Annotated in this window: 44 protein-coding genes (2 of these 44 running past the window's edge); 17 read left to right on the top strand and 27 right to left on the bottom strand. The window is 43.4% G+C overall.

Annotation, left to right across the window (positions count from 1 at the left end; translation table 11 throughout):
* Window positions 1-1,165, top strand: partial view of an IS4 family transposase gene (locus MUCPA_RS01745; protein ID WP_008504096.1) — the 3' portion only. Its footprint begins 155 nt before the window's first position; 1,165 of the gene's 1,320 nt are visible here — the last part of the coding sequence; its start codon lies beyond the left edge, outside the window; its stop codon occupies window positions 1,163-1,165.
* Window positions 1,166-1,181: 16 nt separating this feature from the next.
* Here MUCPA_RS01745 and MUCPA_RS01740 read toward each other — a convergent pair whose 3' ends face one another.
* The 11 genes from MUCPA_RS01740 to ppsA form a co-directional block, all read right to left on the bottom strand.
* On the bottom strand, window positions 1,182-1,877 hold the full coding sequence (locus MUCPA_RS01740; protein WP_008504095.1) for a class I SAM-dependent methyltransferase: 696 nt from the start codon (window positions 1,875-1,877) through the stop codon (window positions 1,182-1,184).
* 70 nt (window positions 1,878-1,947) lie between these two features.
* Window positions 1,948-2,166: a CDGSH iron-sulfur domain-containing protein gene (locus MUCPA_RS01735; protein ID WP_008504094.1), complete on the bottom strand. Its 219-nt coding sequence runs from the start codon at window positions 2,164-2,166 to the stop codon at window positions 1,948-1,950.
* 87 nt (window positions 2,167-2,253) lie between these two features.
* Window positions 2,254-3,201, bottom strand: a complete 948-nt coding sequence (locus MUCPA_RS36785) for a hypothetical protein (RefSeq protein WP_083839298.1) — start codon at window positions 3,199-3,201, stop codon at window positions 2,254-2,256.
* Between the two features lie 62 nt (window positions 3,202-3,263).
* Window positions 3,264-3,464, bottom strand: a complete 201-nt coding sequence (locus MUCPA_RS01725; protein WP_040625613.1) for a hypothetical protein — start codon at window positions 3,462-3,464, stop codon at window positions 3,264-3,266.
* A 93-nt stretch (window positions 3,465-3,557) separates the two neighbouring features.
* A complete protein-coding gene (locus tag MUCPA_RS01720; RefSeq protein ID WP_008504092.1) occupies window positions 3,558-3,998 on the bottom strand; it encodes a DUF983 domain-containing protein in 441 nt (146 codons plus the stop codon).
* Entirely contained in the window at window positions 3,976-4,878 is a 903-nt protein-coding gene (locus tag MUCPA_RS01715; protein ID WP_008504091.1) for an AraC family transcriptional regulator, read from the bottom strand. The genes MUCPA_RS01720 and MUCPA_RS01715 overlap by 23 nt, the downstream gene beginning before the upstream one ends.
* Window positions 4,879-5,066: 188 nt before the next feature.
* Window positions 5,067-7,379: an FdhF/YdeP family oxidoreductase gene (locus MUCPA_RS01710; RefSeq protein ID WP_008504090.1), complete on the bottom strand. Its 2,313-nt coding sequence runs from the start codon at window positions 7,377-7,379 to the stop codon at window positions 5,067-5,069.
* On the bottom strand, window positions 7,363-8,247 hold the full coding sequence (fdhD, locus tag MUCPA_RS01705) for a formate dehydrogenase accessory sulfurtransferase FdhD (protein WP_008504089.1): 885 nt from the start codon (window positions 8,245-8,247) through the stop codon (window positions 7,363-7,365). Before fdhD ends, MUCPA_RS01710 begins: the two co-directional genes overlap by 17 nt.
* A gap of 15 nt (window positions 8,248-8,262) precedes the next feature.
* Window positions 8,263-8,652 (bottom strand): cupin domain-containing protein, encoded by a 390-nt coding sequence (locus tag MUCPA_RS01700; RefSeq protein ID WP_008504088.1) that lies wholly within the window; start codon window positions 8,650-8,652, stop codon window positions 8,263-8,265.
* Window positions 8,653-8,662: 10 nt separating this feature from the next.
* The gene (locus tag MUCPA_RS01695; protein ID WP_040626963.1) at window positions 8,663-9,010 is read right to left on the bottom strand and encodes an MmcQ/YjbR family DNA-binding protein; all 348 of its coding nucleotides are present in this window, start codon (window positions 9,008-9,010) and stop codon (window positions 8,663-8,665) included.
* A gap of 708 nt (window positions 9,011-9,718) precedes the next feature.
* Entirely contained in the window at window positions 9,719-12,178 is a 2,460-nt protein-coding gene (ppsA, locus tag MUCPA_RS01685; RefSeq protein ID WP_008504085.1) for a phosphoenolpyruvate synthase, read from the bottom strand.
* Window positions 12,179-12,321: 143 nt separating this feature from the next.
* Here ppsA and MUCPA_RS01680 point away from each other — a divergent pair, with 143 nt between their 5' ends.
* The gene (locus MUCPA_RS01680; RefSeq protein ID WP_008504084.1) at window positions 12,322-13,197 is read left to right on the top strand and encodes an AraC family transcriptional regulator; all 876 of its coding nucleotides are present in this window, start codon (window positions 12,322-12,324) and stop codon (window positions 13,195-13,197) included.
* Between the two features lie 86 nt (window positions 13,198-13,283).
* Here MUCPA_RS01680 and MUCPA_RS01675 read toward each other — a convergent pair whose 3' ends face one another.
* Both MUCPA_RS01675 and MUCPA_RS01670 read right to left on the bottom strand, forming a co-directional pair.
* Complete coding sequence (locus MUCPA_RS01675) at window positions 13,284-14,900, bottom strand: S8 family peptidase (RefSeq protein WP_008504083.1); 1,617 nt, start codon at window positions 14,898-14,900, stop codon at window positions 13,284-13,286.
* A gap of 111 nt (window positions 14,901-15,011) precedes the next feature.
* Complete coding sequence (locus MUCPA_RS01670; RefSeq protein WP_008504082.1) at window positions 15,012-15,788, bottom strand: GDSL-type esterase/lipase family protein; 777 nt, start codon at window positions 15,786-15,788, stop codon at window positions 15,012-15,014.
* 323 nt (window positions 15,789-16,111) lie between these two features.
* Here MUCPA_RS01670 and MUCPA_RS01665 point away from each other — a divergent pair, with 323 nt between their 5' ends.
* Window positions 16,112-16,849, top strand: coding sequence for a hypothetical protein (locus tag MUCPA_RS01665; protein ID WP_008504081.1), 738 nt, complete (start codon window positions 16,112-16,114; stop codon window positions 16,847-16,849).
* On the opposite strand, the gene MUCPA_RS01660 is transcribed toward MUCPA_RS01665, so the two are convergent.
* Entirely contained in the window at window positions 16,846-19,323 is a 2,478-nt protein-coding gene (locus MUCPA_RS01660) for a PAS domain-containing hybrid sensor histidine kinase/response regulator (RefSeq protein ID WP_050982003.1), read from the bottom strand. The genes MUCPA_RS01665 and MUCPA_RS01660 overlap by 4 nt on opposite strands.
* Window positions 19,316-20,131: an alpha/beta fold hydrolase gene (locus MUCPA_RS01655; RefSeq protein WP_008504079.1), complete on the bottom strand. Its 816-nt coding sequence runs from the start codon at window positions 20,129-20,131 to the stop codon at window positions 19,316-19,318. Before MUCPA_RS01655 ends, MUCPA_RS01660 begins: the two co-directional genes overlap by 8 nt.
* Window positions 20,132-20,321: 190 nt before the next feature.
* On the opposite strand from MUCPA_RS01655, the gene MUCPA_RS01650 reads away from it, so the two are divergent.
* The 7 genes from MUCPA_RS01650 to MUCPA_RS01620 all read left to right on the top strand — a co-directional run bounded on the left by MUCPA_RS01650 (window position 20,322) and on the right by MUCPA_RS01620 (window position 29,178).
* Window positions 20,322-21,950: an acyl-CoA carboxylase subunit beta gene (locus tag MUCPA_RS01650; protein ID WP_008504078.1), complete on the top strand. Its 1,629-nt coding sequence runs from the start codon at window positions 20,322-20,324 to the stop codon at window positions 21,948-21,950.
* 908 nt (window positions 21,951-22,858) lie between these two features.
* Window positions 22,859-23,269, top strand: a complete 411-nt coding sequence (locus MUCPA_RS01645; protein ID WP_008504077.1) for a DUF3592 domain-containing protein — start codon at window positions 22,859-22,861, stop codon at window positions 23,267-23,269.
* 40 nt (window positions 23,270-23,309) lie between these two features.
* Complete coding sequence (locus tag MUCPA_RS01640) at window positions 23,310-23,702, top strand: DUF3592 domain-containing protein (protein ID WP_008504076.1); 393 nt, start codon at window positions 23,310-23,312, stop codon at window positions 23,700-23,702.
* 229 nt (window positions 23,703-23,931) lie between these two features.
* Window positions 23,932-24,888: a thioredoxin-disulfide reductase gene (gene trxB, locus MUCPA_RS01635; RefSeq protein WP_008504075.1), complete on the top strand. Its 957-nt coding sequence runs from the start codon at window positions 23,932-23,934 to the stop codon at window positions 24,886-24,888.
* 222 nt (window positions 24,889-25,110) lie between these two features.
* Window positions 25,111-27,402 (top strand): family 20 glycosylhydrolase, encoded by a 2,292-nt coding sequence (locus tag MUCPA_RS01630; RefSeq protein WP_008504074.1) that lies wholly within the window; start codon window positions 25,111-25,113, stop codon window positions 27,400-27,402.
* 22 nt (window positions 27,403-27,424) lie between these two features.
* Window positions 27,425-28,210, top strand: coding sequence for a hypothetical protein (locus tag MUCPA_RS01625; protein WP_008504073.1), 786 nt, complete (start codon window positions 27,425-27,427; stop codon window positions 28,208-28,210).
* Between the two features lie 350 nt (window positions 28,211-28,560).
* Window positions 28,561-29,178, top strand: a complete 618-nt coding sequence (locus MUCPA_RS01620; protein WP_008504072.1) for a hypothetical protein — start codon at window positions 28,561-28,563, stop codon at window positions 29,176-29,178.
* Between the two features lie 111 nt (window positions 29,179-29,289).
* Here MUCPA_RS01620 and MUCPA_RS01615 read toward each other — a convergent pair whose 3' ends face one another.
* On the bottom strand, window positions 29,290-30,138 hold the full coding sequence (locus MUCPA_RS01615; RefSeq protein WP_008504071.1) for a hypothetical protein: 849 nt from the start codon (window positions 30,136-30,138) through the stop codon (window positions 29,290-29,292).
* A 232-nt stretch (window positions 30,139-30,370) separates the two neighbouring features.
* Between MUCPA_RS01615 and MUCPA_RS01610 the strand changes: the two genes are divergently transcribed.
* The gene (locus MUCPA_RS01610; protein WP_008504070.1) at window positions 30,371-31,774 is read left to right on the top strand and encodes an aminopeptidase P family protein; all 1,404 of its coding nucleotides are present in this window, start codon (window positions 30,371-30,373) and stop codon (window positions 31,772-31,774) included.
* 195 nt (window positions 31,775-31,969) lie between these two features.
* On the opposite strand, the gene MUCPA_RS01605 is transcribed toward MUCPA_RS01610, so the two are convergent.
* Window positions 31,970-32,218: a hypothetical protein gene (locus MUCPA_RS01605; RefSeq protein ID WP_008504069.1), complete on the bottom strand. Its 249-nt coding sequence runs from the start codon at window positions 32,216-32,218 to the stop codon at window positions 31,970-31,972.
* Window positions 32,219-32,741: 523 nt separating this feature from the next.
* Between MUCPA_RS01605 and MUCPA_RS01600 the strand changes: the two genes are divergently transcribed.
* A complete protein-coding gene (locus MUCPA_RS01600; protein ID WP_008504068.1) occupies window positions 32,742-33,884 on the top strand; it encodes a zinc-binding metallopeptidase family protein in 1,143 nt (380 codons plus the stop codon).
* A gap of 14 nt (window positions 33,885-33,898) precedes the next feature.
* Here the strand turns inward: MUCPA_RS01600 and MUCPA_RS01595 are convergent, their stop codons facing one another.
* The 3 genes from MUCPA_RS01595 to MUCPA_RS01585 all read right to left on the bottom strand — a co-directional run bounded on the left by MUCPA_RS01595 (window position 33,899) and on the right by MUCPA_RS01585 (window position 40,762).
* Window positions 33,899-34,774 carry a transglutaminase family protein gene (locus tag MUCPA_RS01595; RefSeq protein WP_008504067.1) on the bottom strand — a complete coding sequence of 292 codons (876 nt, stop codon included), beginning with the start codon at window positions 34,772-34,774 and terminating at the stop codon, window positions 33,899-33,901.
* A gap of 64 nt (window positions 34,775-34,838) precedes the next feature.
* Window positions 34,839-37,394, bottom strand: coding sequence for a circularly permuted type 2 ATP-grasp protein (locus tag MUCPA_RS01590; RefSeq protein ID WP_008504066.1), 2,556 nt, complete (start codon window positions 37,392-37,394; stop codon window positions 34,839-34,841).
* A gap of 23 nt (window positions 37,395-37,417) precedes the next feature.
* A complete protein-coding gene (locus tag MUCPA_RS01585; RefSeq protein ID WP_008504065.1) occupies window positions 37,418-40,762 on the bottom strand; it encodes a transglutaminase family protein in 3,345 nt (1,114 codons plus the stop codon).
* A gap of 224 nt (window positions 40,763-40,986) precedes the next feature.
* On the opposite strand from MUCPA_RS01585, the gene MUCPA_RS38745 reads away from it, so the two are divergent.
* Both MUCPA_RS38745 and MUCPA_RS01580 read left to right on the top strand, forming a co-directional pair.
* Entirely contained in the window at window positions 40,987-41,139 is a 153-nt protein-coding gene (locus tag MUCPA_RS38745; protein WP_008504064.1) for a hypothetical protein, read from the top strand.
* A gap of 15 nt (window positions 41,140-41,154) precedes the next feature.
* Complete coding sequence (locus MUCPA_RS01580) at window positions 41,155-42,078, top strand: DUF695 domain-containing protein (RefSeq protein ID WP_008504063.1); 924 nt, start codon at window positions 41,155-41,157, stop codon at window positions 42,076-42,078.
* A 54-nt stretch (window positions 42,079-42,132) separates the two neighbouring features.
* On the opposite strand, the gene MUCPA_RS35535 is transcribed toward MUCPA_RS01580, so the two are convergent.
* From MUCPA_RS35535 to MUCPA_RS01550, 6 genes are all read right to left on the bottom strand, one after another.
* Window positions 42,133-43,638, bottom strand: a complete 1,506-nt coding sequence (locus tag MUCPA_RS35535; protein ID WP_008504062.1) for a TlpA disulfide reductase family protein — start codon at window positions 43,636-43,638, stop codon at window positions 42,133-42,135.
* Window positions 43,639-43,659: 21 nt separating this feature from the next.
* Window positions 43,660-44,784 carry a TlpA disulfide reductase family protein gene (locus MUCPA_RS01570; protein WP_008504061.1) on the bottom strand — a complete coding sequence of 375 codons (1,125 nt, stop codon included), beginning with the start codon at window positions 44,782-44,784 and terminating at the stop codon, window positions 43,660-43,662.
* Window positions 44,785-44,904: 120 nt separating this feature from the next.
* Window positions 44,905-46,308: a RagB/SusD family nutrient uptake outer membrane protein gene (locus MUCPA_RS01565; RefSeq protein ID WP_008504060.1), complete on the bottom strand. Its 1,404-nt coding sequence runs from the start codon at window positions 46,306-46,308 to the stop codon at window positions 44,905-44,907.
* A 12-nt stretch (window positions 46,309-46,320) separates the two neighbouring features.
* Entirely contained in the window at window positions 46,321-49,611 is a 3,291-nt protein-coding gene (locus MUCPA_RS01560; protein WP_157543789.1) for a SusC/RagA family TonB-linked outer membrane protein, read from the bottom strand.
* 193 nt (window positions 49,612-49,804) lie between these two features.
* Window positions 49,805-50,899 (bottom strand): FecR family protein, encoded by a 1,095-nt coding sequence (locus tag MUCPA_RS01555; protein ID WP_008504058.1) that lies wholly within the window; start codon window positions 50,897-50,899, stop codon window positions 49,805-49,807.
* 111 nt (window positions 50,900-51,010) lie between these two features.
* Window positions 51,011-51,616 carry an RNA polymerase sigma factor gene (locus MUCPA_RS01550; RefSeq protein WP_050982002.1) on the bottom strand — a complete coding sequence of 202 codons (606 nt, stop codon included), beginning with the start codon at window positions 51,614-51,616 and terminating at the stop codon, window positions 51,011-51,013.
* A gap of 432 nt (window positions 51,617-52,048) precedes the next feature.
* Here MUCPA_RS01550 and MUCPA_RS01545 point away from each other — a divergent pair, with 432 nt between their 5' ends.
* The 3 genes from MUCPA_RS01545 (at window position 52,049) to MUCPA_RS01535 (ending at window position 56,843) form a co-directional block, all read left to right on the top strand.
* Window positions 52,049-53,866 (top strand): serine hydrolase domain-containing protein, encoded by a 1,818-nt coding sequence (locus MUCPA_RS01545; RefSeq protein WP_008504056.1) that lies wholly within the window; start codon window positions 52,049-52,051, stop codon window positions 53,864-53,866.
* A gap of 74 nt (window positions 53,867-53,940) precedes the next feature.
* Entirely contained in the window at window positions 53,941-55,176 is a 1,236-nt protein-coding gene (locus MUCPA_RS01540; RefSeq protein ID WP_008504055.1) for an exo-beta-N-acetylmuramidase NamZ family protein, read from the top strand.
* Between the two features lie 143 nt (window positions 55,177-55,319).
* Window positions 55,320-56,843, top strand: a complete 1,524-nt coding sequence (locus tag MUCPA_RS01535; protein ID WP_008504054.1) for a glycoside hydrolase family 10 protein — start codon at window positions 55,320-55,322, stop codon at window positions 56,841-56,843.
* Window positions 56,844-57,213: 370 nt separating this feature from the next.
* On the opposite strand, the gene MUCPA_RS01530 is transcribed toward MUCPA_RS01535, so the two are convergent.
* Window positions 57,214-57,671, bottom strand: partial view of an NRAMP family divalent metal transporter gene (locus tag MUCPA_RS01530; protein WP_008504053.1) — the 3' portion only. Its footprint extends 724 nt past the window's final position; only the last 458 of its 1,182 coding nucleotides appear in the window; its start codon lies off the right edge, out of view; it ends in the stop codon at window positions 57,214-57,216.

Genomic DNA, 57,671 nt, shown 5'->3' with positions numbered 1-57,671 from the left:
AACGGTTAGCTTTAATGATCTGGCGGCAAAAATAGATGCGGAAACTACTGTTTCTGTAAGTAGGCAGGCAATTGCAAAAAAGACAAGCAAAGAATCATGTGTGCTTTTTTTAAAAAAGATACTGGCCCTTGTTATTATCAGTAGAATCGGAAAGGAAGAAATCGATTCATTGCGCAGGGCAGGTAAATTTAAGCGTGTTTTAGTGCAGGACAGCACAATCATTAAGTTGCCCCTTAGGTTGTTTGGCTTTTTTTCGGGCGTCTCCAACGCCCAGTCCAGTGTTTGTAATGCCCGGATTCAGTGTGTTTACGATTTGATAACTGAAAGCTTTATTTATTTTACCATCGATTCTTATACTAAGAACGATCAGAAAGCCGCCCCCGAATTAACGATAGAAAAGGGCGACCTTGTTATTCGGGACAGGGGGTATCTAACCCTTAAAGAAATCGAGAGGCATTGGACAGCAGAAGCGGACTGCATATACAGGCATCAGAGTAATATAGTACTTTTAGACAGCCAAACAAAAGAAAGAATTAACCTGCTCACCGAATTACAATCAAAAAAACAGCTTGATTTTGAGGTTACTTTAAATAATGAAAAAGGTACAAAAATCAGGATAGTCGCCTTGCCTGTAAGTGACGAAATTGCAAACAGGCGCAGGATGAAGGCTAAGAAAGAGGCCAAAAAGGAACCGGGTAAAGAGTGCCTGGCCCTGATGTCATGGTCCATTTTTATGACTACCATTTCCAGACAGGACGCAGATTATAACTTTCTTTTCAAAGTATATAGCCTGAGGTGGCGGATTGAAATCATATTCAAATCCTGGAAAAGTAACATGGAGTTTTCTAAGATCCATAATGTTTCGAAAAAACAACTGTCACTTATCCTTTATGCGAGATTTATCATGATCATCATTTACATCCAGTATATCTTTTCGCCTGCCAGAATGATCATCAAAAAACATCAGAAAAGGGGCTTGAGTATGATAAAAGTAGTCCGGTATCTCATAAAAAATGCCTCTAAAATAATACAGGTCGTTAAAGCCATAGAAAGTTATAAGGGCAAGATAGGATATCATCTAATTACTTTAGCCAGGTACTGCTCCTACGATAAAAGAGTCAGACCCAATTTTGAACAGGATTTCGATATTGCCTTTTTACCTTAGGTTGACGCATATGCCTTCAGGGGGCTGGGGGGCTCAGTTTGGCCAGGTACTGGTCATATTCATCCTGGTATAAAATATCCGCTGTCCATCCCTCTTTAGAGGCTGCATCTTTTAGTGTTTGCTGGTCGATATAAAGCCAGTTGAACCATTCTGTTTTCTGCTTTTTATATTCGTACTGGTAGTAAAGCTCACCGTAGTATTTGTCCGAGTTGGGTAATTTCCCTTCGTACAGGTAAGCGATGTCCGATGAGTCGAACAGTAGTTGTCCACCTGGTTTCAACAATGTTTGGGCATGGCGTAAAAACACATCGAGATTTGGTAGGGTGCCGCTCAGCCCAATGCCATTCATGAGCAACAAAAGCGTATCGTATTTCCCCTGGTTATAAACAAAAACGTCCGCTTCCTGTGTTTTTGCAACACCGCGTGCCTGCATTACGGCTACGGCCATGCCCGAAATATCAATAGCGGTAACATCAAATCCTTTTTGTTGCAAAACAAGGGCATGGCTACCTGCGCCGGCGCCAATATCAAGTACCTTGCCGCGGCAAAGTTGCAGGGCCATAAGCTCGGCTTCGGGCATCTCATCTGGCTCTCTGAAATATATTTCTACGGGCATATCCTCCTTGGGGCCATATTGGTTATGGATCCAAAGCGTATCAGGTTTGTTTTGATAATAAAAATCGTGCAGGGCTTGCCCCAGTATATCCTTCATCTAAATTTAATTAAATAAAAAAGCCCTGGTTAAAGGGCTTTAAGTATGCTTTATTTAAGTATGGTTATATTTATACTTTACGTGGTGGCAGGTCAAATGCCTTGGCATCATGCTCAAAATGCCCCTTGTGCGATCCATCGCAAAAAGGTTTGTTGGCAGATAAGCCACAGCGGCAAATAGAAACAACGGTACGCCCCTGCAAGCCGTAGTTATTGCCCTGCATATCTACAATTTCAAAGTCGCCCTCAATTTTTACCGATCCGTTGTTGTTGATTGTAAGTTTCGTCATAAAATTTTTAATCGTTTCCGGCAAAGATAATAATCGCTTGTTAAAATAAGCAGATCACGGTTTTTAAGGGTGCAAATCAAATTGTCGTTAGGCAGCGATATTATTAAAAGCAGCTTTAGCTTGTTCTGTTTTTATGAGATCAATCACTTTATTCCATTGATTGCTCATATATACTACCCTTAAATTGAGTACGTTCTGAGCACCTTTAATTCCCCATCTTTGCCCAGATTGTTTAAGCCTCTTTTGAATTACTGTTCTATGGGCGGATTCAATGGCCCCAGAACCGATAATACCGGAACCGATTTTTGCATACCGTGCATAATCCATTCTCTCCTTATTTTGTTCATAATAGTTGATCAAGCCTTCCTTAGCCTCCTGCGCCTTTTTGTTTTCTGTACCGTGATTTTGTATCTCTTGAATGACTTGTTCAACTTTACTCTCCATTAATAGCTTTTCTATGCTTTTGCCCCATGTTCTGCCCGTTTCTATATCTTTAAAGGCCAATGTGATAAATCCATACAAGTGTTCAACAGCATGGTAATAATCTAATACATGAACCGCCTTAGGATAAATATCCTTACACCATTGGTGTATCCAGGTTGCTCCGTCATTGATCAGAACCAAGTGTTCACCCAAGGAATTGCCACCGTATGCATCCAGCAGTTCACTCATGGCACGGCAAAACGGCTTATTCCCTCCTAAATGAGCTATGTATTGAGATTGCAAGATACTGCCTTTGTCTGATCCATCCTTTATACAGTCACCTGACTTAAAGACCCGTCCTAATTTGGTTTCCTTCCATCCACCACGGGTCAGGATCATGCTGCCATCTACCATCGCATATACCCCTTCCTGCTTCACAGGTGGCCCTAAAGTACGCTTTGATTGGTCTTCCAATCCGAATTCTGCTCCATAAGCATTGGTTACCCGTAACACCTGTGAAGTAGAAACCTGCCTGTTAAGAAAAACCTCTATCAATTTATTGCAACTCCCATAGTTATCGTATTGACCTGCAAAGACCATCTTTTCCTGCATCAGGGGACTGATCTGAAAACCTTTTGCGCCCTGACTGTAAGGGTGGCTTTTGGCTATCTCTATTACTCCAGATTTGCAGAGAGTTTTTTTTTACGCCTGTCGGCGGGAACTTTTCCTATTTTAGTCTCAAGCAGGTCCCTGGTCATGGCATCCATAATCTCCGAAAGCCGTTTCTCGAAATCATAAAAACTCATCCCATCATTCAGGGCATTCACTTCTTCATAGCGCTTACGTGCTATCGCTAAAAACTCTTCTTCGCTCATAACTGATTGTTTTATAGATATTAAACATGTTTTTTCTAATACCTAAATTTAATCATTCTTTTTTATTCGCGACAATTTGATTTGCACCCGTTTTTAAATATCGGTATGCTCTTTAGCCTTGTCGGGGTTAAAATGCAGACCTGGCGTTAACCAATATAACAAGATCACCCTGGAATACCTGAAATTAAACGGCGAAAGCGCAAATGCCACACCTAACAGTATAGTAATATATAGCCAAGGGCTACTGCTGCCCGTTAAAATGTAAGTACCCACGGCCAGCGTTACCATTTGCGCCACATTCATGGCATAGCTTACAAACATAGCTACATAAAAGTAACCAGGTTCACGCTCAAACTTTAAGTGGCAGTGTGGGCAAAACTCATTCATTTTTTGGCCTTTAAAGCCGTACATGCTGTTGGCGAACATATTGCCGGTTCGGCAGCGCGGGCATTTGGCGTGTAATGCTGCCTGAAATTGCGATGGTACGTGGTACGCTGTAGCCGACTGCGGCTTATCTATAGGTAGTGCTGTCATGATGGGTATGTGTTAGTGTTTGTTTTCTGAAGTCTTCTGGTGTAAGGCCGGTATGTTTTTTAAAAAACTTGGTAAAGTACGAGTTATCAGCAAAGTTAAGGCCGTAGGCTATTGATGTAACCGATTGGTCGCGGTTAATCAGCAGGCGCTTGGCTTCCAATATCACCCGGTTACGAATCACTTCGCCCGCCGGTACGCCAAGCATATCCTTACAAATAGCATTTAAATGGTTGGGCGTAATATATAATATCTCGGCGTAATCTTTAGGCAGCTTAAGCTCTGAAAAGCTTTTTTCAACCAGTTTTTGGAAACTTTTAAGCAAGGTATAGTTATAGCTTGTTGCGTTTTGAGATTTACTGCCTGTACTTAAGCGGGATACCAGGATAAATATTTGCAGCATCAGCGCTTTAACCATATCCAGGCCTGCTTTTTCGTTGATTTCACTTTCGTGGATGATAGCTTCAAACAATTGGGTGATTTGGGATTGCAGCGGATGGGGGATATCAATCACCGAATGATCTGTTGTACCGTTAAAAAATGGAAACTCTTCCAGGTAATCTGGGCGCAGTAAAAACGATTGAAAAAAAGGAACTGAAAAATTAATAATATATCCGTCTACCTCGCCCTCAAAACTCCAGCTATGAACCTGCCCCGGTACCATAAAGTAAATTTGAAAAGGTTTTACGGCAAAAGTGGTAAAGTCGACCTCGTGGGTGCCGCCCCCTTCTGTAAATAATACCACATGATAAAAAGTGTGCTTATGTGGCAAAGCCAGATTTTTATGCGATTTAAGATAAGGCGCAAACCGGCTTATTAGGATATCATCCCGCTTAAACTCCGAAATAGCGCATATATCGTATATTGGAAATGTGTCTTTCATCACATCTCAAAGGTAAGCCAGATTAAATTGCCGCAGTGGTATTATTGATGGATATAATGGTATTTTTTATGGAATCGGTAAAAAGTACCATTTTAGTCTCGAGTCCGGAGCTGCCCGCACGCTTACGCAGAAGGGATTTCTTGAGTACTTGCTATGGTAAAATTATTAAGCGTAGTTAACACCGATTCTTATCCAGCAACCTTGCTGATCTTGATGATTACCATTTTTGAGGTAGGTGTGTTACTCTTCTCTGCTACACTGCTGATGGGGACCAGTACATTGGTTTCCGGGTAATAGGTGGCGGTGCAGCGCTCCGGTATGTTGTAGGGCACTACTACAAAAAGTCGCGCAACACGTTCTATGCCATCGGTATGGTTAAATAAGTCAACCTTGTCGCCGCTTTTCAGGCCTGCTTTCTGGATGTCCTTTTCGTTCATGAAAATCACACGGCGCTCGTTATCAACACCGCGGTAGCGGTCGTGCAGGCCATAAATGGTGGTGTTAAACTGGTCGTGACTGCGGATGCTGGTCATCATGTATTCATCATTCGCCAGGGTATGTACAGGCAATTCGGCTACGTTAAATTTAGCGAGTGTCGATCCGTCCTGCAATTCAAACTTACCTTCGCGCGGCGCGTTGGGGATATAGAAACCGCCGGGTAAACGTACGCGCTCGTTATAGCTGTTGAAGCCGGGTATCACCTTTTCAATATCGGCACGGATATTATCATAATCAGCTGCAAATTTGTCCCAGCCGATTACCGACCGGCTACCCAATGTAGCTTTCGCCATGCGGCAAACTATGGCTACTTCGCTCAGTAAATCAGGCGATATAGGTTCTAATACGCCCTTGGATTGCTGTATAACACCCATGGAATTCTCGCAGCTTACAAACTGCTCTTTGCCGTTCAATATATCCTTATCGCTACGCGCCAGGCAGGGCAGGATGATGCTCTCTTCGCCATGGACCAAATGGCCGCGGTTTAATTTGGTGGAGATATGTACCGATAGCTTCAGTTTACGCATGGCTTCGGCGGTGTAAGTGGTATCCGGCGTAGCCGAAAGAAAATTACCGCCCATGGCTACAAATACTTTCAGTTTGCCCTGGTGCATCGCTTTAATGCTGTCAACCACATCATAGCCATGCTCCCGCGGAGGTTCAAAGCCGTACACTTCCTTTATCTTATTTAATTGTTTTTCGTAAGGCTTATCATAGATCATCATGGTACGGTTACCCTGTACATTGCTGTGTCCGCGTACTGGGCATAGGCCCGCGCCGGCTTTGCCAATGCTACCTTTCATTAAAACTAAATTGCTGATCTCTTTAACCGTGGCAACACCGTTTTGATGCTGGGTAACACCCATAGCCCAGCAGATAATGATCTTACTTTTATGCTTGATCATGTTTGCCGCTTCGCGGATTTGTTCCGCCGGTACACCGGCCGCTACAGCCAGGTCATTCAAACTATACTTCAGCAAATGAGCCCTGAGTGCATCGTAGCCTGTTGTCTTTTCTTTAATAAAGGTGTGGTCAAGCACTGTTCCGGGTGCCTCTTCGTCGGCTTCCAGCAAGAGTAGTTCGAGGGCTTTAATCAGCGCCATATCACCGTTAATCTTTACCTGTAAGTAAAGGTCAGCCACTTGTTGTGTAATACCAATTACGCCTTTTACGGTTTGCGGATCTTTAAAGCCCAGTAACCCGGCTTCAAATAAAGGGTTTATCGCAATGATTTTGCTACCGTTCTCTTTGGCCTTTCGGAGCGCGGTAAGCATTCGCGGATGGTTGGTTCCGGGGTTTTGGCCTATAATGATGATCACGTCGGTATCGTAAAAATCATGCAGCGTAACTGTCCCCTTGCCAATGCCTATGGTTTCAGCCAATGCTACACTGGTTGATTCGTGACACATGTTCGAGCAATCGGGCAGGTTATTGGTGCCGTACTCTTTGGTAAACAGCTGGTAAATAAATGATGCCTCGTTGCCGGTACGCCCAGAGGTATAAAAAGCAGCCTCGTTTGGCGATGCAAGGTTATTTAAGGCTTGCCCAACTTTTTTAAAGGCCTCATCCCAACTGATGGGCTGATAATGGGTGCCGCCTTTGGGCAAATAAACCGGTTGCGCAATGCGGCCTTTTTTGCCTATTTCCATATCCGTGAGTGCGGATAGGCCGGCTACGGAGTTTTGAGCGAAAAATTCTGCGGTCAGCTTTTTAGTAGTGGCTTCTTCGGCCAGGGCCTTGGCGCCGTTCTCGCAATATTCGGCTATCGGCGAGCGGTCGTCATCCGGATCGGGCCAGGCGCAGCTTGAGCAATCAAAGCCACCTTTCTGATTCATCCGCAGCAGCGCATGCATTCCCCGTACGGTCCCGGCTTCCTTAAAAATATGATCCATTGCAGCCACGACAGCGGGTATGCCGGCTGCCCATGTTTTGGGCTTTTCCAGTTTTAAATCGCCTAAATGTTCGGGGTTTTCTGCCGACGGTTGTTTAATTTCTTCGCTCATCAGTTGTCAAAATTATTCGGGTCAATAACACGCGTTGTGGTGCCGTATAAATATTGAAACGCTCATCGCGTAAAAAGCCAATCAATGTAACGTTAAATTCTTCGGCCAGTTGCACGGCCAGGGTTGATGGAGCACCTACCGCCGCTATAATTTTAATACCCGCCATAACAGCCTTTTGCACCAGCTCGAAACTGGCGCGCCCGCTTAGCATCAGCACATGTGCCTTTAAAGGCAGCCAGTTTTGATTGATGGCGGCACCAATCAGTTTATCCAGCGCGTTATGGCGGCCCACATCCTCCCGCACCAGTAACAGTTGGCCCAGGTTGGTAAATAATGCAGCGGCGTGCAGGCCTCCGGTGTCGGCAAAGACGGCCTGGTTTAAGCGCAGGGCATCGGGTAAGCTATAAAGGGTATTCGCATCAATTGAGTTATCATCGTTATTGATATGGTTAAAGGCGCTAACCGTGCGGATGGCATTGATAGATCCCTTGCCGCAAACGCCGCAACTTGAGGTTGTATAAAAATTTCGTTCGGTATTGCGCAGGTTAGGGGTGGAGGATGCAGTTAAACATACCTGAATGATATTCTCCTTGTTCTCGGCACAAGTTATCAGGCAATGGTTGATACTTTCAACCGCTGTTAAGCTGCTAATAATCCCCTCGGTAAATAAAAAGCCGAGGGCCAGTTCGGCATCATTGCCCGGCGTGCGCATGGTAACCGAAATGTTTTGAATTTGCCGTTGATTTGCCGGGCCATGTTCCAGCCTGATCTCTAATGGTTCTTCGATAGCGAGCGCATCTGATGTGCCTACGCTTAAAGCGGCTTTAACTTTAATTATAGGTAGACGTAAGCTTGATTCAACTGTCATTATTGATATACAATGTTATACGCTAATTGTTCGTGGCGAGGGTTTTTGCTCGTCTGCCACAAAATTGAACGCCGAGTTATCCTTTAACACAACATAAGCTCTTCTCCATGGGGCATCATCAATCAGTTTCCATTGGTGGGCAGTTCCGGTGGTATCTAAGGCGATGAGTACTTCGCCTGGTTTCAGGATGAAAGATTCGCCGGTACGGGTTTCAAATTGCAGCGTGCCGGATAAGGTAATAACGTATTGCTCAACAGGGGCGTTATGCCAATCGAAAGAGGAGTGAGGGGGAGATTCTTTGAAGGTGATAGAGACTGCTTCGGTTAAAAAGTGCTCCGTGACGTAACCCTGCTGCACGTGCGAATGCCCGTCGGCACCGGTGTATAGTTGGTATGCTTTAATCATACGCCAAATATTATAAACTTAATTGATTTTTAAGCTTTAAAGGTAATTTTGCTACTACGAGGGTGTATGATTGCCGGGCATCGTGTTCCCATTCACGTTTGTTTAGCCTGCTGATATCTTCTACATGCACCCATTTGTACCTTGCCAGGTGCGGCGCAGGCTTAAAGCCATCGCGAGCGGCAAGTTCCTCGTACTCTTCGGCGGTTACCTTGAAGGAGGCATTTGGCGGAAAGGCGTCTGGCGTGGTAATTAAAAACATTTTGCCTCCCACGTTAAAACATAAATGATCTTCCCACTTGATGTCTTTGGTAACGGCGGTAAATTGGTCGCAAATGGTTTCGATATCTTCAATGGTCATGGCAGCAAATTCAATTGTCCTCCAAATAGTATAACTTGAGCTATTTGGTTGAATGTTTTTAATCAATGAATTTTGGAAAAAAATCATTGATACCTAATTGAAACGGCAAGAAAAAAAATATATTGCTTATAATGGCTTTCGTTTAAGTTACTGATTATCAATGCGGTTTTCTCTTTATTTTGTCATCCCGACGCGAGGAGGGATCTGTTAAAAGCGTTAAGTATGCATCATGTTAGGTGCACTTATTATCAATGTGCTTATTTGCTCCGACGATCAGTATTCTTAAATTATAACATCGGCCCGCTCAAACGCCGCGGGAGGAAGCCCCACCCAACCCTCCCCGGTAGGGAGGGCTTAAAAAGTCTCCCCTACCGGGGGAGATTATGCACCTTGGTTTGTTTTTTGGTGTGCATGAGCGCTACGCGGTTTAGAGGGGGCTTTGGACTGCCCGATCCTTCCGCCCGCAGGCCAAACCCGGCCCGGCGTGCAGTCGGGGCCTTTGCCCGCTTTTTCCTGTGGGTAGATAAGATCACGAAGTTCCAAACGTCACCGCTATTTTCCCGGCTGGCCGGACTCGTTACTTATAACGAAATGCTTGCTATCAATATCTTAAGTTATCCTACACGCAATACAAACCAAAGGCATAAAGTCCCCTGAAGGGAACTTTTGTTTTTAAAGTTTTCCCTTCAGGGGACGGTTGATTGGACTTTATACCGCTTCCCGCATCATCAATACTTCTTCATCTTTCAGCTTTTCTTCAATCTGATGAATCGCGTTTACGGTTTTAAAGAATGAATCCGGTGTAACCGAGATGGAATCGATCCCTTGTTCTACCAAAAACTGGGCGAAGTCCGGGAAGTCCGAAGGGCCCTGGCCGCAGATGCCTACCTTAACCCCGGCTTTTTTAGCGGAGTTGATCAGCATCGTGATCATGGTTTTCACTGCCTCGTTCCTTTCATCATAGATGTGCGCCACTAAGGCCGAATCCCTGTCAAGGCCCAGCACCAGTTGTGTGAGATCGTTGGAGCCGATAGAGAAACCGTCGATGTGTTTGGCAAATTCATCGGCCAGGATAACGTTGGATGGCAGCTCGGCCATCAGGTAAACTTCCAATCCGTCTTCACCTCTGCGCAGGCCATACTCGTTCATGGATTCATATACCTGCAACAACTCTTTTGGGGTGCGGCAAAAAGGGATCATTACCACTACATTTTTTAAGCCCATCTTTTCGCGTACCAGCTTAATAGCTTTGCATTCCAAGCCAAAGGCCTCTTTGTATTTGGCGGAATAGTACCTGGATGCACCCCTCCAGCCAATCATCGGGTTTTCTTCAGTCGGCTCGAAATATTTGCCGCCTAACAGGTTGAAGTATTCGTTACTCTTAAAGTCTGAGAAACGTACAATTACTTTGTTAGGGTGGAAAGCGGCTGCTATCCGGGCTATGCCGCAGGCCAGTTTCTGTACAAAAAAATCCTCACCGCTTTTAAAACCGCGGGTTATCTCTTCAATTTCGGCGGTTAGCTTCGCATCACCCAATTGCTGATGCTGCATCAGGGCCAGTGGGTGTACCTTAATGTAATTGTTGATGATAAACTCCTCCCTGGCTAAGCCAACTCCTTTATTGGGAAAGTGCGAAAAATTGAAAGCCATGCCCGGCGAAGCTACATTGAGCATCACGGGTGTCGCGGTTTCGGGCAGTTCGTCCAGGTTGTATAGGATCTCTTTAAAGGCTATAGTTCCATCATAGATTAATCCGGCATCGCCCTCGGCGCACGATGCGGTGATCAGTTGCCCCTGTTTTAATACCTCGGTGGCATTGCCGCAGCCAACTATAGCCGGTACGCCCAATTCGCGGGCAACAATAGCCGCGTGACAGGTTCGGCCGCCTTTGTTGGTAATAATGGCCGATGCCATTTTCATAATCGGTTCCCAATCGGGGTCGGTCATGTCGGTAACCAACACATCACCCTTTTTAAAGTCGATATGGCTTATTTCGTCCTTACCCTGGGCTACCAGGATATTAACGTTGCCGCCGGCTATTTTATCGCCTACGGCAATGCCTTTTAATATCAGTTTATCCGCCCGGGTATTATCGGTAATGGCGTATTCGGTAATGGTATTATGGCGTTTACGGGAGTGGATGGTTTCGGGGCGCGCCTGTACAATAAATAATTCGCCCGATTGGCCATCAACAGCCCACTCTATATCCATGGGGCACCAGCGATTTTTGATGCCGGAGTAATATTTTTCAATGATCACTACCCAGCGGGCCAGTTGAAGCACCTGTGTATCGGTAATGCAAAAACTATTAAACTCGCTGTTGCTGGTTTGGATGATTTTTACCCGCTCATCTGCGGTATCGCCATAAATCATCTTTTTATCCTTGCTGCCTAATTTACGCTCAATAATAGCATCATACCCTTGTTTAAGGGTAGGCTTAAAAATGATGAATTCATCCGGCGATACCGCTCCTTGAACAATCATCTCGCCCAGCCCATAAGATCCGTTTATAACTATCACATCCTTAAAACCACTTTCGGTATCCAGTGAAAATGCAACGCCAGAAGCTGCCAGGTCAGACCGTACCATCTTTTGAACGCAAACTGATAAGCCGATATCAAAATGATCGTAGTTAAAGCTTTCGCGGTAACTGATGGCCCTATCTGTAAATAGCGAGGCAAAGCAATTGCGTACCGCTATCAATAAGGCATCGGCTCCGCTCACATTCAGAAACGTTTCCTGTTGTCCCGCGAAGGAGGCATCGGGCAAATCCTCCGCCGTGGCTGATGAACGTACCGCTACATCTACGTTGGTTTGTTTGTAAAGTGCCGAAAGGGCGGCGTATGCTTCCGTAATCTGACTGGTTAATAAATCAGGAAAAGTTCCGGCGGCTATCATGCGCCTTATCTTTAAACCGCAATGGCGCAGGGCATCAATATCGTTCAGGTTGGTAGCTTTTACAATAGCTCTGATTTTTTCCTGTAAATTATTGTGTGTGATATATGCCTCGTAAGCATCTACTGTAATCACATATCCACCCGGAATGCGTACATCCAGTTGAGCCAAATTCTGGATCATCTCGCCAAGGGAGGCGTTTTTACCACCTACGCTGTCAATGTCGTTAATGCCGACTTCGCTTAAATTCAGGATAAATTCATTCTTCTTCATAAAGCTTAAATATTTATTGTTTAGTTGAACAATACAAAAGTGTAGCATAAAGCAGCGGTCGCTTATATGTTTTTTAACTGATTTTGATACTATCTTAACTTATACATTGATAAATTGCCAGTAAATAAGTTATCTTAGTATTTATGATCGCTCAATTGTATAAAGTGGCTGCCATGCCTGGCTATTCGTTCAATGCCGGGCATGATATTGTGCCGTACTTTTATAATCAATGGCATTACCATCCTGAGATTGAGCTGATCCATATTGTAAGGGGTACGGGCAGCCGCTTTATTGGTGATAGTGTGGATAGCTTTAAGGATGACGACCTGATTTTGATTGGAGCCAACCTGCCACACCTTTTTCGTAATGATGAAGTTTATTATAAAGGCGACTCTGGGTTGCTGGCGGAATCGTTTACTATCCATTTTTTACCCGATATTTTTGGGCAAACATTTTTAAGCCTGCCCGAAAATAAGCCTATCAGCGTATTGCTTGATAAAGCAGCTTATGGCATCAGTATTCACGGCGAAACTAAGGCCAGGGTAAAAACAATGATGCAGACTATCAACTTTGCGCCCAAAAGCGAGCGTATCATCTTGCTGATGCAACTGCTCAACGTGATAGCTTATGCTGATGATAATATGCCCATTGCTCACTTTAATTCCAGCCATACCGTAAACCGGTCGGATGAGAGCCGGTTGAATAAAGTGTACCAGTATACGCTCAATAATTTTGCGAGGGAAATTACACTGGCCGAAATAGCTGCCATTGTATACATGGTGCCGCACTCTTTTTGCCGCTATTTTAAATCGAGAACCAATAAAAGATATTCGCAGTTTATATTGGAGGTGCGGGTGAGCATGGCGTGTAAGTTATTATCAGAAACCGACCAAAGCATTGCCGTGGTTTGTTACGAAAGCGGGTTTAAAAACTTCTCTAATTTTAACCGGCACTTTAAGGCCATCGCAGGTAAATCGCCTTTGGAGTACCGCAAGAGCTACCGGGAGATGAACAAATAATTGGTTTAATAAAAAGGCCCAAACATTACCGGGAATGCTTGGGCCTTTGCTGTGATATCAAAAACTTTGCTTAAAGGCTACCTGGCTTATTTGGTTGCCGCAGCCAGTTTTAACGCATTATAAGCATTAACTATACCACCGGTTACGCATAAGTCGGAGAAGGGAACTTTGGTTTCGTTTTGCCCATCCCGGATCACCACATTGTGGTTTACTTTTACTACCGATTTTAAGATGATATCCTTTACCTGGGCTGCAGTTAAGCGGGGGTAATAGGAGCGGATAAGCGCTGCCAAACCTGCTACAACGGGTGATGCCATACTGGTACCATCATAAACTGAATAAGTTGAGTTTGGTGTGGTTGAATTGATCCGCACGCCGGGAGCAAAAACATCAACCCTGGTTTTTCCGTAATTGGAGAAAGATGCTTTCAAGCTTTCATCATCCTTGTAGCCGGATGCGCCAACCTCAATCCAGTTGGTTGCTGCTCCGCTTTTATCTTCGTAGGTTTTGTTAGGATAGTTGTGGTTGCTTTCCAGTTCTAAATTTTTGTTATCATTACCCGCCGCGTGGATCAGCAATACATCTTTGCTGATGGCGTATTTAACAGCATCGTCAACAACTTTCTTATCCCATGAAAATGGTTTGCCAAAACTCATGTTGATTACCTTGGCACCATTATCCGCTGCATAGCGGATAGCGTTGGCCACATCCTTATCGCGTTCATCACCGTTTGGTACGGTACGTACAGACATGATGAGTACATGGTTTGCAACACCTTTAATACCCAGGTTATTATCGCGCATGGCGCCAATGATGCCCGATACATGGCTGCCGTGGCTGGCGTCGGGACCGTCAACATCGGCGTTGCCATAATTGTGCTCGTTATCGTTGTTCTGGTCGTCGCCAACAAGGTTGGGGCGCGGGTTAAAGTCGAGGTTCAGGTGGTAGTTAATCGTTTCGGTATAATGAGAGATTCCTTTTTCCAATTCATCTTTAACAAATTTGTCATAATCAGGATTCTCCTTCAATACATTGATCATTACATTTTTAATCCGGCCCTGGCGTGCATCTGCAGGCTCATAGCTCTGGAAATAATCTAATGCAGGTTTGTCTTTAGGCATATTTTTAGTCATCTCATCCAGCACCGCCTTAAAACCGCTGATGCTTTTTAATCCGTCCTGAGCTTCTGCCAGTAGTTGGTTACGCTCGGTTACGGCGCTTTGGTATTGCTTGTAATCAGCAAGGTCGGCCGCGCTAACTGCCGATTCCGAAGTTATATTTTGAAACTTTGGCTGAAATTTGCGAATGATGCGCGTGGCTTCCATGTTTTCAAACTCGATGCTTCCCTTGTCAGATCCTAAAAAGTTCCAGCCATGGATATCATCAATGTAGCCATTTTTGTCATCGTCCACTTTATTGCCCGCTTTTTCGCGTTTATTGGTCCATATCACACCCTTTAAATCTTCGTGGTTAATATCAACACCGCCATCAATTACGGCTACCACAACGGTTTTTGCTTTTTTGCCTTTCAATAATTCGGTATAAGCTTTTTCTGTGCTGATACCGAAGGTGGTATCGGTTGTAAGGTCGAGGTTTTGCCAATTGGGTTTGGGCGTACCGTCTGTTTGGGCATACGTAAAAGCGGAGGTAATACTTAAAGCTAAGGCTATGGCGCAGCTTCTAAATAAACTGGTTTTAATCATGTTCAAAATAAATAATGGAGTATGGTTAAAAATAAAAGTTTAAATATGCTGATTTTAATATTCACCAACATAATAAATTGAAATTGTTTGTAAAATATTACATGAAGCCCGTTAATTTAAAGCTCTTGCGATAGCTTTGCCCCACATATTGCCCAGTGCTATAGCCCCTTTGGGGTTAGGGTGGAGGTAAAAAGTTCCATGAGGGCCTTTTTCATCGCCCAGGTCGGTAAGATAGTTTTTTTCGAAATATTTAAAACCGGCTTTGTCGCCCCTTAAAACATGTTTGGGATGCGTGCTTTTATATTCCCTTATCAGGGCGTCAATTTCGGCAAAGTAGCTTTGTAACCTGGCTAAGCCTTCCTGCATATAGGTTGAGTGCCCATTGGCCGTATTGGTGCTGTACCATATGGGGCGGTTAATGATGATTTTGCATTCAGGATATCGCGCCAGCAAACTATCGGCAATAGTTTTGAGGTTTGCTTTGTAATTTTGGGGCGATACCGGTGCGCCGTTTGGTCCGCTGATGGCGCTATCGTTGGTGCCCAGCATAATACTGAAAACCAGCGTGGCTTCTTTATCATTATAAAAAGCATTTGCGGCGGCAATTACCTTTGCGTAGGCTTTGTGGGTAGCGGGCAAAAAATCAACAGTGGTATATCCGCTGACACCTTGATTGCTAAACTGGATATTGCCGAAGCCGGGTTGCTTTTGTAAATAGCCGGTTGCAAAAACAGGAGGGGCTTGTATGGTGAAATCCTTTAAGCGGGCACCATGAGTAATGCTATCGCCAATAAAAACAATATTGAGGTTTTGTTTCTGCGGTACTACAAATGAGCATAGCGCAATTGTTAAAAGCAACAATGCTGTTATTGATTTTTTGTTTAACATGTTGAACGGAGTTAATAAAATTAGATCTACAATTTTAACAAAAATATGCCCATAACTACAATCGGCATTGTAGCAGGTATTCGGGTAAAAACTAAGTGAGGTTTTGTTTGGAGGTAATAAATTAGTTACAATAGGTTTTAATAGGGTTTGTTTGGTTCTGTTTATCAGTCTGTTGTGTTGCTTTTGGATGCGGTGTGGTTTGGCCGATAGGCAAGTATTAATTATCTTCGTTATCAAAGCAACAGGTAAGGGCCTGTTTATTTGATGAAATAGTATTTCGCTTCCGGGGCTGAACTTTTTATCTGTTAGAAATATAAATCTTCATGAGATTTGTTTTTGATGGTTTTGCGGAATTACTTTTCACCGGTAATTTAAAAGCGCTATTTTTCATTGAACTACAAAAATTAAACGTGCATAATGCCATTTTGGAGCATTGGCATTTAGCATATAGAATGAACGTAAAGGAATTTATTGAAAGCGGGATTTTGGAAGAATACTGCCTTGGCGGACTCAAGGCCGAGGAACAGGCCTTTGTGATCCAGATGTCTATGCTTTATCCGGAAGTGAAAGATGAGCTGACGCGCGTTGAGCTTTTTATGGAGCAAATGGCTATTCAAAACGCGGTTGAAGTTGAAAATGACGATTTGAAGGGCAGGATAATGAGTTCCCTGGAATTTAAAGAGGATAAGCAGTATGATTTGAATAACCTGCCGGAAATAAACCAGGAATCCGATCACCGTACATGGCTGAATACGGTAAGGCACCTGATACCTAATGAGCCTGCCGGTGATATGATATTTAAGTTATTGCGCCAGGACAAAAGGATTAACCAGACACTGGTTATAACAAAAATAGATGTACCGGAGGAAACGCATACCGATATATTGGAGAGCTTTTTGATATTAATAGGCAGGTGTAAATGTACAATTGGCAACGATGCTTTTGAAGCAGGGGCGGGTGTTTGGGTAGAAATACCTTTATACATAGAGCACGATGTTAAAGTGCTTACACCTTATGTGGTAGCTGTTTTACAACATAAATTAATTTATGTGCCTAACTAAGGCAAGGTCTCCAGGTAAGGAAACCACTGGTCTATTTTTTCTTTCAGGTCGTGTATTTTAAAAGGTTTACTGATGTAATCGTCCATACCTTCACTCATCGCCCTTTCTTTATCGCCTGTTAAGGCATTGGCTGTCATGGCAATAATTACCGGTCGCATACTGGCCGACTCATACTTTTTCCTTACCAGTCTTGTTGCCTCGTAGCCATCCATTTCGGGCATCTGCACATCCATCAATATTAAGTCGTAATTTTTTTGTTCAACGGCATGTAATACTTCAAGTCCGTTAAAAACTAAATCGCTTAGCAGGCCGAGTTTTTCAAGAGCGCGGCGAACTAATTTTTGGTTGATGTCGTTATCTTCGGCTATTAAAATATTAATGGCCGAAGATTTAGTATAAACTCCCGTGTTCAACTTGTTCACCAGCGGTGAAAGTTTATTGTTTTTGTCTAAAACAGATAATATTGTTTTCTTGATATGCTCATACTTTACCGGTTTGTTTAGTATAGCCGCAAATAATTGATGATCAAGAGTATTGTGCATGGTAATATAACCTGCAGAGCTAAACAAAATCAGTGGTATATTCTGACCCGGAAAGGTGCTTTTAATAAGGCGGGCAACATCGATGCCGTCTTTTTCGGGCATAAACATATCAATGATGGCCAGGTCAAAATGCTCATTACGCATGGCTTGGAATGCCTGTTCGTGGTGATTAAATATGCTGGCATCCATCTCCCAGTACTCAAATTGCTTTTTAAGTATTTTAAGATTGGTGAGGTTATCGTCAAGTATCAGTGCTTTTTTGCCTTTTAATACCGCGTCTTCTCCTGGAGCTCTTTTCTGGAACTGCTTGAGCTGTGCGCTTGCTTCAACTTTGATGGTGAAGATAAAACAAGAGCCTTCTCCGTACTTGCTTTCGGCGCGGATGCTCCCCTGCATAGCTTCTACTAAACGCTGGCTAATGGCCAGGCCCAATCCAGTTCCGCCGTGCTTACGTGTGGTTGAGGAATCCACCTGCGAAAAGCTTTGAAATAAGCGGTGGAATTTGTCTTGAGGTATGCCTATACCGCTATCCTTAACGCTGAATTGAAGTGTGTAAATACTACCAGCCTTTTCCAGCAGTTCTATGCTGATCAATATTTCCCCTTTTTCTGTAAACTTGATACCGTTTGATACCAGGTTTACCAGGATTTGCCTGAGGCGGGTTACATCGCCAATAATTTCTGATGGTACATCGGCATCTATCAGGTATAGCAGATCAAGGCCCTTCTCGTCGGCTTTAACGGTAAGCAGGTCGTAGGTTTCTTCGATAACTGATGTTAACGAGAATGGCTGTGTTTCCAATTCCATTTTACCCGATTCGATTTTCGAAAAATCCAGGATATCATTGATTAGCGATAGTAAAGTTTCGCCGCTGATACGGATCGTTTCCACATAATCCTGCTGCTCATCCGTAAGCGAGGTGCTTATCAATAAACTGGTCATCCCGATAACTCCGTTCATCGGCGTGCGGATCTCGTGGCTCATGTTAGCTAAAAAAGCCGACTTAGCCTGATTTTGCTCATCTGCTATTTTTCTTTTTTCGTCAAGCTCAATATTCAGTTCGCTTAATTGGCTGTTTGTGATATGCAAGGAAGTAATATCGGTAAAGGCCCACAATCTGCCGCGGATATTTTCAGACACTACAGGCGTGCAGGAAACGCTCAGCACCAGTGAAACCGGATCGCCAAAAATCCATCTCCAGTCGAGCAGGCTTTGGTTAGGCGAGCTGAACAGTTTCATCCCTTCGCGTTGAATTTCTTCCTGGTTAATGGCGGCGCTACGTAACCTGGTCATCGCCATAGATATAGCAAGCGGTTCGTTTTTATCGTTATTTACACCTAAAATTTGAGATGCCTGTTTATTAACCCAGGCCCCTTTACCACTATCGTCAACAAAAACAATCCCTTGCGGGGTGGTTTCCATAATGGCGTTAAAGCGGGTACTGAGTTCTTCAATATCGTACTGGGTTTGCATCAGGCATATTACATCCCTTAAAGCTACCCAGGCATGGTTTAAAAATTCGGCTATTAAATCGTCAACCTCAAAGGCTGCACTCCAATAAAGTATCAGGGCACCTTTAAAATGCGCTTCGTTTAATGGTAAAAATACATATTGGCCACTAAATTGGTTGCCAAACTCCTCAGCTTGTTTTACAGCTATCCGGTTTTCTGATACCAGCGAGCCAATTAAATAGGCATCGTAAATAGCAGGGGGCACGGCCGTAGGATACTCCGCCAATACGCGGGATGTGATATCATCTTCCAACTGGATTAAAGCCGAGGTATGTGCATGCGCATGTTTCTGGATCAGCCGGGGTGTTTGCTTAAACAACTTTACCCTGTCTTTCTCCTCCTTAACCACGTACATCGCAGTCAGCAGATCAAGGGATTCCCTTAACCAATTGATTTGATTCCCGGCCTTCAATTTATTCAATTAAAAAATGTTGGATAGCGTTGACTATTTCTTGCGAAGCGCTGATATGTGGAAAATGGCCACTGGCATTCACAATAATCAGTTTGCTGTTGCTAATATGTCGGTGCAGGTACTCGGCCACCTGCAATGGTACGGCAATGTCTTCTTTTGTTTGGATCAGGAGTGTCTCTTTATCCAGTTTTTGCAACTTTTCCCTGCAATCCGATTGGAAAATTACACGAGCCACTGCCAATGCAATATCCGGCCTGATGGCTGATAAGGTGTCGGCAAAACTTTGAGCCAGCTCCGGGCGATCGGGGTTAGCCATCGCCATGGAAGAAAAACCGCTTACCCAGGCAAAGTAATTGGTATCCATGGCCCGGTATAAATCGTCAAGGTCTTTTTGCTCAAACCCGCCGGTATAACCGGGATCATTACGATAGCAGGGAGAGGCGCCGATTAATATCATTTTTTTGAAAAATTGTGGCGACCCGATGGTCGTAAGCACGGCTATCATAGCGCTTACGGAGTGGGCTACAATTATTGCGTTGCTGATGTTTAATCGTTCGCAAATGTTAGTCAGGTCATCAGCATAGCTTTGCAGGCTATTATATTTGTTTGGGCTGTAAGCTTCGGGTAATGCTTTACCGGCGCCAACGTTATCATACAGGATTATTCGGTGATCATTTTTAAAAGCTTCAATCACGGGCAACCAGGCAGTTTGGTCGGTGCCGAAGCCATGGGCGAAGATTAATGTTGATGTCGAGTTTAAATTACCCGTAATATTTACATTGTTTTTTCTAATCGGATCGGAGTGTGTCAGTAGCATCGGTAAGTAATTTAACAAATAAAGGGCAATAAATTTATCAATATACGACTATAATTATTAAAAAGATGTAAATAATGAAATACTTAAGGCATTTGTGATTGAAAAGCCGTGCAAATACGCAGGATAAATTGGGGTTGTAGTAACTCAATAATTTTACGCAATTTTATATTTTATCCTACTGACCCCAATTATGAACCTGGAATTTAACAAGAACGAAGATATTAATAAGCAATTGGTTTATGAACTTAAAACCAAACTCAAAAAAATATTCCAGGGTGGTGGCGAAAAAGCCGCTGCCAAACAAAAGGAAAAAGGCAAAATGCTGGCGCGTGAGCGGGTTAGCTATTTAATTGATAAAGATAAACCCTGGCTTGAAGTTGGCGCGTTTACCGCCGATGGCATGTATGCCGAGCATGGTGGCTGCCCGTCGGGCGGTGTAGTATGCGGTATTGGTTACGTTAGCGGCAGGGCATGTGTTGTTGTGGCTAATGATGCTACCGTGAAGGCCGGGGCCTGGTTCCCCATTACGGCAAAAAAAAATCTTCGCGCGCAAGAAATTGCGATGGAAAACCGTTTGCCTATTATTTACTTGGTTGATTCAGCCGGCGTATACCTGCCTTTGCAGGACGAGATCTTTCCGGATAAAGAACACTTTGGGCGCATTTTCCGCAATAATGCCTGGATGAGCAGTCATGGCATTATCCAGATAGCCGCCATTATGGGTTCGTGCGTGGCAGGGGGGGCTTATCTGCCCATTATGAGCGACGAGGCCATGATTGTAGATGGCACAGGTTCGGTTTTCCTGGCGGGATCATACCTGGTTAAATCTGCCATAGGCGAGGAGGTGGATAACGAAACTTTAGGCGGCGCTACCACGCACTGCGAAATATCGGGCGTTACCGATTATAAGCATCCTAATGACCAGGCTTGCCTGGATTCTATCCGTAAGATCATGAGCATGACAGGCGATACGCCCAAAGCGGGTTTTGACCGCATCAAACCCTCGGCGCCTTTATTGGATGAACAAGATATCTATGGTATTTTGCCCGAAAACCGCGATAAGCCTTACGATATGTTAGAGGTAATTAAAAGGCTGGTTGATCAATCTGAGTTTGAAGAATACAAGGCCTTGTACGGTCGGTCCATTATTTGCGGGCTGGCCCGTGTGGATGGCTGGGCGGTTGGTATTGTAGCTAACCAGCGTACCATATTGAAATCAAAAAAAGGGGAGATGCAGTTTGGCGGCGTGATCTACTCCGACTCGGCAGATAAAGCTACCCGGTTCATCATGAATTGTAACCAGAAGAAAATTCCATTAGTGTTTTTACAGGATGTTACCGGCTTTATGGTAGGCAGCCGCTCGGAACAAGGCGGTATTATTAAGGATGGTGCTAAAATGGTAAACGCTGTAGCCAATTCGGTAGTGCCGAAAATTACCGTTGTAGTGGGTAACTCTTACGGAGCAGGTAATTATGCCATGTGTGGTAAGGCTTATGATCCGCGATTGATCTACGCCTGGCCATCGGCCAAAATAGCGGTGATGGGCGGTTCGCAGGCGGCAAAAACTTTAGTGCAAATGCAGGCATCATCCATGAAAGCCAAAGGCGAAGTGGTTACCCAGGAACAGGAAGACGAATTGCTTAAAGAAACAACAGATCGTTATAACTCCCAAACCACCCCTTATTATGCCGCCGCCCGCCTTTGGGTTGACGGGGTGATTGATCCGCTTGATACCCGTAAAGTAATATCTATGGGTATAGAAGCTGCTAACCACGCACCTATTGAAAGGGTTTTTAATGTGGGGGTGATACAGACCTGAGGAATGAAGCTCGGTATGGTCCGCTACAAGTGGCGTTCCTTTGTTATTTCATACCACAGAAAGAAGGTTTAATATTTATAATGACGTTTTTTAAGTTGTTGATTATTAGTGTATTTTGTTTTTTCGAAAATCAGTATTCTTAATTTAGGGCCGGATCCTTACTCAGTATAACACGTCCTTTTTTTGTGCGCGCAAGCGGTCATCCTGATACTTCGTCAGGCTCAGTAGTCGAAGGACGTGTGGCATGGCCTTGCACGATGTGTTTTTTAATGCGGCTTATGATTTGGATTATATAAGTTGTTGATTGTCAATAGGTATATTGTTGCTCTAATATGCTGTATTCTTAATTTAGAGCATCGGCCCGCTCAAACGCCGCGGGAAGGGCTTTGTTCGTTATTCACTGGTGTTTGTTTTTGGTGTGAATGATTGCTATCGCAATTTTGTCTTGACACAAAAAGAACCAAAAACCGACCGTAGGGAGCTCATGAACACCTTAAAAAAACAAACAACGGGTGAATAAAGTCAAGACTGCCCGATCCTTCCGCCCACAGGCCAACACCTGGCCCGGCGTGCAGTCTGGCCTTTGCGCACATTTTCTATCTGTGGTTGGTAATCTGTAAGGTGCAAACGTCATCCCTGTTTTCTTCCGGTTGGCCGGTTTTGAAATTTTTGCAATTACGCTTGGTGGATATTTTTGTTTGATAATCAGTAATTTAATGGTTTTTAGCAAAGCTAACTTACTTCCGCTTGGATGTTTCAACGAGAAATTCGACCTCCCATTTAATACTTTATTACTGATAAAGTAACCGGGTGGAATTGACGAAATATAACTAAATTTAAGCCGTATTTAAAAGCGGTATTGCGGGTTATAGTGGAGGTTCGATACCGGCGTTAAATCAAAACCTAAGATGGAATCGATTGAAACAGTACTGGTGTTATTTGCTATCGGCTTTGGTGTTTTGCTGATAGGGATCCTGAAGCGTAATGAACGCAGAAGCCTGCTCCGCTCAGGAATCCGGGCCGAGGGGGTAATTGTCCAGGTGATTAATAATGGGTATAGCCGTAGCACCATTTACTACCCGGTAGTGAGGTTTTTAACTGCCGACGACGACTGGGTAACCGAAACCTACGGCGTTGGCGGAAATAAATGGAGTTATAAAGAGGGTGAAGCTGTAAAGGTGATCTATGATCCGCTTAACCCAGGGCGATTTTTAGTGGATGATGTGCGATCTAAACCCACAAGCCCCATGTTTATAAGCGTGGGCACGGTATTGATATTGGTTTCGATAGGATTGTTGATTTTGGGTTTAAGAGGTTAAAAATGCACAGGGTTTTTAGAAATGCCTGTCGTAATTTAAAATGCCATTGCAAACGGTAATAGTATTGTTAATAGCCGGAATAGGCCTTGTTTGCTCGGGACTGTTGCATCACCGCGATAGGAAACGTTTATTCAGGAAGGGAAGAAAGGTTACAGGTGTTATTCTTCAAATTAATGATAAAGGTGACGATTGTTACGAAGCTGAAATTAGCTTTGAGACGGCTGATTGTCAAAAAAAACTGATAAGGTATAATTTAACGGATTTGCATAATTATACTGTTGGCCAATTGCTTAACGTTGTTTACGATCCTGGAAATCCTGAAAGAACGCTGGTTGATGAAGGGGCTTATAAGCCAAATGGTTCTGGCTCATTTTACGCAGGCCTTGTGTTGATTATGATTTCGTTTATCGTGTTGATGACGGTTTTGCGTTAACAGGTCAAATCAATAACCGCGCGGCAACTACCTTGTTCTTCATCCCGTTACCTCTATTCTTGCCTCTCGCTTCTTATATCCTGCCGCCTGTCTCTCGCCCACAATTTGCTTCCTGCTTCTCGCTTCTTGCCTCCTGCTTTCTCCTCCATAAACAATGGCATTTTACTGACCATCAGCTATTGAATCAATGCGGCAAAAAAACTAAATTTGCACAACAATATAGAATAGAATGTCTCAAGAACAAGAACACGTTAAATGCCTTATCATTGGCTCAGGCCCTGCCGGTTATACTGCTGCAATTTATGCGGCCCGTGCCGATCTTAAACCCGTTTTGTACACCGGTATGCTGGCTGGTGGCCAGTTAACACAAACTACCGAAGTGGAAAATTTTCCGGGTTATCCCGACGGCATTACAGGGCCCGAAATGATGGAGCAATTCCGTTTACAGGCCGAGCGTTTTGGTACCGATATCCGTTTTGGGTATGTAAGTTCTGTTGATTTTTCAGCGCTGCCACATAAAGTTGTGGTTGACGAGAATAAAACTATTTTGGCCGATACCGTAATTATTTCTACTGGTGCATCTGCTAAATGGCTGGGTTTGGATTCCGAACAAAAATACAATGGCTTCGGTGTCTCTGCATGTGCCGTTTGCGATGGTTTCTTTTTCCGTGGGCAAGATGTGGCTATTGTTGGCGCAGGCGATACCGCTGCCGAAGAGGCTACCTACCTGGCTAAGCTTTGCCGCAAAGTATATATGCTGGTTAGGCGCGATGAGTTCCGTGCCTCAAAAGCCATGGTTCACCGCGTAATGCATACACCCAACATCGAAATTATTTACAATGTTGAAACTCAGGAAATTGTTGGCGACGGGCAAAATGTAACCGGTGTAAGGGTACTGAATAACGTAACACAGGAAGAACGGACATTAGATGTGACTGGCTTTTTTGTAGCCATAGGCCACCATCCTAATACTGATATATTTAAGGGGCAGATCCATATGGATGCCACCGGGTATATCATCACCCATCCCGATTCAACTCAAACCAATATAGAAGGTGTTTTTGCCTGCGGCGATGCCCAGGACCATATTTTCCGCCAGGCTATCACCGCTGCCGGAACTGGATGTATGGCAGCACTTGAGGCCGAGCGCTACCTGGCCGGTAAAGAGCACATGATCATCGTATAATTGTTTCTTTTCATCCGTTTTTCGGATGATCTGCAGTTGATATAATATTGTGGCAGAAGCATTGATGCTTCTGCCACTTTTTTTGCTATTTCAACTTTTTAATTGTTAAGCATTTTACCAAATTTGCATTTGTGTGACACTTTTGGCAATATTTTATAAACTAATAGCCCTTTTTGTTTATAAAATCTGCTATCTTCACGTTTTTGCTCTTAATTGGTTACAATGATTAAATATTTTCTACTGCTCATTTTCACTACAAGCACTGTTATTGCCACCGCTCAGGATGCTAATCCTAATTTGAACATCATACCTGCCCCGGTATCCATCAAAAAAGCTACCGGTACGTTTTCGTTAAGTATGGAAACGGCGATTCAGGCCGATACCCCATCCAATAAAGCGGTTACTTTTTTGGCTTCATACCTCACCAATAACTGGGGTTACCATAAAATCAGCACTATAGATAACAGTGTTAATACAAACGTAGTTAAGCTAACTTCGGTTGGTGCCGAAAACCTTCCCGAGGGGGGCTATCATTTAAGCATCACGCCCGATCATATTACTATCGCCGGTAAAGGCGCAGGGCTTTTTTACGGGATACAAACGCTTATCCAATTAATGCCAACCGAGAGGGCAGGAGTAGCCAAATTGCCCTGTGTAGAGATTGACGATTACCCACGCTTAGGCTACCGTGGCCTGCACCTGGATGTATCCAGGCACTTCTTTTCCATCGATTTTGTAAAAAAGTATATCGACCTGATGGCCGCTTACAAACTCAATAATTTTCACTGGCATTTAACTGATGACCAGGGATGGCGTATCGAGATCAAAAAATATCCGCGCTTAACCCAGGTTGGCAGTCAGCGAAGCCGGACGATGATAGGCAATTACCATGATCATTTTCCGCTGCAATATGATAATACGCCCTACGGCGGATTTTATACCCAGGACCAGATTCGGGAGGTGGTTAAATATGCTGCCGACAGATATATCAACGTAGTACCCGAAATTGATATGCCAGGTCACTCGGAAGCAGCCGTTGCCGCTTACCCGGAATTAAGCTGCGAGCCCACCCGTACCTACAAAGTAGGAGAGACCTGGGGCGGTTTCCCTGATATTTATTGCCCGACTGAGTATACTTTTACGTTTTTAGAAAACGTGCTCACCGAGGTGATGGCTTTATTTCCGAGCAAACTGATTCACGTTGGTGGCGACGAGGTTGCCAAAGATGCGTGGCGGAAATCTAAATTTTGCCAAAAGCTGATCAAAAAATTGAAGTTGAAAAACGAAGAGGGGCTGCAAAGCTATTTTATCCAACGGATAGAAAAATTTGTAAACAGCAAAGGGCGCACCATTATCGGCTGGGACGAGATATTACAGGGCGGCCTGGCACCTAATGCTACGGTGATGAGCTGGACGGGCGAATCTGGCGGTATTACCGCTGCGCAGCAACACCATAACGTGATTATGACGCCCGGTAACTATTTGTATTTTGACCACGCCCAAGGCAAATCAAACCTGGAGCCTTTAAGCATCGGCGGTTACCTTTCGCTCCAAAAAACTTACAATTATAACCCGGTACCGGTAGTGTTGGATCCTTCAGATCAAAAATACATCATCGGTGTACAGGCTAATATATGGACGGAATATATTGCCACAGAGTATAAGTTAGAATATATGTTGCTGCCGCGCTTATTTGCCCTGGCAGAAATTGCATGGACACCTTTGGCCAACAAAAACTACATCGACTTTGCCGAAACACGGGTGCCTGTCCATTTGGCAAAAATAGATGCTGCCGGGCTAAATTACCGCGTAGCCACCGCTAGCGGAGTGGTTGACACCATCATGACGGGGAATACCTTCAGATTTGAACTGAAGAGCCCTGTGGCCGGTGCCAAAATATACTATACCATTGACGGTTATACCCCGCGCGAAACCGACCTTGAATATAAAACGCCGTTGAACATCCTGGTTCCCGATAGCGCCAGCCGCGAATTAAAAACCATTGTGATAGCGCCTTCCGGCAAGCGTAGCGCCGTTACGCATACCATCATGAATAATATGCCCCCCTTGCCTGCGGTTAATTTTACGGGTACTGCTGCCGGTTTTAAATATAAAGTGTTCGCAGGGAAATTTACCGGTGTAGATCAGTTAGATGATGCCCGTTTGGTTGATACAGGTATCATCAAAAATTTTGGCACTTCTGCTTTCCGGAAAAATAACCGGTACTTCGGCGTAATATATAATGGATATATACGTATAGATAATGAAGGTAAATATCTGTTTTCAACAATCTCTGCCGATGGTTCAACCGTGCTGATTGATGATGACCTGGTTGTTGATAACGATGGTAAACACAGCACATTTGAGCATGGCGGAGAAGTTTTGTTGCAAAAGGGGTTCCATAAAATAACGGTTAAATACTTTTTTGCCGGTGCCGCAAATACCCTGCGTGTATATATGGCAATGCCCGGTAGACCTAAAACAGATTTGCCACCTGATATTATTTTTAACTAACAGAAATGTTTATATTTAAAATATGTTTCGCATCCCCTGTTATATTGCTATTGCGTTTTGCTGCCTTGGCTTGTTAGCCTCGTGTACGCAACAATCCGAAACCAAGGCACCAGTTACGCCCGCTGAACCAACCACGGCTAAGCATACACTAATGGAGCCCTTTCATTACCATAAGCTGATAGAAAGTTCGCCGGGCAAGTACTTTGATATTTTGAGTTGGGGCAGAGGGAAGGATTCTACCGGCGCCTATATGATTCTCCGGTCGGATTCTACCGGCAAGCAATACAGCGCTACCAACGGCGACCTGGAAGGTGCCATTATTGATGTTTATAATACGGACATGAACATGGATGGCTATCCTGAAATATTGATAGAAGCCAAGGCCAAGGATACCACTAACCATATCAATATTTATGCTTATGAGTTTAGAGGAACCAAAGGCCAAAAGATCGACTTCCCGAAGCTCACCAGCAAAACAAAAAAAGGATACCGTGGTGATGATCGCCTTTATATTAAAGAGGGTAACCTGATCCGCGAATTTCCGGTTTACGAAGGCAACGGCAAAGATGCCAAGCCTACCGGCCAGAAAAAGATATTACAGTACGGCTTAAGGGATAATAATTTTACCGTAAAAGACATCAGCCCGGTAGATAGCGCCGCGGCAGCTAAACCTGCAGTAAAAGAGGTGGTTAAAAAGGAAGCCGCTCCGCTATCCGATAAACCCAAAGTATCGGAGAAAAAATCGACTAAGAAAAAGAAACATACCGAAGAGAAGCATAAGAAGAAAAAGAGAAGGCATAGGGAGTAGGAGAGCCGTTGGGTTTGAATGAATAGCATCACCTATTTTAAGAAATTGACCAATACCGGTTTTGCTTTGGCGGTATATCTGTCAGGCATAAGCTGCCATCAATCTACTTCTTATCTGATGGATCCCAGAAATACGGCCTAAGAATACTGTCGTTGTATAAAAAAAACGTATCTCCCAGAATATAAGACCGCACGGGTAATTTGTAATGATCAAATGATTCGGAAATATATATTGTATAAGTTGAGTTTGATTGATATGAGTTGATTCAGCGCTTTCTGCATATATTTCGGCATGAATGAATATCTAAGCGAATAGAATTTATTACTTTGCCGCTAAAATGTCTGATAAAAATGGATGTACAAACGGGTTCAACAACGTTAAAAGAAAATACCGATGTCTGGATATTGAAATACTGCCCTCTATTTACTGCTGATCCTGTTTTTCTATTATGGTACACAGATACCGATAAGGAAAGTACAGATATGTTGTTGACGTATAAAACCGGTAAGATATTTGCCACCAATTCGTTAAATGGTCTTAAAAATACTATAGTTCAAAATATAAATAGCATCCACGAGTTTGAAAACCTTCATCATTGGCTAAACGACTTTGGCAATCAAGTTACCGGTAAGATTACTATCTACGACATTCATAAAATTTATAACGCTATTAAAGTTAAAAATTTTGAGGATGAGATTCTTGAAGGATTGACGGATTTTATTAATTTGTTTGGCGATTATGTTCATCAGAGCGATACCAATAAACATTTAAAAACCTTAGCAGATAATAAATTTATAAGAAAAGCTTGGGATTACTATTACGAAATGGTTTTTTGGCCACGTTTTAATGATAAAGATCGATTTGAAGCTTGGGAAAGACCTCCTTTTAAAGTGAACGTTACAAAATTATTACTCGGACTTGAAGAATTGATAAGATGCTTTGAGGAACATATGGTTATTGTAAAATAACCTATATCAACAGACCGGTCCCAGTTAAACACTGGCGCACGCCTGTTGCGTATGTTCCATCTGACACATCAAGTGAATAAGATTTAATTACTTGCTAATGTATAGATATGGCTAATTGTTTTTATACATTTCCGAATAGGGTACATTTTTTAAAATTAACGTATTTGGCGGCAATTCAAATAATAATGGGTTCTGCTTTTTTGTATCGATTTCGGTAATCTGGCCCCTCATTACCCCTGTGATTTTATTGGGCTCTTTTGCATCACCCTTAACTTCCATATCAATACTGATGACAGGAAATGGAAATTTATTATTTAAAAGACCGTTTAAAGGAGAGATAAAATTAAGATCCTTTTTAAAATAAATAAATTGATGCCATCCGGATTGGCTGGAATGTAAATAATTGGCTTTTATGCATTTAATTCCGCAAACAATTACAGGCTGCGCGTGAGCAGTATCAATTAATATTTGAGCTGTACTTGTACTTGCCATAGCCATCAACCGGTAAAAGAAATCCTGGGTGTATGTTTGAACTGAATCTTCTGAAATACATGATTTTCCGTTTTTTAAGAAAAAAGTAGATATGGTTTTTTTGTCCCAATCAATCACATATGAGGGAATTACCATATGGGCAGATAAACTTGTAGTGATACTAATGTTGGAATCACTTTTATTTAAAGGTTTGGTATTAGCTGATTTTGTTATCTCAATTCCATCGCTTGCATCTCTTCGCAAAACCTTATGATGAAAAATAAAGTAATGAAACTTCATAAAGGCCCTGTTTGTAGTATCCATTCTGGCAGTATCCGCAGCAGGTACATAAAACATACTGATTTTAACACTTCCCTCACCTAAATCACTGCCTTTTTGTGCCATTACACTACCATGAATAAAAAAGAAAAGAATAAAGTACAAATAGCGGGAGAGGTTCTTTATTGAAGGCTGATATCTAATTGACATATATATCGTGTAATATTATTCGATATTAAGTAATTAATACTTGTGCAATAGGTCGTAAATTATCTTACTATAGTAATATACTATCTAATTTATAGCACTGGCGCAAACGAGTGCCGTGTATCGCTGCGTAATAAGCTTGTTTTCTCAATCCCAGCCCTACATTTTTAATAACTTGCTTTTTTAGCCATCGTCTCTCATAAACCAATACCTCAATAGTTACTATATTTGCGGCATGGAGCTTCATCTTTTTGACAAACAGGTTTACACCAATCGCAGAGCTATATTAAAGAACGCTGTCGGTATCGACGGCATCATCTTGTTGCTGGGCAACGAAGACAGCAGCATGAACTATAAAGACAACTGTTACCCCTTTAGGCAAGACAGCAGCTTCCTCTATTACTTCGGATTAAATGTACCTACGCTGGCGGCCCTTATTGATACAGAAACCGGTGAAGAGGTAATTTTCGGCAATGAGTTAACTATCGATGACATTGTTTGGACAGGTACCCTACCATCTGTAAGTGAAATGGCAGAGCAGGTTGGCATTAATAAAACAAAGCCCTACGGCCAGGTTGTCGACTATGTAAATAAAGCCGTTGCATCTGGTAGGCGCGTCCATATCTTGCCTCCTTATCGGCCTGAAAACAAAATCAAATTGGCGTCATGGCTTAACATTAGCTTGAACGACGTAGCGGGGCAAGTATCGCTCAAATTAGTTAAGGCTGTTATTGCCCAAAGGCTGATTAAATCGGAGCTGGAAATAGCCGAGCTCGAAAAGGCAGTTTCTATCAGCGTTGATATGCAATTAGCCGTTATTAAAAACACGGTGCCTGGCATTAAAGAATATCAATTGGTGGCTAAAGCACATGAGGTTGCCATTGCCCATAATGCGCATTTAGGTTACCCTGCCATTATTACCACGCATGGCCAAACCTTACATACCCATTATTACGGCAACACTTTACAAGAAGGCCGTATGGTGCTCTGCGATATAGGTGCCGAAAATAATATGTATTACGGCGGCGATCTTACCCGCACCTTCCCGGTGGGGCGTAGTTTTACCAGCAGGCAAAAAGAATTATATGAAATAGTGCTTGCCTCCATGGATCATGCCATCAGCATGCTTAAACCGGGAGTTAGATATAGAGATATTCACCTGGCCGCATGTGAAAAACTGGCCGAAGGCCTGGTGCAGGTAAACCTGATGAAGGGCGACCCGGCAGAAATAGTTGCCGCTGGCGCGCATACGATGTTTTTTCAATGCGGCTTAGGCCATATGCTGGGTATGGATACACATGATATGGAAGATCTGGGTGAGCAATACGTGGGTTATACCGATACCTTACTCAAAGAAACATCAACATTCGGGCTTAAATCGCTTCGCCTGGGCCGTGAGCTGGAAAGCGGTTATGTTGTTACCGTTGAGCCAGGTATTTACATCATCCCCGAACTAATAGACCGCTGGCAGGCCGAGAAAAAATACCTGGATTTTATTAACTATGATGAGTTAAATACCTATCGCGATTTTGGTGGTATCCGCATCGAGGATAATTTTTTGATTACCGATAACGGCAGCCATTTGTTGGGTAAGTATCTGCCTAAAACACTGAAAGAGATTGAAGCGTTGAAAGGTTAAGGATATAAAGCTAAGCGCGATACCTTTTACCATTTCGCTTATAATGGTGTCTATTTAAGTTGTTGATTGTTAGTGCTTTATACATATACATCATATCATCCCGACGCGAGGAGGGATCTTTTGCGCGCGATAAGTATGCAGCATATCGGGGCGCTGATTGTGACTCACTTATTTTGCGTTAATAATCAGTAACTCTTAATTTAAAGCATCGGCCCGCTCAGTCGCCGCGTGAAGGGCTGTTACGTTATTCCCTTGTGTTTGTTTTTTGGTGTGAATGATTGCTAACGCAATTTGTCTTGAAACAAAAGTAACCAATACCGACCGTAGGGAGCTCATGAACACCTTAAAAAAAACAAACAACAGGTGAATAACGTCAAGACTGCCCGACCCTTCCTCCCACAGGCCAGCTCCCGGCCCGGCGTGCAGTCGGGCTTTTGCGCACATTTCCTATCTTGATAATCTATAGTCCAAACGTCATTCTTGTTTTTTTCCGGTTGGCCAGATCTGTTACTTAACATGACGAATTTTTTTGCGCGAAAGCGGTCATCCTGAGCCTGTCGAAGGACGTGCGGCATGGCCCTCTGTAGGAGGTTTTTTGATTCGGCTTATTATTTCTATTGCTTAAGTTGTTGATTATGATCGGTTTTGTTTTTTATCCCGAAAATCAGTATTCTTAATTTAGAACATCGGCTCGCTCAGTTGCCGCGGGAAGGGCCCCGACTGCCCGGTCCTTTCGCCCGCAAGGCCAAACCCGGCCCGGCGTGCAGTCGGGGCCTTTGCCCGCTTTTCCTATCTGCGCTTGGTAATCTCTATAAGGTTCAAACGTCATCCCTATTTTTTTCCGGTTATCTTTGTGGCTGGCATCTCCAAATTAACTTGTAATTAATTTTTTCATCTTCTGAAACATGGGCGGCCAAAATCTGTTAATCGAAAGGTTTTGATATCATTAACGCCTTAAAAAACGATTATGAAATTATTTAAATGTACCAATTGCGGTCAACTATTATACTTTGAAAACAGCGTGTGCGAATGCTGCAAGCACTCGTTGGGCTTTATTGCCGGCGACTTGAATCTCGCTACTTTAGATAATGCCAACAGCGGTTTTTATACTTTAAATGCCGCCAAAGCGCCTTTGCTTGGTGGTTTTTTAGGGGGTAAAAAAAAGGAGTTTAAGTATTGCAAAAATCATGGATTTGATGTTTGTAACTGGTTGATACCTGCCGATGAGGCTAAAGATTATTGCCTGGCTTGCGAGCTTAACCATATTATACCAGATCTGTCAAACCCCGAGCACCAGCGCCAATGGCGGCAGGTTGAGTTTGCAAAGCACCGCCTGGTTTATAGCTTGCTGCAACTTAAGCTACCCTTGGTTAGTAAAATACAAGATGTTGAAAAGGGGCTGAGTTTTGATTTCCTGACAGAGGACCCGGCTGCGCAGACGGTTTTAACCGGGCACGAAAACGGTTTAATTACGCTTAACCTTAACGAAGCAGAGGATGATAAACGCGAATTATCGCGCAAGCAAATGAACGAAGCTTACCGGACGCTCTTGGGCCATTTCAGGCACGAGATTGGTCATTATTATTGGGATAGGTTAGTGGCCGAAGGACCTTTTATTGAAGGTTTCAGGCAGTTGTTTGGCGATGAGCGCGAAGATTACAGCCTTGCCCTGCAACGTAATTATAACGAAGGTGCACCAGCCGATTGGAATTTAAATTTCATCAGCGCTTATGCAAGCTCACATCCCTGGGAAGACTGGGCCGAAACCTGGGCTCATTACATGCACATTATGGATACGCTCGAAACGGCCAACGCCTTCGGCATGCAGGTGGCGCCGCGCATAGCAAGCAAAAACAATAATGCTAAAGCGGTTATCGATACCGACCCGTATCAGCATCAAAATTTTAAGGATCTGCTTGATTTGTGGCTGCCCTTAACTTATGCCATGAACAGCATGAACCGCAGCATGGGCAATCATGATTTGTATCCCTTTGTAATTCAACCCAAGGTGGTTGAAAAGCTTAGTTTTATACACCAGGTGTGTTTTGCATCAAAGGTAAACAGATCAAAATCGCACGCTGCAAATAAAACCGAGAAAGCGGCTGTTTGAGGGTTAAAAGGCTGCTACGGCAGCCTTTTAACATCAACGTTAACATACATCTTTTGCCCTGCGCCACTATAAACAATGCCCTTTAGCGGGGTAATATCGGCAAAATCGCGTCCTACGGCAGTGCGGATGTGCGAATCGTTTACTAAGAGGTTGTTGGTGGCGTCAAACTCTGTCCAGCCGATGCCTGGTATATATAAGGCCACCCAGGCGTGTGATGCGTCGGAGCCGAATAGCTTGGCTTTGCCAGGTGGCGGCAAGGTTTCGATATAACCGCTTACGTAACGGGCAGATAAGCCTATGGCACGTAGGCAGGCCAGTGCAAAGTGTGCAAAATCCTGGCAAACGCCTTTCCTGTTTAAAAAAACGTATTCAAGTTGCGTGCTGATGTCGGTAAAACCAGGGGTGAAATCAAAATCGTTGAAAATGCGCGAAGTGAGGTCGAGCATGGCCTCCATGATGGGCCTGCCCGGTGTAAATGATTTTAGCGCGTAATCCTTTATACCAGGTATGAGTACCACATGGGCCGATTCAAGGCAAAATTGCCTGATATCAATATCCGCCTCGGTACTTTGCAACCATTTAACAACGCTCTCCCAGGCTGGAGTGTCTTTTGGTGCAGCATGCATCCATACAGGTTCGGTAATGTTTACCTCACTTACAATTTCCACACTTAATTTGCGGTGAAACTCTTCTACCGAAAAGTAAATGAATTTATTGTTGAAAAAATCTTCACGCGTTACCAGGTAATGTGGCTGCGGGTCAATTTGATAATTTACACGTTCCACCTGCTGAAAGCTGTGGTTAACGGGCACCTGGTAAACCACGTTATGGCATAGAGATGCAGGTAATTGATATTCGTAACGGGTAATATGGGTGATGCGATATTTCATGCGCCTGGCTGCCGGTTAAATGTCCAATCAAAATTATGCCGGTCTGAATTTAGATAAGTAGCTTTCATAATTCCTGGAGGGTACTATTACTTTTTACAAAACTGTACTGGCTTTGCGCCGGGCTAAAATAGCTTTCAAAAATGATGGTTGATGCCTGGTTGAGCAAATCAATTAAATGGTGCAAAAAATGGTTCAGCGCTTTTTTGCCTGGATCATTTATAGCGCCCGAGGCAACCAGTTTATTGATATCGCAAAGCCTGATCATGGTTAAGGCTTCCAGCAGTTTTTTGTGTGCCGGGCTTAAGCCACCTTCGGTGTAATTATTGGGCAAGTGGGTGAGGTGCTCATCAATTTCGGCTATTAAAAAACCTACCGATTTGGGATTGTCCTCATTAACCAGCAACAAATTTAATACCCCCGGCAACTGTAATGTTGAGCGGTACAGGTAGCGGTAGGTAACCAAACTCTCATGACACATCAGCACCAATTCCATCAGTTGTTTTTCAACATCAGGTTTTACATTTTTACCTAAAGCGGCCTGTAAAATGGTACAGGTGTTTATTGCCGACTCCAAAAACCTGCCGATATTAAGCAGGCGCCAGCTGGACGCCCTCGTCATGTTATCATTGTTGAGGCCTACAAAAGCCATCAGCTTAATAATAAACTGATCCAGGTTATGATAAATTTTCCTGAGGTCGTTGCCGTTTTGCTTCATCAGCTCAAGCTCCTCGGATATGCTATCCAATATCCGCCAGGTATCTAAGCTTAAACGGTCGCGCACGGCATAGCCGTTGGTTAAAAAGGATTGGAGCGACTGTGCAAGTGTGCCCGGCCGGTCGGCATCTACGGCTAATGATCGTAGTTCCTCTTCGGGTTGTCGTAATTTTTTTTCGTCCGGCTCTGCAAAACCCGGAAGCGTGCCCGTTAAGGCGCTTAAGCTTTTAAGCAGTATTACCAGCGACTGGTTGGTTTCCGGGTGGATCTCGTCATCCCGCTCATTGTAAATTTTAAGTACAATGCGCATCATCCTCACGTTACTAACGGCCCTTTCAAGATACCGGCCTAACCAAAACAGGCTTTCGCCGGTTCTGCTCGGCAAAACGTTTTTTACCTGTCGCAAAATAGGCTGATTGGGCGATGATTTAGCCTGGCTATCCAACGGCTGCGGGCCTAATACCCAGGTATCTTTACTGATGCCGCCCGATTGATTTGATATAATAAACTCGCCCTTTGCCGGGAAACTCCTGGATAAACCGCCTGGCATCACGTGATATTGCTGTTTTTCAATATCTGCTACCAGGTAACTCCTGAAGATGGCATTACAAGCCTCCAGCTTATCATCAATTAATGATGGTGTGGTACTAAAACTGACTACTTCTTGCGCCACGTAAAGGTAAGGACGTGTGTTAATTTCTTTACGGAGCGCTTCCAGCTGTTTGCTATCAAGCTCGTTACCAATGTAAGGCGCGTTTTCGTTACTCCGGTAAATTGACCGGGTAATTAGAAGCGGCAGGTTATCAAGTACATATTGTTTTTCCTTTTCCTGGCCGCACCACCAGGTTGCTACCGATGGTAAAATCAGTTCCTCGTTTAATAAGTGTTTGCAAAGCCGTGGCAAAAAAGCCATCAAGCCTGGATTTTCTAAAATACGGCAGCCCAGCGGATTAATAATAGTTACTTTTTTTTGCCGAACGGCCTCCATCAGCCCTACAACGCCCAGGTGCGAGTCGCCCAGAAATTCAAGCGGATCACAAAATATATCATCAACCCTTCGTACAATCACATCAACTTTCTCAAGCCCGCGCAGGGTTTTAAGCCATACGTAGCCGTCGCTCACAGTTAAATCCTGCCCTAAGGCAAGCGTAAAGCCTAAGGATGATGCCAGGTAAGCGTGTTCAAAATAGGTTTCGTTGGCGGTTCCCGGCGACAAGAGCACGATCCTCGGGTTTTCTTTATTTTGAAGGGCGAGTTTGTTAAGGGTATTTTTTAAGGTTTGATAATAAGATGAAATTTTGCGCACCTGGTTCTCGCGGATCAAATCCGGGAAAACCCGCGTCATGGCGGCCCTGTTCTCCAGGGTATAGCCAGCGCCGGATGGTGCGTCGGTACGGTCATGCAGTACCCACATCTTGCCCATTGGGCCCCTAACCAGGTCGGCCGAGTACTGGATCAGTTGAAACTTGCCCGGTATTTTTACCTTATCGGCTTGCCGCAAAAAACCTTTATGCGTAAACACTAACTCTAAAGGGATAAGTCCCTCTTTAATTAGTTTGCGCTCACCATAAATATCCGTCAGGATGAGGTTTAGCAGTTCGGCACGCTGCACCAGCCCACGCTCAATGTTCTCCCATTCCTGTTGGCTAAATACCATAGGCACAGGGTCAAGCTTCCAGGGGCGATTGATGCCTTCAGGATCACTGTAAACGTTGTAGGTAACCCCGTTTTCGCGCAATTCCTGACCTATCTCCTTGCTGCGTTGCTCCATTTTTTCGAGGCCGAGCTCAACATACGCATGAGCCAGCTTTTTCCAGTGGTCCCTAACCAATCCGTCGGGCGTCACCAGTTCATCAAAAAAAGGTTTAGCGGTATTGCTACTTTGCCGCAAGTAGGTTTCAATCATTTGTCAAATCTCGCATTTTTTCGCTACAAATTTTTCGCATTTTTATATCGCCTTAAATCCATGGTATAGGGGTAATCGGGGTTAATCACTTCGTTAGTGATGGTATACTTTGGCAGTATATTCATTTTTGTAATGAAGCGCCCTCCGGCAGTTGCCTGATTAATTGTAGGTTCAACCAAACCAATAGAATGGCCAAAATCAAAAAAACGTGAAATAATGCGCGACTCGGCTTCGTAGCTGTTTACCGGATAGGTATCGTAGCTGCGGCCGCCCGGGTGCGATACATGGTACTGGCAAGCCGCTACTGATTTTTGTGTCCAGGTATCAAACAAATCGAACACTAACGGGGTATCCACTCCTATAGTAGGGTGTAGTGCCGATGGTGGCTGCCAGGCCCGGTAACGTACACCGGCAATGTATTCGCCCTGTATGCCGGTGCTTACCAGCGGGATTTTAATTCCGTTGCACAAAAAGGTATAGCGCGAATCCGTTAATCCGGATACCTTAACCTGCACACGCTCAAGCGAGGAATCAACAAAGCGGGCTGTGCCAGTGCTCGACATTTCTTCGCCCAGTACATGCCAGGGCTCAATAGCCATCCTGATTTCTATATTGATATCATCAACCTGCAACTGCCCTAAAAATGGGAAACGGAAGCTGAAAAACGGCTCGAACCAGGATATATCAAAGCCATACCCGGCATCGCGAAGGCTGTTTACCACCTCGGTCATGTCCTTATGGCAATAGTGTGGCAGTAAAAAGCGATCATGCAGTTCGGTGCCCCAGCGTACCAGTTTGTGGTTGTACGGGGTTTTCCAGAACCAGGCCAGTAGGGTGCGGATCAGCAGGAATTGAACCATGCTCATGCGGTAATGCGGTGGCATATCAAAACCCCTGAACTCCAGTATCCCCAAGCGTCCGCTTGATGAATCGGGCGAGTAGAGCTTATCGATACAAAACTCGGAACGATGCGTGTTGCCGGTGATATCGGTTAAAAAATGGCGGAAGATCCTGTCGACCAGCCAAAACGGAACTTCGTTTTCTCCTCCGTCCGGAATTTGCTGAAAGGCGATCTCCAACTCGTATAGGTTTTCTACCCGGCCCTCGTCAACCCGGGGCGCCTGGCTGGTTGGTCCAATAAACTGCGTACTGAAAAGGTACGACAGGCTGGGATGGTGTTGCCAAAAAGTAATAAAGCTGCGCAAAATATCCGGGCGGCGCAGCAACGGGCTATCGGCAGGTGTAAGGCCGCCAAGGGTAACGTGGTTGCCGCCACCGGTACCGGTATGGCGACCGTCAACGTTGAATTTTTCGGTAGCCAGTTTTGATTCCGCTGCTTTTTTGTAGAGGATGTCGTAATTTTCGGCCAGTTCGCGCCAGCTCGATGCCGGATGAATATTTACCTCAATGACGCCCGGATCTGGGGTGATCATCATCTTGGTAACCCGGTTGTCCGACGGAGGATCATACCCTTCTATCAATACCGGCACGTTCAGCTTTTCGGCTGTGCGTTCTACCGCATTCACCAGGTATAAGTAATGCTCAAAATAGCTGGTCGGCGGGAAAAAGATAAACAATTTGCCTTGCCTAACCTCAACCACCAGGGCCGTTTTGAATATTATCGGGCTGTTGTTAAAATCAGGGCCTGCTTCGGGGATATACCGGTTGGCGTTGGGTAAAGCTTCCACATCGGCAAACAAGCTGTGCTCGGGTAGGGTTTCCTGCTCTTCCGGATTAAAATATTGTATCGAATCCAGCGGCAAGCGTAAGCCCACCGGCGAATTGCCGGGAACCAGAAACAGGTTATTCCGCCTGAACGACCATTTACAGCTCTGCCAGTTGCTCCGCTCAAAATCCCATTTAATGGGCACAACATAGCCTACTGGTTCGTTAAGGCCATTGTTGAGCAATTCGGCCAGTTTTTGGCGTTCTAATGGCGATTTGAGGTCTACCTTAAGCGGATCAACATTGATAGGCGTTTTGCTTTCTTCCCACAAAAAGTAAAAAGGGTCTTCATAAGTTGCCGTAATATACCCCGGATCGATGTGCAACTCCTGAGTAAAGGCTTGCATAAATCTTTCGGCATCCCGGGCGGTAAGGCCATAATCTTTAGACAGATCGGCCATCAGCGTATCATTGTTCCATAAGGGGATATCATCTTTGCGCCAGTAGCAGGCCAGTTTCCAGCGGGGGAGAGGCTCGCCGGGGTACCACTTACCCTGGCCATATTGCATTAACGCTCCTTTGCCATATTCGTTTTTAAGTTTATGGAACAGGATGTTAGATAAGCGGCGCTTATGTTCGCCATCGGCTGCAGAATTCCATTCCGGTGCTTCGTTATTATCTATAGCTACAAAGGTGGGTTCGCCACCCATGGTTAAACGCACATTATTGGCCTCAAACTCCTCGTCAACCTGATCGCCAAGGGCCATAATATCGTCCCATTGCTTGTCCGAAAATGGTTTGGTTACACGGGGTTTTTCTTCAACGCGGGTAATGGTGTTTTTAAATTCAAATTCGGTTTCGCAGGCCTCGGCCATGCCGCTGATAGGAGCGGCGCTTTGCGGATCGGGCGTGCAGGCTAAAGGGATATGCCCTTCGCCGGCAAACAAGCCCGATGTAGCATCAAGGCCTACCCATCCTGCGCCGGGCAGATAAACCTCGGCCCAGGCATGTAAATCTGTAAAGTCCTCTTCGGGGCCTGATGCACCGAAGAGCGACTTAATATCGGGCTTTAACTGCACCAGGTAGCCCGATGCAAAGCGGGCAGCCATGTTAAAATGCCGAAGCAATTGCACAAACAGCCAGGCTACATCACGGCACGAACCTGATTTTAACGTCAGCGTATCTTCGCAGCTTTGTATGCCGGGTTCCATCCTCACGTTGTATGAGATCTCCCTGTAGAGCATCTGGTTAAGGGCGACTAAAAAATCGAGCGTAACCGGAGTGGTTTTAAGCAGATCGTGTGCCTTATCAATCAGCTGCTTTAACAACGGCCCGCTTTCGGTGATTTCAAGGTACGGAACCAGGTTTTTTTGTAAGGCTTCCTCGTAAGTAAAGGGGTAATCTTTGGCGTAATCTTCAACAAAAAAATCGAAGGGATTAATCACCACCATATCGGCAATTACCTCTACATCAACAATAAACTCATTTACCGGGTCGGGGAAAACAATACGGGCAAGGTAGTTGCCAAAAGGATCCTGCTGCCAGTTGATGAAGTGATTTTCAGGTGATATTTTTAAAGAGTAGCCCTTTATCAGGGTACGCGAATGAGCCGCAGGGCGTAAACGGATAACTTGAGGAGAAAGCTTAATATGCCGGCTATATTTATAACTGGTGTAATGACGAATGGCTACTTTTATTGACATAAACCGCGTTTTATTTTATAAACATAACCTATTTGAGGTAAAAAAGATAACAGATGGTGTGTTTTTTTATGATATTTTTATAAATGAGATTTTTTTGATTGGTATATAGGAGGCGGACGATAATAGAACAATGCATGAGATTACCGGTAGATGCATTGCTGGATGGAAAGCTGATTTTTTAATTTGATGTTAACGCCTATATTTATCGAAAAATAGAAAAATTGATGAGTCTGCTTAAAAACTTATTCGGAAAAAAGGAACAGCCAGTTAAATCGAACGAAGATTTTTGGAACTGGTTTAAAAAGAACGAACAGTTGTTTTTTAAGGCTGTAAAAGAGCATAAAAACATTGAAGCCGATTTTTTTGATCAGCTATAGGTCAAACTGAATCAATTGAAAAGCGGGTTCTTTTTTTTAGCAGGCATGGCCGACGCGCAAACAGCCGAATTGGTTTTAACAGCCGACGGTGTTATAACGAATATTGTTTTTGCAGAAGAACTTGTAAATGCGGCACCACCAATAACCGGTTGGATGTTTACAGCCCTAAAGCCGGCCTTGGATATTAAGAATGTGAGTATAACAATGGCCAACTACTCCTTCACTGCGGAGAATCTGTTTTTTTATGCTGATGATATTCCGGATTGCCCGGATGAAATTGACATCAAGGTTATCCATGCCGATTTTAATGAGGCAGATGAAAATACCATAATTAACGGGAGCCTGATATTTTTAGATAACTTTTTGGGAGAGTTGAATTTTGTTACCACCATTGATGCTATAGCCGTGATAGGAAAAGAGCAGGCCGAAAAAGAGTTGATACCTATTGAAAAACTGAAACCTTATTTAATTTGGCGCGAAAAAGAATTTGTTGAGAAATACGGGGACCTCCAATACAACCCGGCTAACGATAGCTTTGCAGCATTAGAAGCAAAATTAAGTAACGGCGCCCCGATGTTGGCCATTATTAATATAGGGTTATTGGGGTGGGAGGGCAAGGCATCCCATCCGTGGATACTGGATGTTGAAATTAAGTATAATGGCGAAAACAACAATGGAATGCCGGATAATGAAACGTATCGGCTTTTGGATGATATAGAAGATGATATTTTGGCGCAGCTTAATGATGCAGATGCCTATTTAAATATAGGCAGGCAAACGGCAGATAATGCCAGAGAAATTTACATAGCGTGTAATGATTTTAGAAAATCATCAAAAGTTATGTATGCTTTAAAACAAAAATATGCAGGCCTGCTCAACTTGGGTTATAAAGTTTATAAGGATAAATACTGGAGATCGTTTAACCGATTTGTAAACTAACGGCTTGGGCCGCGTCAGTTTACAAGTCGATCAACACGTTTTAATTTATAATATTTAAGATTTGCTTTTGGCCATCTCTATCATCATGGAAACCTCTTCAACGGCGGCTTCCTTACTACCGTCGAAACCGGTTAGTTTAAAACGGATTTTGCCGTTGGTATCAATTACAAACTTGGCCGGTATGCCGTATACTTTGTAGCTGCTTACCACCTTGTTTTCTTTGGTTTCAGGATCTTTCAGGTCCATCAATACATCAAAATTATATTTCATGCTTGCAATGAAAGCTTTGGCATCATCAACCGGCGTGGCTGATTTTTCCCAGGTATGAATAAATAAAAACTTTACCTTGGGGTCGTTCTGGTATTTGTTAACTGCCATTTGCATGGCCGGGAAGGATGCTTTGCAGGGGCCGCACCAGGTGGCCCAAAAATCGAGCACTACAACTTTGCCCTTTAAATCGGCTAAGGATACTTGGTTACCTTTCAGGTCGGTTAAGGTGAACTGGGCTGCTGGTTCGTCTACCATTTCCTTGTTCAGTTTTTTTTGCAGGTTTTCGGTGATACCCTTTTTTATTGCGGCTTCATAAGCTCCAAAACCGGTGTCGCTGCCCTTTACCTTAATGTATAAGGTTTTAAACAGGTCCGACATCTCCTGGTTTGCCTTGCCCGATTTTACGGCTGCATCCATTTTATCAAAAGCTTCCTGGTTGCGGTTAAGCGCCATTAAGGTTTGGGCGTATCTGAAATTAATGTCTGGACTTGGTTCCGCGCTACTTTTAACGGCCATTTCAAGGTATTTTAATGATTCGGCATATTTCTTCTCATCATACAAAATTTTAGCATAGGTACTGCACAAATTCGGATAGCCCGATGCCGCAAATTTAGCTGCGTTGCTATCGCCTTTTTTGCCATCGGTAAAAGTGGCTGCGCTTTCCAATGCTTTTTTTACGAAGATATCTGCATTAGCCAAATCGCCATTTTTATAAAACACCTCTGCTAAGCCGCTGTAACCATTGCCTTTCCAAAAATCAGCTTCCAGTAAACCAGCATAATAAATAGCTTTGGGCGTGTTTTTTTCCTTAGCATAAGCAACGGCAATGCTGCTCCGTGCATAATCATAAATTACCCTGTCTTCTCCTAAAGGAAGAGAAGGGAACTTTTGAGGCGGAAACTTTTTAATCCATTTTTGGTAAGCCATCTCCATATTGGCTGCACCTTTTTCGTTGTAAATAGCTTGTTGATCTAAATTCCGGGCTTGCATTCCTTCCGGAAATTTTCTTACTTGTTCTTTGCTGATGGAATCCGCAGCTCTCGCGTTTTTTAAACGGTAATAGTAATTGGCGGCCAAAATCATATCGGCTTCGTTGTTACTTGCCGCTAATTGCTGTAACTGTTGGTTTAAAGCTATCTTATCAGATGGAGAGCCTGATGCCACTAATCTATTCAGGTACTTTTTCGTACTGTCAGCAGGCGTGGCCAATTGCGCAACCGACTGATGATGAAATGCTACCGATAAAAAGAAGATGCTTCCTGCTATGATCAATGCTTTTTTATTGCTCATGGTTTGCTTAGTTTTAAACGGTTAATTGGCTGCTAAAACCTGGGCCATTTTAACTTCCAGATCTTTACCGCGTAAATTGGTGGCTATAATTTTACCTTCCTTATCCAGCAAAAAGTTTTGTGGCACGGCCGATATGCCATATTGCAAAGCAACCGCATTTTGCCATCCCTTTAAATCAGATACATGCTGCCAGGTGAGCTTATCGGCATGAATGGCTTTGAGCCAGGCCTCCTTTTTGCCATCCAGCGATACGCCAATGATCTCTAAACCTTTAGCATGGTATTTTTGGTATACCTTAACCACGTTAGGGTTTTCTGCACGGCAGGGTCCGCACCAGCTTGCCCAAAAATCAATCAATACATATTGGCCTTTATAGTCGGATAATTTAACGGCCTTGCCCGTGGTGTCGTTCATGACAAATTGGGGTGCCATTTTTCCGACAGCTGTTTTGGAGGCCAAGTCTAACCGGGCTTTTACTTCTTTACCGTAATACGAGTTTTTTACATTGTCGGTTAATAAGGTAAATAGCTTGGCGGCTACATCGTAATTAGGAAAGTTGATAAACCTGTCCTGGATAACCACTGCTGCCGCTACGGAATGCGTGTGGGATGCCACATATTGGCTTACTATAGTTTGGTTCAATTGATCCAATGCCGCAAATTCATCATCAAAAGGTTTATGGCTTGCCGAATCGAGCTTGATTTTGCCATTTTGGTTTGCAATAGCCAACCTGCGATAAATATCTCCAGCTTTGGCTGTGATTGGTTTCCAGGCAACGTCATAAAAATCCATGTACTCGTCTTGCGTTTTTGAGCCCCTTACGGAAGCTTTGTACAACGAATCTTTACTGCCGGTAAGAGTGATATTGGCATTCTCAACAAAAAATACCTTTTGCTGCCTGTTACCTATTTTAACAGTATAAAGCAAAGGTTCAGCTGTAGTGCCTTCAAAAACAAACGTGCCATTTTTTGCCAAAGTCGAGTCGGTAAAAGTCTGTTTATTTAGGGTATGTTCCAGGTATACTTTACCATCTGTTAAGCCGGTAATTTTTCCGGTGATTTTAAAACCGGGAGGCTGGTATTGAAACGAGGAAAGGGCTACAGAAGCACTTGCTAAAATGGCCAGTAAGATGATGTTTGTTTTCAATAGGATAGTTTTAAATTGGATGCGTTTTGCCGAGTTTAATTAAAATAACAACCAGCATCCTTTTACAGTTAAATACCATACGGAATGCTGGTTGTTAAACAGATTAATAAGCTATTTAAATTAATTACTATAACCTGGATTTTGTGTCAGGTTTTTATTCAGGATGATCTGGTTGTAGGGGATAGGCAGTAAAACGGCGGTTGATTTCCAGGTGGTTGGCTTTAATGCGCCAATCACGGCATCTGCCTGGCCTGTACGTTTTAAATCGAACCAGCGGTGCCCAAGTTCGCCAAATAGCTCAACTTTCCTTTCAGCGGCAATAGCGGTTAAAAGCGGGCCTTGTGTGGCGGCCGTTGTATTAGCCAAGCCTGCCCGGTTACGCACCATGTTTAAATCTGCCTGAGCGCCTGATATATTAAGCTGCTGCGCCCTTGCCTCGGCACGGATTAAGTATTGCTCGGCCAGGCGTAAAACTACGTTAAATTCGTTACCGGGGTTAGTTGCGACACCGGTTAGAAGTTTGTATTTATTGATGCGATAATATTTTATTGCATTAAAGGTTGTTGAATCTACCCAGTTGGTTTTGCGGTTATCCCCGGCTTCAAACGATTTGGTGAAAGTTGGATATAGTACAAGAACAGGCGGCTGCACGTTAGCTGCAGATGATGTAGTACGATAGTTTGGACCGAATGTAGAATAACCATAAATAGTGTTAAACTGCAATATCGTTTCGTTACTGGTATTGATAAATACGTTGCTTAGGGCATCCAAACTATAGGTCCCGGAACTGATTACCTGTGTAGCTTGCGCTTCGGCATTAATATAATCTTTGTTGTACAGATAGACGCGGGCAAGGAATGCGGTGGCAGCCCATTTATTTACGCGTGCCTTTTGTGCGATTGTTCCGGCGTATGCTGTCGGCAATAAAGCCTGGGCATCTTTTAAATCAACTATAATTTGTGCCCAAACTGCATCTGCTGTTGCTCTCGGTAAATAAGCATTATCAATTTGTGTTGCACTTAACGATAAAGGCACTCCGCCAAAATAATTTACAAGATGAAAAAAAGCAAATGCCCTGAAAAACTTGGCTTCGCCAAGTAGTTGGTTTTTAAGAGCAGTTGTTATTGTGGTTGATTTTGTTAAACCATCTATGGCCAGGTTGGCCTGGCCTATAATATAGTATGGATAAGTCCACAGATAACTTTCGGATGTGCTGTTTGCTGAGCTTACATTTGAGGCTGCAAATTCCAATAAAGTAGCGGTTGAGCCGGTATATTGTAATTCATCCGCATCAAGTCCGCCTAAATAGCTGCTATATCCCAACAACGCTGTTGTGTTTGAATAGGAATACATGGCCAAAACAGCGGCTGTAGCGCTACCATCTGTTTTATAAATATCGTCAACTACAACCAACGTGGGTGCTATATCGGTAGCTACAAACTTTTCGCAAGATGCGAAAGCGAAGCTTACCAATAAAATGACTGACAGTATACGCTTTTTTACTATGATATATTTCAATTTCATGATTGGTTAATATTAAAATGAACAGTTAAGACCTAAAACCATTGTGCGCAACTGAGGGAAGGCAATGTAATTACCTGTGCCTAAAGCTACACCCGTACCAGGCAATGTGGTTTCGGGGTCATAAGTATATTTTTGTTTTGCCCATGTTAATAAATTTTGCCCCTGTCCGTACACTGATACAGACGACATGCCGATATGTTTAACCCATTGTTTAGGCAGCGAATAAGACAAGCTCAAGGTTTTGAACTTGATATATGAAGCATCGCCCCAGTTATAGTCTGAAGATGCTAATGTGCTATATAGTGAATTTGGAGTCACGCTGGCCATTGGCAAAGGCGAAACATCTCCTGGATTTCTCCACCTGTTTAAAACAGCTACGCTTTGATTGGCATAGGTATAGCCATACGGACTGTAGTTGCCCGTTAAGGTGTTGTTCAAAAATCCGTTACGATGGTTAAACTGGAAAGTAAAATCTAACTGAAAACTTTTATAAGTAATTGTATTGCTGATGCCGCCATAATAAGGGTGGCCATAAGGAGCAGGTATTCTATCAGTACTGTAATTAGGTGTGCCGTTTGCTGTCTGGAATGTTGGTAAACCTGTTTGAGGGTTAACACCGGTAAAATGGTACAGCATAGTCAGATCCAGGGGCATTCCGATAAAATATGAACTGCTATAAGATGATGTAGCCAGATTTGGATATGAAATTAACTTACTACGGTTAAAAGTTAAATTAATCGACGAGGTCCATCTTAAATCTTTTTTTACAATATTGATCGTGTTTAATTCAAATTCCCATCCCTGGTTTTGTACTACAGCAGGCAAGTTTGTTACAACGCTGTTGTAAGTTGTTTGAGCCGGTAGCGTTTGGTAGGTTAGTAAACCGCTGGTTCGGTTGCGGTAAAAATCCGTCTTTAATAAAATACGATCTTTTAAGAACCCTAATTCAAGAGCGGCATCAAATTTTTTGGTAGTTTCCCAATGTAAGTCGGGATTAGCTATATTGCTTTGAACCAATATGGTATTACCCTGATAGGTAGATGTTCCGCTCACTACCCTATCTGTTGCGATGTATTGATAGGATGGAATTTGATCGTTGCCTGTTGTACCGTAGCTGGCGCGCAGTTTACCAAAGCTTAAAAAGTCCAGCGGTTTTAAAAAGCTTTCTTGCGTAAATATCCAGGCTGCACCAAGCGCCCCGAAATTACCAAATCGGTGCGCCGGGCCGAACTTTGAAGATCCATCACGTCTGAAAGTACCATCGACGATATATTTCTCGTTCCAGGTATAATTGAGCCTGCCAAAAAAAGCATTATAATTATACTCAGAATAATTGTTATAATTTGATGATGTAATGGAACTTGCCGCAAATATTGAATTAATAAGCGCCTCGGTGTTAAAACCCGTTCCGGTTAAATAAAGACCATCTGATTTTGTATGTTGAAAAGTTGTTCCTACAACCAAGTTTAAATTGCCTTTACCTAAAACTTTTTGATATTCGGCTTGCGGTTCAACAATAAAGTTGTTGGTTGCGTTATTGGTATATATAAGGCTACTTGTTGTTGCAGAGTTTGCTGTTGCCGGATTTTGCGAACTGGCGGGGTTAGTATTTGTTTGGTGTATTGTGGTTAAGGTATACCCTAAATTGGCCTTAAGCTTTAATCCAGGTAAAACAGTATAGCCCAAATTTAAATTGCTGAGTAAATTGGCAGTTTGTGCCGCGTACTGTTTTAAAAAATAAGATAGAGGATTGGTTAAAGTCCAGTTGGCAGAGCCATTAGCATTATACAGTGGGTAATTAGGCGGCAGCGAATATAGTGTAGAAAGGTCAGTATTGGGCAAATTATTGTTCATGTAAGTATAACTAACCGATAGGTCGATATTGAATCGATTGTTCTCGCTTTTGTGGCCGGCATTTAATCTGCTTGAATAAGTACTGGCGCTATAATCCCCCGGAAAAACGGTGCCTTCTTTACGATAGGTTGAGCTAAATAGAAAAGTATTTTGTGCGCTGCCACCAGAAACCGTTGCTGTAGCATTGGTTAGGTTTGAAGTTCCACCGATAAAGTATTTTTGCCAGTCGGTATATGCATTCTGATCCCATACGGTTAAATCTAAAGCATTTGAAGCCGTTGGCGTAACACCAGCATTGGCAAAGGCTTCTTTCCGCATGGCTAAATACTGTTGAGTATTCATCATATCTAAAAAGTGGCCTACCTTTTCAATACCTTGATAGGCATTTACATTAACAACAGTTCGGCCTTTAGTGCCTTTTTTCGTCGTGATTAATACTACTCCATTTGCACCCCGCGAACCATAAATTGCAGTGGCATCGGCATCTTTCAACACATCGATACGATCGATATCTTCTGGATTTATAATGCTAAAAGGGCTGATAGCACCACTTGCGCCGCTGGTACCGGCGGCATTGAGGTTATCAGAAGGGGGAGAACTTGCATTTACTAAAGTAAAGGGTACGCCATCAATAATATATAAAGGTGCAAAACCTGTATAATAGCTTAATCCTCCTGTGGAGGCGCTACCGGCCCCCCTTATATTTACCCTTACACCAGCGCCTGGCAAACCATTATCCTGGGTAATTTGCATACCGGCTATCCGGCCCTGCAAAGCGGTTAAAGGGTTGGTTACGGTTTCTTTACCTAAATCTACGGCGGTAATTGAACTTACAGCTCCGGTATTGGCACGTTTAGTTGTGGTACCGTAGCCAATATATTGCACTTCGTTTAAAGTGTTGGTCGCCTGTACCATTTTAACACGGATATTTCCGCCTTGGGGGATGGGTAATTCCAGTGTGTTATATCCGATAAAATTAAAGATCATCATATCCTTAGGATTGTTCACATCGATATGAAAGTGCCCATTGATATCAGTAGCAGTACTTGAATTTTTATCGAGCTTAAGCCTTACGGTAACACCGGGTAGTGGAAGATCATTTTGATCGGTAACTATACCGCTGATGCGCTGCACCTGGGATATCTTGTCCGATTTTGTTAAAACGATGAGGTTATTGTTGAGTACCTGGTAGGTAAAGCCTGTATTTTGTAAAACAGAATTTAATATGTTGGCAACGCTGATGTTGTTTGCCACTACATCTACCTTGGTGTCTGCCGGGAATAAATTGTTATTATAAACAAATTTATAGGGTGTGCTTTTTTCTATCGCTTTAATCACTTTGCTAATTGCGGCATCCTTAACATTCAGCGACATACGTACATCTTGCGAACGTACACTGGCTGAAACCGACAGGCAACCTACAACAATCAGTGTGAAAATTAATTTCATAATAATCAAAAATTTACCAATAGGGGAATGGGAAAAAAGGGCACCATTTTTTGTGCTTTTTTGCATAATTTTACAATGATTTAAAAATTTAATGATTAGAAGAGCAGGCGACAACGCCAATTGATTAACCTGTCTTCTTTAAGGATTTTATCTCGGGGGAAATACGTTAGTATTTCCCTTTTTTTATAAAGGGTTAGTAAATACTTATTGCATCGCCCTCCTTCCTGTAGTTAAAGTTTCCGGACAGCTTAAGAGCGTTAAGTACCTGGATAATATCCTCATGGTCAAAAGTGCCTGTAAAGCGGCCACCCTTTACCTGCGGATTAATAATATTGATCTTTACACCATACCATCTTTCCATCTGGGGGGCTATTTCGTCAAAAGGCTGATCAAAAAAAGTGAGCTTATTTTGAGTCCAATCGGTTTCAACAATGCTATTGCTGATCGTGTTATTGGTGATAGCACTTACTGCGAAAAGTTTTTTAGTTGCCGTTACTTCGTTTGTTTTACTCAGGTCGCGTTTATTAAACAAAACAAACTTTTTATTGGGAGTGAGCAGAACTTTGCTTTTTGACAGGTTGTTTACTGTAATTTCAATAGAGCCCTTAATTAACGAAGCTTCGGTTGTTTTATCTGTTGAATAAGCTTTAACATTGAATATGGTGCCGATGTCCTTCACATTGATTTTGCCGGTATGCACCGTAAATGTTTTAGTTGAATTATGTACCACATCAAAATAACCTTCACCCTCAAGTTGTACATCCCGGCTATCAATATTGAAATTCTTTGCTACTTTTAACGTGCTGCCGCCATTCAGAATAACCTTGGTTCCGTCGGCTAACTTAAAAGATTTTTTTTTTCCTAAAGGGCTAACGTATAAAAGTTGTGTAACCGAAGTTGTGGTTTTTTCTACACGACTTCTAAACCTGTACACACCAAATACAATTAATAATGAGGCAGCTATGCCGCTTAAGCTGATTAAAAACGTTCGGTTTGATCTTTTCTCAGTAGTTTTAAACTCAGTAATGAATGGGGAAGAAAGATCAGGGTTTAAATGATCGGTTGCTTTTTTAAAGCTTTTATAATCGGCACGGAAACTTTCATCCGTAATGTTCCCATTCAAGGTATAATAAAGGGCTTTCGCATTTTGAACTATCGTCCTTTTTTCCGGATGCTCTTCTAACCAGTGCATCCAGAAATTAGCCGATTGATCATTATTCCCAAGGCAAAACTCTTGGAACGAAGCATCAGCAACAAAGTCTTCAATATCAAACTTCGAATAGTCCATTTGTTAAAATTTACCTATTGATGTTCGGCGGGAAGATTTTTACTATGAAAAAATCAAAAAAGTTTAAATTTTGTTAAAATTTTTCAAAAATAGGATTAAATGTGGTGTGTATTAGGTAAAGGCGAGTGTAAAAATGGCTATAATTGATAGTAAGTAGAGTGGGTTTGTGGTTCCATTTCGTTTTAAGTCTTCTTTTAATAATTTTAAGGCATCGTAAACTATATTATAAGCAGTTCGCTTAGAGATATTGCATTTTTCAGCGATATCATCATAGTCCATATTGTCAAAAAACTTGTATTGTAATAATTCTTTCTGCCTTTCCGTTAATTTACCGAGGCTTTTGGATAGCTTAGCCTTAATAATCGCGTCTGTTTGGCACTTGGTCAGATATTCTTCGTATGACAGTTCCTGCTGATCGATCAGCGAATGTGCATGCCCTTCTTTAGCCTCACGCAGTTTTTCTGATCGCATTTTTTGAAATATAACCGTACGCAAACAAGTTAGCAAGTAACTTCTCACATTATCAACCGCTGGCAGCTTGTCGCGCTTTTCCCATAAGCCAAGCAGCATTTCAATAATACAGTCGTTGGCATACTGCCTGTCGCCAGTTAATTTGATGCCATAATTAACCAGGCCCAGGTAATGCTGCTTATAAAGAAGATGTAAAGCATCATGGTTGCCCTCAATAAATTGACTCCATGATTCTTTAAACTCCATTATCATATTCAAACACTTTATATTAGGGGGACGCTAAGTTAACGACAAGTTAATGTATTACAATGTAAACGCCAGAATGATTATTAAAAAGTTTTTGCGGCACTATTGTTATTTACTTAAACGGGCGCATTTGGCTGAAGGTTTTAGATATATATATTTAAACAAGGCTTGTGGGGAAAACACGTTTTAGACTGAATGACGCAATGAATGATATTTGTTGTTTCGTTGCATCTTTATGCTGTTTTTTTTAAATAAATTGCATGATTTTGCGTCTTTTTTGAATCTGTTTCAATATATTTAACCAACTGTTTGTAAAAAAACATGATAGAAGGCAAACCACTTAAAATAAATCAGAAGGTGTACGGGGAGTAACAGTTCCAGTGCTTGAGCCAAATTTTAATATGCCCCTTAATCAATTCACATATATAGTAAATGAAAGTTAAACACCTGCTAAACACTGTAGTGCTTTGTCATTTTTTTGTATTAAGCGCCTATGCCCAAAAACAGCATAGCATTAACGAGCAATGGCTTAACGAGCGAAAAAATATAGAGAAAACAACCGTGTTGCTTAATAACCAACAGCGTGCAGTTCCTATTTTAAATCTGGCCGGAAATAAGATAGCCAGCATCAGCTTTGGGTTAAAGGAATCGGCAGTTTTTGATAGTATATTAAATAACTACGCTACTGTAAAAAGCTTTAGGGCGGCAGACTATCAGTTGGCCCCGGCAACACTGGCGGATCTGAGCTATGATGTTAAATTTTTCAATACGCTGATCATCAGCGTAAATAATACAGATTTAGATGACGGTAAGCTACTACAGTTTATCACCGATAATTTAAAAAGCAAAACTATCATTGTGACCGCATTTGGTGATGTCCATATGCTCGCTAAGCTTAAAAATGTAAAAGTACCTGTTATGTGGACGGCTCAGCAATCTGCATTATCTGCTAATTATGTAGCGCAGGCTATTATTGGCGGAATGCCTGTTGTGGCTAAGCTACCTGTTAATGTTTCGGCCAAGTATCGCAAAGGCGATGGCTTTTTAACCCAGGTTACCCGCTTAAGTTATACCGTCCCCGAAGAGGTTGGCGTTAATATTGCCGAGTTGGAGAACCCCATCGATAGTATAGCCGCCGAAGCGATCAGCAAAAGGGCTACACCAAGTGCTGTGATTATGGTGGTGAAGGATGGCAAGGTGATTTTTAATAAAGCTTATGGCCACCACACTTATGACGGGGTAGCACCTACTAAAACTACGGATATTTATGATCTGGCTTCCATTACCAAAGTAACGGCTACCACGCCGTCGGTAATGCGCCTGGTTGAGCAGGGCAAGCTCAATCTCGATTCTACCATCAGCAACTATATCCCCAAAGTGCGCCAAACTGATAAAAAGGATATCAAGGTGAGGCAGGTGATGCTGCACCAGGCTGGCTTTATTCCGTTTATTCCGTTTTTTAAAAGCATTAAACCAGGAGATTTTAGTCGCGATTCTTCTGCCGCTTATCCTGTAAAGGCCGGGGAGAATTACTTCTTCCGTAAAAATTATTTCAGGGATGTGATGTGGCCCCAAATGCTCAACTCGCCGGTTAGGGATACCAGTAAATACGTGTACAGCGATTTGAGCATGTACTTTATGAAGGAAATAGTGGAAGGGTTATCAAACGAGCACCTGGAAAACTACGTTCAGGAAAATTTTTATCGCCCCTTGGGGATGCAAACCGCGGGCTATTTGCCGCTATACCGGTTCAGTAAAGACAGGATCATCCCCACCGAGGTTGATACCCTTTACCGCAATATGCTGTTGGTAGGCTACGTACACGATCCGGGCGCGGCTATGGTGGGCGGTGTGTCTGGGCATGCCGGTTTATTTGCTTCGTCAACCGATCTGGCTATTTTTTACCAGATGTTACTGAATGGCGGCAGTTACGGCGGCAAGCGATATTTTAAACCGGCAACTGTTAAAACCTTTACCTCAAGCCAATCCATGGTAAGCAGCCGGGGGTACGGGTTTGATCGCAAACGTGCCGGTAGTTCCTATCCATCAGCCTATGCTTCGGTAAACACCTTTGGGCATACGGGTTATACCGGTACCCGCGTATGGGTTGATCCCGAATATAAGTTGGTTTATATACTCTTAACCAACCGTGTTAACCCGGTTACATCTACGGCACTGTTCGATTTAAATATCAGTCAGCGCATAAGCGATGCTATTTACCATGCCTTTCATATCGATAAAAAACAGTAATTGTTTATTTGTTAAATAGTGTCCAGTCCTAATAAATGAAAACCATTATACCTTAACGCTGTAATATCATAAGCATGAAAAAAACTATCCTATGTATCATGATGCTCGCTTTTGCGAATTTGGCCAACGGTTCAGGTCATCACCCGGCTCAGGCACATTCCATAATTAAGCCCGTTGCCGATAAGGCAACTGTCAGCGGTGCCGATCAGACAGAGAAATACCTGCCATACCTTAAAGGCAAGCGCGTTGGCATGGTGGTTAACCCGTCATCGCGCATTGGCAATAAGGCCAGTGTGGATAGCCTGAAAGCACTGGGGATTAACATTGTAAAGATATTTGGCCCCGAGCATGGTTTTAGGGGCAATGCCAGCAACGGTGCTGATGTGGGCGATAGTGTAGACCCCAAAACTGGCATCCCGGTATTATCGCTATATGGCAAAACAAGCAAACCGGCTGCAAAAGATCTGGCAGATATTGATTTGATGATCTATGATTTGCAGGATGTAGGAGCCCGGTATTTTACCTACCTGGCTACGCTGCACCGGGTAATGGAAGCCTGCGCCGAAAATAACAAAGAAGTGTTGATATTAGACAGGCCGAACCCTAACGGTTATATGGTTGATGGCCCGGTACTGGATATGAAATTAAAATCGGGCATTGGCTATCACCCAGTGCCTATTGCCCACGGGATGACGGTAGGAGAGTACGCGCAAATGATTAACGGCGAAGGCTGGATGGCCAATGGTGTTAAATGTAAGCTGAAAGTTATTACGGTAGCCCATTATAAGCATAACATGCCTTATATACTGCCAATACCACCATCGCCTAATTTAAATACACAGCAGTCTGTTTTACTGTATCCTTCGTTATGCTTGTTTGAAGGTACCGTGATCAGCCAGGGGAGGGGTACCTATATGCCTTTCACGGTATTGGGTAATCCTGACTTAAAAGGGCAGTACTCGTTTTCTTTTACACCGGTTGGAATTAAGGGAATGAGCGAAACTCCTTTATGGCAAAACCAGGTTTGTTATGGCCTTGATTTGCGAAACTATGATATCCAAAAGTTAATTAAAGGCAAGCGTATTAATTTAAGCTGGCTGATTGAAATGTACAAGGCCTACCCGTATAAGGAACGCTTTTTCGATTTTAAGCAGAGCAGGCAAATGGGCGATTTTAATAAACTGGCCGGAACTACCGATTTAAAGGACCAAATTATTGCCGGTAAAACTGAAGAAGAGATCAGGAGGAGCTGGGAGCCCAAACTGAGCGAGTTTAAGCAGATGCGTAAAAAATATTTATTGTATCCTTGATTTTAGTCCGGAGTCTCGAGTCCAGAGTCTTGAGTGCCTTTAGTTTCAAGTTGAATAGTCTGGCTGGATGTTAGGCTACAACTTGAGCAAATAATAGTGCCGGGGCTAAACTCCATTAGCGTTTTTTAACGTAATTACATGATATGAATAGTACAAGATTGTACATCCTCTTATTTTTATGTGCCTGCTGCATGATCAGGGCCTCGGCGCAACCGTTGGCTGCGCCCAAGCGCGAATTCCGGGCCGTGTGGTTGGCTACGGTACAGAATATTGATTGGCCGTCTAAGCGTGGTTTGCCAGCTGATGTGCAGGAGCGGGAGTTGATCGGTATTTTAAATGAGCACCAAAAAACGGGCATCAACGCCATTATGTTCCAGATCAGGCCGGCGGCGGATGCTTTGTATGCCCAAAGCCGTGAGCCCTGGAGTATTTTCCTCTCGGGGAAGCAGGGTGTAGCACCCCAGCCTTTTTATGATCCCTTGCAATTTGCCATCGAAGAAGCGCACAAGCGCGCGATGGAACTACATGCCTGGATAAACCCTTACCGCGCAGCTAATGATCTGGTTGATTCCGATATCAGCAGCAACCATATTACACGCCTTCATCCCGAATGGTTTTTTACCTATGGCAGCAAAAAGTATTTTAATCCCGGCTTGCCGGAGGTGCGCAAATACATCATCAGCGTGGTAGTGGACGTGGTGCGTAATTATGACATCGACGGCATCCACTTCGACGATTATTTTTATCCTTACCCTGAAAAAGAAAAACTGCCCGATACCACAACATACGTGTTATACGGACAAGGATTTGGTAATATTGACGACTGGAGAAGACACAATGTGGATACCCTGATCCATGTGCTGGCCGACGGTATTCACGCCGTTAAAAGTTACGTAAAATTTGGGATCAGCCCGTTTGGCATTTGGCGAAACCTGAAAGACGACCCGAATGGCTCAGAGTCTACCGGCTTTTCGGGATATAGCTCTTTATATGCAGATGCCCGTAAATGGACCAAATTTAGCGGTATTGATTATATCAACCCCCAACTTTATTTTCCCTTTTATTATAAAGCGGCACCATTTGAAAAACTGCTGGACTGGTGGAGCAAAAACTCCTTTAATAAGCATGTATACATCGGCCAGGGTGTATACCGGGCAATAGAGAAAAAGGAGGGCTGGCGCGATATTCGGCAGCTATCAAACCAGATGCGCGAAATCCGTAAGAATCCGAGGGTACAGGGAAGCGTGTTTTTTAGTTCAAAATCGCTCACTTCTAATTTAGGCGGTTTCCAAGACTCACTGCGCACCGAGTTTTATCAATATCCGGCCCTGCCACCACTCATGATCTGGCTCGGCGAATCATCCCCGCGGCCACCGGATGTTTTCCATGCCACGTATCTGAACAATCAGGCTGATTTAAAGTGGGCGTACAGCCTTAAGCAGCCAAAAGAGGTGTATGGCTATGTGATCTATCGATTTAAAAAAGAAGAAAAAATTAACCTGGACCGCCCGGAGAATATCATTCATGTGAGTTATGATGAATCCTTGCGGTCTTACACCGATACCACGGCTGCCCAAGGCGCCAGTTATAAATATGTAATTACCGCCATCGATAGGCTTAAAAACGAAGGCTTGCCGTCTGAAGCGGTGCAGGTAAGCATCAATTAGGCACATCGTATCAAAAAATAGGATTAGCAATGCTGTAAATCATAACTATATTGTTTTTTTCTCAAAAACTTGCTCGTCATCAGTATCGAAATGGCAAACGTTTTGTTGAGGCGTTGCCATCTTTCCCGTTGTCAGCCCGAGGCGGGGAGCGATCTTCTACGAACGATAAATCTACGTTAGAACCCGCACGTTTGTAGTCCTGATGCAGAAGATTTCTCCTCGTACCTCGTCGAAAGGACAAATTTTCGTTGAGGCGGCATCATCTTTCCCTTGGCATCTCCAAAAGGATGGATCCATACGGGCAGAGCAACAATAGAATTTTTGTTTTAAGCAGCGATATTCGGCTCACACTCGGCGGCTACCTTCTACATCAATATCCCAACATCTGCACAATAGCCCCGCAACTCATCCAAGCCATAATCCCAACCACCATAATTCCTAAAATAGTGAGCAGCAAAGGCTGTTTATAATCAGCAATAATTTTGTGCCGGTAGGCGGCCACCAGCATTACGCCCAGAGCTACCGGTAAAATAAAACCGTTAATGGCCCCAACGGCAAGCAGAATTTTAACCGGCTTGCCTATCAGTTCGAAAATAATGCAGGAGATGATGATAAAAACGATAATGATCTCGCGGTTGAGTTTTAATATCACCGGGTGGAAGCTTTTGATAAACGAAACAGAAGTATAAGCTGAGCCCACCACCGACGAGATGCCAGCCGACCACATCACCAGCCCGAATATTTTGTAACCGATTTGCCCGGCAGCTAATTGAAATACCGAAGCAGCTGGATTAGCCGGATCCAATTTACCACCGGCAGTAATAACGC

Source organism: Mucilaginibacter paludis DSM 18603 (assembly GCF_000166195.2).
In the GTDB taxonomy this organism is placed as follows: domain Bacteria; phylum Bacteroidota; class Bacteroidia; order Sphingobacteriales; family Sphingobacteriaceae; genus Mucilaginibacter; species Mucilaginibacter paludis.
The sequence above is the reverse complement of the archived record's forward strand: the minus strand, read 5'-3'. Positions and strand labels throughout refer to the sequence as shown.

What these genes read in the sequence shown, in the direction of transcription:
- MUCPA_RS01740 (WP_008504095.1), bottom strand. Translation starts at nt 1,877, where the DNA reads ATGAAGGATATACTGGGGCAAGCCCTGCACGATTTTTATTATCAAAAC.
- MUCPA_RS01735 (WP_008504094.1), bottom strand. Translation starts at nt 2,166, where the DNA reads ATGACGAAACTTACAATCAACAACAACGGATCGGTAAAAATTGAGGGC.
- MUCPA_RS36785 (WP_083839298.1), bottom strand. Translation starts at nt 3,201, where the DNA reads ATGCAGGAAAAGATGGTCTTTGCAGGTCAATACGATAACTATGGGAGT.
- MUCPA_RS01725 (WP_040625613.1), bottom strand. Translation starts at nt 3,464, where the DNA reads ATGAGCGAAGAAGAGTTTTTAGCGATAGCACGTAAGCGCTATGAAGAA.
- MUCPA_RS01720 (WP_008504092.1), bottom strand. Translation starts at nt 3,998, where the DNA reads ATGACAGCACTACCTATAGATAAGCCGCAGTCGGCTACAGCGTACCAC.
- MUCPA_RS01715 (WP_008504091.1), bottom strand. Translation starts at nt 4,878, where the DNA reads ATGAAAGACACATTTCCAATATACGATATATGCGCTATTTCGGAGTTT.
- MUCPA_RS01710 (WP_008504090.1), bottom strand. Translation starts at nt 7,379, where the DNA reads ATGAGCGAAGAAATTAAACAACCGTCGGCAGAAAACCCCGAACATTTA.
- fdhD (WP_008504089.1), bottom strand. Translation starts at nt 8,247, where the DNA reads ATGACAGTTGAATCAAGCTTACGTCTACCTATAATTAAAGTTAAAGCC.
- MUCPA_RS01700 (WP_008504088.1), bottom strand. Translation starts at nt 8,652, where the DNA reads ATGATTAAAGCATACCAACTATACACCGGTGCCGACGGGCATTCGCAC.
- MUCPA_RS01695 (WP_040626963.1), bottom strand. Translation starts at nt 9,010, where the DNA reads ATGACCATTGAAGATATCGAAACCATTTGCGACCAATTTACCGCCGTT.
- ppsA (WP_008504085.1), bottom strand. Translation starts at nt 12,178, where the DNA reads ATGAAGAAGAATGAATTTATCCTGAATTTAAGCGAAGTCGGCATTAAC.
- MUCPA_RS01680 (WP_008504084.1), top strand. Translation starts at nt 12,322, where the DNA reads ATGATCGCTCAATTGTATAAAGTGGCTGCCATGCCTGGCTATTCGTTC.
- MUCPA_RS01675 (WP_008504083.1), bottom strand. Translation starts at nt 14,900, where the DNA reads ATGATTAAAACCAGTTTATTTAGAAGCTGCGCCATAGCCTTAGCTTTA.
- MUCPA_RS01670 (WP_008504082.1), bottom strand. Translation starts at nt 15,788, where the DNA reads ATGTTAAACAAAAAATCAATAACAGCATTGTTGCTTTTAACAATTGCG.
- MUCPA_RS01665 (WP_008504081.1), top strand. Translation starts at nt 16,112, where the DNA reads ATGAGATTTGTTTTTGATGGTTTTGCGGAATTACTTTTCACCGGTAAT.
- MUCPA_RS01655 (WP_008504079.1), bottom strand. Translation starts at nt 20,131, where the DNA reads ATGCTACTGACACACTCCGATCCGATTAGAAAAAACAATGTAAATATT.
- MUCPA_RS01650 (WP_008504078.1), top strand. Translation starts at nt 20,322, where the DNA reads ATGAACCTGGAATTTAACAAGAACGAAGATATTAATAAGCAATTGGTT.
- MUCPA_RS01645 (WP_008504077.1), top strand. Translation starts at nt 22,859, where the DNA reads ATGGAATCGATTGAAACAGTACTGGTGTTATTTGCTATCGGCTTTGGT.
- MUCPA_RS01640 (WP_008504076.1), top strand. Translation starts at nt 23,310, where the DNA reads ATGCCATTGCAAACGGTAATAGTATTGTTAATAGCCGGAATAGGCCTT.
- trxB (WP_008504075.1), top strand. Translation starts at nt 23,932, where the DNA reads ATGTCTCAAGAACAAGAACACGTTAAATGCCTTATCATTGGCTCAGGC.
- MUCPA_RS01630 (WP_008504074.1), top strand. Translation starts at nt 25,111, where the DNA reads ATGATTAAATATTTTCTACTGCTCATTTTCACTACAAGCACTGTTATT.
- MUCPA_RS01625 (WP_008504073.1), top strand. Translation starts at nt 27,425, where the DNA reads ATGTTTCGCATCCCCTGTTATATTGCTATTGCGTTTTGCTGCCTTGGC.
- MUCPA_RS01620 (WP_008504072.1), top strand. Translation starts at nt 28,561, where the DNA reads ATGGATGTACAAACGGGTTCAACAACGTTAAAAGAAAATACCGATGTC.
- MUCPA_RS01615 (WP_008504071.1), bottom strand. Translation starts at nt 30,138, where the DNA reads ATGTCAATTAGATATCAGCCTTCAATAAAGAACCTCTCCCGCTATTTG.
- MUCPA_RS01610 (WP_008504070.1), top strand. Translation starts at nt 30,371, where the DNA reads ATGGAGCTTCATCTTTTTGACAAACAGGTTTACACCAATCGCAGAGCT.
- MUCPA_RS01605 (WP_008504069.1), bottom strand. Translation starts at nt 32,218, where the DNA reads ATGTGCGCAAAAGCCCGACTGCACGCCGGGCCGGGAGCTGGCCTGTGG.
- MUCPA_RS01600 (WP_008504068.1), top strand. Translation starts at nt 32,742, where the DNA reads ATGAAATTATTTAAATGTACCAATTGCGGTCAACTATTATACTTTGAA.
- MUCPA_RS01595 (WP_008504067.1), bottom strand. Translation starts at nt 34,774, where the DNA reads ATGAAATATCGCATCACCCATATTACCCGTTACGAATATCAATTACCT.
- MUCPA_RS01590 (WP_008504066.1), bottom strand. Translation starts at nt 37,394, where the DNA reads ATGATTGAAACCTACTTGCGGCAAAGTAGCAATACCGCTAAACCTTTT.
- MUCPA_RS01585 (WP_008504065.1), bottom strand. Translation starts at nt 40,762, where the DNA reads ATGTCAATAAAAGTAGCCATTCGTCATTACACCAGTTATAAATATAGC.
- MUCPA_RS38745 (WP_008504064.1), top strand. Translation starts at nt 40,987, where the DNA reads ATGAGTCTGCTTAAAAACTTATTCGGAAAAAAGGAACAGCCAGTTAAA.
- MUCPA_RS35535 (WP_008504062.1), bottom strand. Translation starts at nt 43,638, where the DNA reads ATGAGCAATAAAAAAGCATTGATCATAGCAGGAAGCATCTTCTTTTTA.
- MUCPA_RS01565 (WP_008504060.1), bottom strand. Translation starts at nt 46,308, where the DNA reads ATGAAATTGAAATATATCATAGTAAAAAAGCGTATACTGTCAGTCATT.
- MUCPA_RS01560 (WP_157543789.1), bottom strand. Translation starts at nt 49,611, where the DNA reads ATGAAATTAATTTTCACACTGATTGTTGTAGGTTGCCTGTCGGTTTCA.
- MUCPA_RS01555 (WP_008504058.1), bottom strand. Translation starts at nt 50,899, where the DNA reads ATGGACTATTCGAAGTTTGATATTGAAGACTTTGTTGCTGATGCTTCG.
- MUCPA_RS01550 (WP_050982002.1), bottom strand. Translation starts at nt 51,616, where the DNA reads ATGGAGTTTAAAGAATCATGGAGTCAATTTATTGAGGGCAACCATGAT.
- MUCPA_RS01545 (WP_008504056.1), top strand. Translation starts at nt 52,049, where the DNA reads ATGAAAGTTAAACACCTGCTAAACACTGTAGTGCTTTGTCATTTTTTT.
- MUCPA_RS01540 (WP_008504055.1), top strand. Translation starts at nt 53,941, where the DNA reads ATGAAAAAAACTATCCTATGTATCATGATGCTCGCTTTTGCGAATTTG.
- MUCPA_RS01535 (WP_008504054.1), top strand. Translation starts at nt 55,320, where the DNA reads ATGAATAGTACAAGATTGTACATCCTCTTATTTTTATGTGCCTGCTGC.